The sequence below is a fragment of the Caballeronia sordidicola genome (assembly GCF_002220365.1).
GTDB lineage: Bacteria > Pseudomonadota > Gammaproteobacteria > Burkholderiales > Burkholderiaceae > Caballeronia > Caballeronia sordidicola_C.
The window spans coordinates 114,554-167,010 of the sequence record NZ_MTHB01000305.1; the positions used below are offsets into that span (position 1 = coordinate 114,554).

The window sequence follows — 52,457 nt, forward strand, 5'->3', positions numbered from 1 at the left end:
GCTTGAAGATAAACGAGGGCAGTGTATGAAACCAGGATTGAGGGCGCCGGTTGCGCGACGTCGAGCGCAATCGATTGCGTTAATCGACCAAGACCGCGACCAAGACCGCGACCAAGACCGCGACCAAGACCGCGACCATGACCGCGACCATGACCGGTGGCAGGAACCAGGATCGAATGCGGACATCCGGACGGGGAAGGCAAGATGGCAATAGCGAATCCTGACAAGGTGAAGCCGGTCTCGCCGCGGACATTCGAACTGAGCGTGACATCGGGATTCGACCGGTATTCGGTCGAACACGGCGGTTGGACGCTATCGAGCGTGTTTCAGCCGGTATTCAGCCTGTCGCACATGCGGGCGGTCGGCTACGAAGGGTTGTTGCGGGCGCATGACGCGCTTGATCGGGTGGTGTCGCCGCTCGATGTATTCGGCCAGGCCGCGCGCGTGGGCGAGGCGATGCAGGTCGACCGGTTGTCACAGGCGCTGCATCTGGAGAATTTCAATGTGCTCGGCACGGAGAACGAGTGGTTGTTTCTCAACGTGCATCCGGGGGCGTTGACCGAGCCGTATCACATGGCCGCGTTGCTGGCGAATCTCAAGCGCTTGCAGATCGAGCCGCGCCGCGTGGTGCTGGAGGTGTTGGAGCAACGCGCCGACGATATCGAAAAGCTCGCGGACGCCGTGCAGCATTTTCGCGAGCATGGCTTTCTGATCGCGCTCGATGACTTCGGCGCGGGACATTCCAATATCGAACGGATCTGGCAACTCGATCCGGATATCGTCAAGCTGGATCGCGTGATGTTGTCGCATGCCGCGCACTCCGCGCATTCCGTGCATGGGACGAGCCACCTGAAGCATCGGCGCAACATGGAAGCGATTCTGTGCGGGGTGGTGTCGCTGCTGCATGAAGCCGGCAAGCTGGTGTTGATCGAAGGCGTGGAGACCGAGCACGAGGCGCAACTGGCGCTCTCTAGCGGTGCCGACTTCGTGCAGGGATTCTTCTTTGGCCGGCCAAATCCCGGACTCGCCGATGCCGCCCAGGCGCACACGTTGATGAGCGAGTTGACCGAGCGTTTCCGGTTGCAGACGGAGGCTAAGGAACGTCGCGTGGCGGCGCGGCTGCAGCCGTACGTGCGGGCGTTCGAGCGCGCGGCGGAACGGCTGGCGGCGGGGGAGCCACTGGAGGAGGTGTGCTGGAATTTCCTGGCGCTGGATAACGCCGCGCGGTGTTTCCTCCTCGACGCCAACGGGCGCCAGGCTGGGCGCAACGTGGTGCTCAGGGCCGATCGCGCGGCGCATGAGGCGCGGTTGCTGCCGCTTATCGATGCGCAAGGGGCGAACTGGTTAAGGCGGCCGTATTTTCGGGCGGCTCTGGGCGACCCGGATAGGGTGCATGTGACGAAGCCGTACTTGTCGATTAATGAGGCGCTGCCGTGTGTCACGCTGTCGGTCGAGACGCTCATGGGCGGGCAACGGTGCGTGCTGTGCGGGGATATCGACTGGATGGCGGAGGACGAAGAGTAGGGGGCGTTTCCACGACATCACGAAAAAGCCCGCGAATCGCTCGCGGGCTTTTTCATTTTGGCGGGATAAAGCCTACGAAGCGGCTATCCAATCGCTTTGGGCGCGGTCTTCACTTCGCCACCACCACGGGAATCCCCCTCAACGCCCCGGCACCTTTCACCTCATCAAGCGATGCCTTTACATGACGCCCAGTCTTCACCTCGATTCCCAGTTTCACCCCAAGCTCCCTCTCCCTACGTTTCACCATCGACAGATTCGCCAGCTTCACGTGTCCATAACCGCGAATGCGTTCGTGCAGCAGCGCAAGCGTTTCCACATCCTTTGCGTTATCCGGCGTCATCGCTTCAAGCGCGCGTCGAATGGTTATTTCATAGTCTCCAGGAAGCTCGCGCTCCATCTTTCGCTCGAGCGACTTGCCGAACGGATCGACGACCGTCCCCCGCAATCCACGAACCTTCGACAGCACCCCAAGCACTGGCCAGAGCCATTGTCCAAACGTCATTTTCCGCGGTTGGCCACCGTTCTTCGCCTTCGATAAAACCGGCGGAGCCATATTAAATTTCACCGTGAAATCCTGACCCGCCGTGCCTTCGAACTGCGCTTCCAGGGCGGCGCGCAATGCCGGATCGGTGTGAAGCCGCGCGACTTCGTATTCGTCCTTCACCGCCAGCAGCCGATAAAACGTCGACGCCACCGCTCGCGTCACGGCATCGTCGTGATGTGCCGCTGCGGCCGAAACCAGCGCCCGATATCGCGTCACATAACTCGAACCACCATAAGCCAGCAACCGCGCTTCTCGATCCGCGATCAACGCATCCAACGACATTGCATTCATCTCGACACGCGGGGCAACAGCAGCTTTGCGCAGCGCTTCCAGCGCATCCATATCCGCCGCAGCCAGTCGACCGATAGCAAACGCCAGCTTGTTCATCGGCACCGCGACATTGTTCAACTCGATTGCACGCATCAACGCGGCATGCGATACCGGCACCAGTCCAAGCTGCCACGCATAACCCAACATCAAAATATTCGCGCCGATGGTGTCGCCGAGAAAACGCGTCGCCAAAGCCTGCGCGTCGCACGTGTTCATGCGCTCAGCGCCCGCCGCGTGTCGCATCTTTTCCAGCAGCGACCCGGCGTGAAGGTTCGCATCGGGGTTCTGTACAAAGGTCGCGTTCGGTATCGCGTGCGTGTTCACGACAATCCGCGTACGCCCATGCCGCACCGTTTGCAGCGCGTCAGCGCTCGCGCCGACGACCATGTCGCAGGCGAGCAGCACGTCGGCTTGCTGGGTATCGATGCGCACCTGGTTCAGCAATGCATCGGTGGAAGCGAAGCGCACGAACGACAGCACCGCACCGCCTTTCTGCGCAAAGCCCATGAAGTCGAGCACCGACGCGCTCTTGCCCTCCAGATGCGCGGCCATGCTGATCAGCGCGCCAACCGTCACCACACCCGTGCCGCCGACGCCGGTGATCAGAATGTCGTACGGTGCGTTATCGAGTTCGAGCCTGGGTTCTTGCAACGCATCGACACGTGCCGCGAGCGCTTCAGGATCGAAGACATTCCCGGCGGTTTTCTTGAGCTTCGCGCCTTCGAGCGTGACGAAGCTCGGGCAGAAGCCGTTCACGCACGAGTAGTCCTTGTTGCACGACGATTGGTCGATGCGGCGCTTACGTCCGAGTTCGGTTTCAACCGGTTCCACCGATAAACAATTGCTCTGCACGCCGCAATCGCCACAGCCTTCGCACACGGCTTCATTGATGAACAAGCGCTTGTCCGGATCGGGAAACTCGCCTTTTTTACGGCGACGGCGTTTCTCCGCCGCGCAGGTTTGATCGTAGATGAGTACGGTCACGCCCTTGATATCGCGTAAGCGCCGCTGGACTTCGTCGAGTTCGCGCCGATGATGGAACGTCGTGCCCTTCGGAAACTGATCGTGATGGCCGTCGTATTTCTCGGGTTCATCGCTGACGACTACCAGCGTCGCGATACCTTCCGCCTCGACTTGCCGCGCGATTTGCGGCACAGAAATGCTGCCGTCGACGGGCTGGCCGCCGGTCATCGCGACGGCGTCGTTGTACAGGATCTTGTAGGTGATGTTGGCCTTCGCCGCGGCCGCCTGGCGAATAGCCAGGATTCCTGAGTGGAAGTAGGTGCCATCGCCGAGATTCTGGAACACGTGGGGCGTTTTCGTGAACATGGAATGCGACGCCCAATCCACGCCTTCTCCGCCCATTTGAATCAGGCCCGTTGTATCGCGCTCCATCCACGACGCCATGAAATGGCAGCCAATCCCAGCCTGCGCGATCGAGCCCTCAGGCACTTTCGTCGATGTATTGTGCGGACAGCCCGAGCAAAAATACGGCGTGCGTTTGACGGCATCGGCAGCATTCGACAGGATTTGTGGCGCGACAAGATCCACGACTTTATCGCGACGATCCAGCTCCGGCTTGTGCCGCGCGAGCCAGTCCGCGAACACGGGCAATACGCGCGATGGGCGCAATTCGCCTAGCGCGCTCAGCAGCATTGCCCCGTCCTGCGCGTTCTTGCCGACCACGATCGGCCGCGCGCCTTGGGTCCGGTTATACAAATGGTCCTTGATCTGCTGCTCGATCACCGGGCCTTTTTCCTCGATCACCAGCACCTCGGACAGGCCTTCCACGAAGGTATCGAGACGCGTGGTTTCCAGCGGAAACGACAGGCCCACCTTATAGATGCGCACGCCGGCGGCATCGAGGTCATCGATGGTGAGATCCAGGCGGCGCAGCGTTTCCATCAGGTCGAGATGGGCCTTGCCGCACGTGACGATGCCGACGTTCGCGTGTTGACTCGGAGCGATCCATTTATCGATGGAGTGAACACGGGAAAAGTACCGCACGGCGTCGAGTTTCGCGGCAAGTCGCGCCTCGATCGTCAAGCTCGGCAAATCGGGCCAGCGATTGTGCAAACCGCCCTCGGGCGCGACGAAACCCTCCGGCGCGGGCCACACGGTCTGGAACGCGTCGAGGTCCACAGTCGACCCGGATTCCACCGTCTCCGATATCGCCTTGTACCCCACCCACGCGCCGGAAAAACGCGACAACGCCCAGCCGTAGAGACCGAACTCGAGCATATCGGCAATATTCGCAGGGTTCACCACCGGCATGTGCCAGGCGATCAGCGCCTGATCCGACTGATGCGGCATGGACGACGACACGCAGCCGTGATCGTCGCCCGCCACGACCAGCACGCCGCCGTGCGGTGACGAACCGTACGCGTTGCCGTGCTTGAGCGCATCGCCAGCTCGATCCACGCCCGGGCCTTTGCCGTACCACATCGCAAAGACGCCTTCCACAGTCCGCTCGGGATCCGATTCCACCCGCTGCGTACCAAGCACAGCCGTGCCGCCGAGCTCCTCGTTGATCGCGGGCAGAAAACGCACGTCATGCGACGCGAGGAGTTTTTTTGCTTTCCACAATTGCTGATCGACCATACCCAGCGGCGAGCCCCGATAACCGCTGACAAAACCCGCTGTATTCAGCCCGGCGGCGCGATCAAGCTGGCGCTGCGTCAGCACCAGCCGAACCAAGGCCTGCGTGCCGGTGAGGAAAATCCGGCCGTGCGCGGCGTTGAGGTTATCGGTGAGTTGGTAGCTTGCGAGAGGAGGACTATCTGAAAAAGGCACACGCGCGTTCATGAATGAGTCTCCGGCGTTTTATCTGGGGAATTTAGAGGATGTCGCCATTCTTGCTCGACATAACCGGAAGGTTTTTGCGTTCTCTGCGATCGAACTCTCGTACCAGAAACAAAATCGATCTTTATTGAGATAAGTGAGCGAAAATCACCTGCCGAATGGCTAACGTGTGGTTAACCCGCGTCTCGAAACCGCTGGGAGCGGGTAATCTGGACGCTCTCTGACAATGCCGCGCCACGAAAAGGAATCCGCCCATGAAGCTCTACTACTGGCCGAAAACGCGAGCGTTTCGCGCGTTATGGATGCTCGAGGAATTGCGCGTGCCGTATGAGTTCGCCTACGTGAACATCCGGGCAGGCGAGCAGAATGCGCTGGCGTTTTGCTCGGTCAATCCGATGTCAAAGTTGCCCGCGCTGGATGACAACGGGGTGTGCGTCGCGGAGTCGGGTGCGGTGCTGCTCTATCTCGCCGATAAATACCCGCAAGCTTGGCTGGGCGTTCCGCCTGACGATCCGTTGCGAGGCCGTTTTCTGCAATGGATGTTTTTCACGGGCGCTTGTCTTGAGCCGGCCATGGCCGAAAAAATGACGGGTGCACCGGGCAATAGCGTGAGTTTCGGCTGGGGCGATCTAGGGCGCGTGGAAAAGGCGATCGAATCGGCGTTGGCCGACGGGCCGTGGCTGCTCGGCGAGCGCTTCACCGCCGCCGATATCCTCGTTTCGAGTACGCTGCAAATTGCCTATATGGCGAAGCTGATCGAGCCGGGCGGGGTGTTGTCGGAGTATGTCGCGCGGGCGACGTCACGGGACGCACACGAACGCGCGGCACTGATCGATAAAGAGGAAGCGCAGAAGGTGCCGTCAGCGGCCTCGCAGCAGCAGACGGGCACGGTTAGTCTCAAGCCCTGAGGTCCGTTCGGATCAAGGCTTAAGGAAAGGTCTTCGGCTTGGGAATGCCCGCGCCAGCCTCAATGTCCGCGACGGCTTGCACATGCGCGGCATCGACGGCGTCGGTGGGGCTCGACAAGCCGTTATCGCCGCCAATGGTTTTCCACGGCTGCACAGCTTTGTCGAGATGGCGGATTTCGTATTCGGCGTCCCAGCGCGTCCCCTGTAGTTCGATGGGCCGAACGTGGATGGAATAAACGCCGTAGAGGAAGAGTTGTTCAGGCATGGTGGTTCTCCCGTTCAAGCGAAGGACGGCGGCGGCGCGCAATCTCCGCGTCGCCGATTTCTCACAGTTCGAGTTCGCCGAGGATCCGGTGAGCGAGCGCGCGGGCTTCTTCCAGCGCCTCTTCTTCGGACAGCGAAGTGGCCGCGACGTCGTACTGTTTCGGCTCGGAATCCTCGCCGTCTTCGCCATCGTCCCGCACCAGCGTGACGACGCCTCGGAACTGGCCGCCGTCTACGGCGTGGGCGCCGATGGTCGCGGTGTAGATGCCTTTCGTGTAGATCGTGTCTTCCATGATGCACCTCCGGCAAAGGTTGAAACGATGCTAGCACGTGCATTTATCGCGCGTATGACCGTCTCTCATTGACCCGGAGGCGCACGTTTTAGGCCAGCAAATCTTCCACTTCTTCCAGCGACGGTGAATGCGCCCCCGACATGCGGCAGGCCGCCGCGCCCGCCGCAAGCGCAAAACGCAGATGATCAGGCCAGCCGCCGGCGCGTGCCATCAAGCTGTAGAGCAAGCCGGCAATGGACGCATCGCCGGCGCCCACCGTATCGGCGACATCGACTGTGGGCGGGCGTGCCTGCCAGCTTTCGTTGCCGACATGCAGCGTGGCTTCGGCCGATCCGCGCGTGACAAGCACCGTGGCTTGCGGGTTCATCGCGCGGATTTCGGCGAGGGCGTCGGCTTCATTCGGGATCGACGGGAAGAGCTTGTGCAGGTCTTCGTCGGAGACTTTGATCAGGTCGGCAAGCGCGGCCATCTTGCGCAAGGTCGGCTCGTAACCATGCTCCATCAGGTTTCGATAATTCGGGTCGAAGCTGATCTTCACACCGTGCTCGCGCAATTGTGCGGCGAGACGGGCGAGGGTGTCGCCAAGCGGCTGGCGCACGAGGCTGATGCAGCCGAAGTGCGCCCATTTCACCGAGTCCATCCAGCCGGACGGCAGAAGGGCGGGATCGAAGGCGAGATCTGCGCCGTTTTCACCCATGAAGTAATAGGTCGGCGGCTGCGTCTTGTGGACAATCGCCAGCAGCGGCGGCCGCTCGACGCGCTGCATGAAGCGCATGTCGAGGCCGGCCGCGACGCTGGCGTCCCAGAGTTCATCGGAGAAATTGTCCGTGCCGAGCGAACCGGCACATGCCGTCGGCAAACCGAGACGTGCGACGGCGCGTGCGACGTTCCAGCCGGCGCCGCCCGGCCGCGAAAGCCAGTCTGACGGCCCGGTGCGGATCAGGTCGGTCAGGATGTCGCCGGCCGAGACGAATTGGGGGAAGGTTGAATTGGAGGTCATCATGCTCACCGTTTAGCTCGTCTCTTTCGCTGTCTCTTTCGTTGCGTCGAGGCTTAGCCGGGGCGCGTCGGTTAGTGGTATTGCTTTGAGCACTTCGTAGCACGCGCCCATCGTGTGGTAATCGGTCTTGCCGGCGGGGCTCTTTTCGTCGCCGTACTTGCGGTTGTCGCAGGTCAGGATGCGGAACCACGCGCCATATTCGTGATCGACGAAATGTGCCCAGCTATAACGCCAGAGTTCGTCGTAGCAATCCCAGAATCGCTCCAGACCAGTCCGTTTGCCGAGCAATGCTGCGGTGGCGAAGGTCTCGGCCTGCACCCAGAAGTATTTGTCGTGGTCGCAGATGGAGTTGTCTGGGCCAAAGCCGTAATACAGGCCGCCGTGCTGGTCGTCCCACGCGCGGTTGAAACCTGCATCGAATAGTTCGATAGCGCGCGGCGCCAGCCACGGCAACGCGCGATGCCGCTCCAGGATCAGCAGCAGCTTCGCCCATTCGGTCTGATGGCCGGGCTGGAAACCCCACGGCCGGAAGATGTTGGAACTGTCGGATTCGTTGTAATGCCAGTCGATTGACCAGTCGGGGTGGTAATGCTCCCAGACCAGGCCGTTACTCAAGCGCGCCTGGCGCAACGTGATGTTGCCGGCGATTTTCTCCGCGCGATCCAGATACAGCACATGGCCGGTCGCCTCGTACGCGGCCAGCAGCGCTTCGGTCGCGTGCATGTTGGCATTCTGCCCGCGATACGGCGACAACTGCCAGTCGGGCGTGGCTTCATCGGCGTATAGACCGGCGCCCGCGTCCCAGAAATGCTTGTCCATCAGCTGGAAGGTTTCATCGATCAGGGGTTTTGCTTCATCGATACCCGCCATTGCCGCGTGCGCGCACGCCAGCAAAACGAACGCGTGGCCGTAGCAATGCCGCGTGCCGTCGAGCGTCCGTTTCGTGCCGTCTTGCCATTCGATTTCCCAGTCGTAGCCTTCATTCACCGCATCCCAATGCGCGTTGCGCAAGAACGCGAATGCGTGACGGGCGTTGTCCTGATGCTGCTGACCGCCGAAATGACGGAAGGCCATCGCGTGGTTGAAGACGAAGCGCGTGCTGCTGACAAGGTGACGCGTGGTGCGGTCGTAGACCGTGCCGTCGTCCTTGAAAAAATGAAAAAAACCGCCAGAGTCATCGCGGGCGGTTCGTGCGTAGAACGCAAGTGTGTGGCGAACGTGATCGAGGAGGAAATCGCGGCTGCGAAAGTCCGGTTCTGTCGAACCCGCCACGTCCAGAGCGGTTGAGTTCATACCGATGTATGTGTCCGTGTTATGGCCGAGCTCGCACGAGGGATAAGGTGCACGGGCACGAGCGTGTCGTTGGTATTCGCGTCGTCGTGGTTCTGAGCGGTTTCCAGCAGCAACTCGACGCCGCGCCGTCCCAGCGCTTCCTTGTCGACCGTGACGGTGGTGAGCGGCGGCGTGCTTTGGGCTGCGGCGGGAATATCGTCGAAACCGACAAACGCGATGTCTTCCGGCACCCGCAAACCATGCGCGAGACAGACGCGCATGGCAGCGAGGGCCGCAGCATCGTTATAGGCGAAAACGGCGTCGGGCAGCGGTGCGGATTGCGCACGCGCCTGCGCGATCAGGCGCTCCATGGCATCGGCGGCGGCCAGGTCCGCATCAATAGCGGGCTGCGTGGTGACTTCTAGCGTCGGATTAAAGAGTAATCCCGCTTCGAAATAGGCCAACCGATAACCCATTGCGCGCTGGGAGATGCTGTAGTGCGCAAGCGATCCGCCAATGAACGCAATCCGCTTGCGCCCGAGTGCGAACAGATGCTGCATGGCGAGCGCGGCGCCACGCGCGTTGTCGACGTTGACCGAGCGGAAACCCGGCGCGCGCAAGTCGATCAATACGACCGGGCGGTTCATGGAGCGCAGATGAGAAAGCAACTCCGGCTCGATAAATCCCGCAACCGCTACGGCGTCCGGTGCGTGGAGGCGCATCTGTTGCGCGAGATCATGCGTCGGGCCGGCTGTCAGTACCGAGGGCACCAGCCGCCGCTCGCGGCAGGCTTCTTCGAAACCATGCAGCACGTGGGAAAAGAACGGGCTGACTGCGAAATTATTGTGCTGACGATGAAGCAGGAACGTGACGCGCCGGATTCGGGTGCGAAGCTGGGCGGCGTCGTAGCCAAGTTGTCGCGCTGCTTCCACCACGCGTTCACGCGTGGTTTCGGACAAGCCCGGCTGGTTTTTAAGCGCTCGCGACACCGTGCCGATCGACACACTGGCTGCGCGCGCGACATCGCGAATGGTGGTGGCCATCGGTTTTCTCGTCTCCGCGTTGCGTGGATTTGTTGTTTATCGGCCTTGATGCGTTGTTCGCACGTCATATGTTTACTGACGACGACAGGTTCGCACAATTTCGGCGATTGTATAGTAAAACAACGCGAAAACTTGCTCGATAAACTTAGAGAAAACCCGTAAGCTGTTTGCTGATATAGCTTTCAGTTAGCTTTATTGTTTAGTAAATGCGGTGAGGAAATTCAACTTAACACGAGGTGACGAGCACTAGCGCGCTTCCCGCTGATGAGTGGATTTCCTGTTCGATGACCATACGTCAAGCACCATGTCGTCGTCTTGGTAGCACGACAACCGCGGTAGCGTGAGTTTCGCGCGAAGTTCCTGATGCACATGATCGCCTGAATGCGGCCATCCCTCGATCGGCCGCCGCCAATGGCAGGCGAGCAGCGTTCCACCCCCGGCGAGCGAAACCTTCAGCTTCGCAATGAGTCCGGCTAGCTGCGCTTCATTCAGGTAATACGCGACCTCACTGATAACGATCAGGTCGAACTCGCCATCCGGCCAGTCGTCAGGCATGGCGCGCTGTTCGACCCGAACGTACTGCAGATGCGCGACTCGCTTGCGCGCAAGTTCGACCGCGGCCGGATTCAAATCCGCCGCGAGCAGCGTCTCGCATCGAGGCGCCAGTTCAGCCGTCAATTCGCCGTTCGCGCAACCGGGTTCATACGCGCGGCGGTAACGTTCGTCGGGTAGCGCGGCCAGCGTCAACGCGCGCTTGCGCCGCTCGTACCATCGGTCACGAAGTAGCCAAGGGTCGTCACTGCGTTGATAGAGACCAGCGAAATAGTCCTGCGCGTTTGGTTCAAGCGCGGATGGCTCCTGCATGTTCGGGTCTGGTGTCATATCAGCACGACTTCGTAGGGCCGGGTGAGACGTTCGATCACATGATCGGGCAGGATGGGTGCGCGACCTGTCGAATTGTCGGCTTCGATCTGGCTCCGAAACGCCTGAACCGCGTAGACCTTACGAGCAAGGGTGGCCGCATCCAGCACGATGCGGCGCGCGCGGCTCCAAGGTACGCGGGAATCCTCAGGTGTCGCCCAGTGCCAAGTCCACACCGGGACTTCCACGAACGACAGGTCAAGCGCACCAGCCACGGTGGTCACAGCCCGGCCGACCGACTCGTGGTCCGGATGGCCATCGAAACGCCAGGTCCCAAACACGATGTCGCCCGGTTCAAACAGGACTTTCAGCGCTTCCGCCAGTTCCGACTCGAACGCTTCTCCGCCACCATCAGGAAGGTGCAACCGCACTAGCGCGACATGTTTCATGCGTAGACGTTGCAGCGCGTCGCGCGTTTCTTGCGGACGAGTCGCGGCTAGCCTGGCTGTGGGCCATTCCGGCGAATCAGGATGACTTGCAGTGCCGTCTGTCACCGCGATGATCAGCACCTTGCGGCCCAGATCGGAAAGTTGCGCCAGCAAGCCGCCCGTGCCCAATATCTCGTCGTCCGGATGCGGCGAAACAATCACTGCGCGTGCGCCCGGCGGCACGAGGATCGCCGGATCGATTTCGGGCAGGCTCGAGAGTTTCCCGGAGTTTTGCCAAGTTGCTTCCGGCGTGCCATTCCCCTTGATAGCGCGGTCGTTTGCCGAGTGAGTTACTAAAGGTTCCATGTGCCGCATTCCCCATTGATAAGTCGTTCAGCAAGCGCGGCTTCATCGCGTTCGGCATGACTCTGCCGGATAAAGACGGGAAGATCGGCCATCAGGCTGGCGAAATGGCGGTTACGGCAGAGCGGTCCAGCGCCTAGCGCGCGACCGGCGCGCTCGACGACTTCAACCGCCGCCCGTTCCGCGGCCAGGCGGACTCGAAAGGCATCGGGCATTGCGTCGGCCTGCGGCTCGCGGTCAATCCGTGCGGCTGCCTCGCGCAGCAAGCTGGCTGTACCGCAGAGCGCTGTGTCTATAGCACCCAGATGGGCGAGTTTGTAGGGGTCGGCGCGACGCGCAGCATCCTTTTTGACGAATTCTCCGATTGCCGCCGCCGCCCCGAACCAGCATGCAGCAATCCCGCCACCGCCGTGCCAGAAGCCCGCTCGCTCCAGATAGGCGCGCGGCGCGCCAATGCAGGTAGCTCGAGCGTGATCGAAATGGACGTCCACGCTCGCGCTCGCCGACATGCCGACCGCCATCCAGCCATCGTGCGTGATGCACACGCCCGGCTGACGGAGATCGACCGCGGCGAGAACCGGTTGGTCCTGCTCGTTCCAGGCTGTGACGAGGGCATGGGTTATCGAGGCCGCTCCGGAACACCATGCTTTCGTACCATGCAGCGTGACGCTGGTTGTGTCGGACGCCGCTTTCGCGGCGAGGCGTGCCGAGGGCGGTTCTGCTGCCCAAACGCCCCACGCTTGACCGCTTTCCGGCACCTGTTCTTCGCCTAGTTCAGCCATGATGGCGAGCGCGTCCGTATGGCCTTCGAACAGCTTGACCAGTGCGAGATCGCACCCCGCGACCGCCGCGAGCATTCGCCAGCGTTCGAGCGTTGCGCCATGGCCAGGGAGTGGCAGGCGATCAAAGCCAGCATCGATCAGGGCGCGGAGCGCGCGGGGGGTATCGGTGTTCGAACCGCGCTCGAAGCGGAGTTCACGCAAAAACGGACCGAGAATGGATTCGCTTGCGGCCCCGCCAGTCATTGCTTGCATGGTGGTCATTCCCAACCGGTTGCGTGGATGAAGTCATGCATGTCGTTGTCCGTTGCCTGGTGCCAGTAACAGCTTGTGGACACAAGTGTGGCAAGGCACATGCCCGATCACCAGTCCACCGGACGGCACAGGCCTTGTGAAGAGGTGAAACGCGTTCGCGGCCGGCTCCCACGTCAGGTCATAGGCCGTCAGGCCGAATCGACAGATCGCGTGAATGAGCTCCAAATAGCAAAAAAGCCGCACAGGGCGGCTTCATGCTTGGTCAAGTTGGATTGGGAGAGTCAGTCATGCAACATGTTTTCGCACTATTGCCAGTGGCGGCATGGGCGCCGCGCTTACTACCGGTCCCAATGGACCCGCAATGTGGACCTAACGGACTTGCGCGCGGGCGCCTTCTCCGTCCGGCTGCGGCGCTTGCTCGCCGGAAGTATCGCGGGCACCCCATCGTTGCGCGAGTACAGCGCACGTCATCAACTGGATCTGGTGAAAGAGCATCAACGGCAGCACGACTGCGCCCACAGCATGAGAGGCAAAAATCACCTTCGCCATGGGGATCCCCGAGGCGAGGCTTTTCTTCGATCCGCAAAAAATGATCGTGATCTGATCTGCCCGGTTGAAGCCCAACCGCTTGCTGGCAAACGCCGTCACCCCCAGGGCGAGTGCCAGCAGGACTACGTTGACTACCACCAGTCCACCGAGCGTTTGCAGGGAAATGGTGTGCCAGATCCCCTCGTTCACCGCTTCGCTGAACGCGACGTACACGACGAGCAGGATCGAACCTTGATCGACGAAACGCAGGACGCTGCGATTCTTGTCGAGCCATTTGCTGATTACCGGCCGCAGCAACTGCCCGGCAATAAACGGTACGAGCAGTTGCAAGACGATATTGCCGACTGTGTGCCATGCGGAACCGGCGTGGCCGCTGCCGTCAGTCACAACGAGACCGACCAGCGCGGGCGTGATGAAAATGCCGAGCAGGCTCGACGCCGAGGCGGCGCAAACCGCCGCCGGCACATTGCCCTTGGCAATGGATGTGAACGCGATGGACGACTGCACGGTGGACGGCAGCGTGCACAGGAACAGGACGCCCATATACAGCGCGGGCGTGACGAGCGGCGTGAGCACGGGTTTCAGCGCCAGGCCGAGCAAGGGAAACAGCGCAAAAGTGCTGAGCAGTACAACGATGTGCAGACGCCAGTGCGTCATGCCTGACACGATGGCTTCGCGGGAGAGCTTTGCACCGTGCAGGAAAAACAACAGTCCGACTGCAATGTTGGTCAGCCAGTTGAAGCCGACCGCCGCCGCGCCGCGGCAGGGCAGCAGGCTGGCAAGGATCACCGTGCCTACGAGTGCGAGGGTGAAGTTATCGGGAAGAAACTTGGGGCGGGTCATCGGGGATTCGCATGTTCATGAAAGTGCATGACGACTTCCGGCGATCACATTTTGTGCCTTCAAAAAGGCGAACGGACGCGCGCGAAACCGTCGCGAACGCTATTTTGAGCGCATAACGATTCAAGACGCAAATTCATTTAAATGATCTATTAATTCTCTAAACGCATGAATTGCCCGTTGTGGGCATTTGGCACAAGCACATACAGAGCCGATGCGGACCATTTGAGAACCACTGATCAGCGACCGGGATCGGGCTGATTTGATAAGACGGAAGTACCGCAAGTCATCCCAAAAAGAGCCAAAAAACAGTGAAGTAACATGGTGTTACAACCCTCGGGAAGGCCTAACACTTTTTGGCTCGACTCCAGTCGCTCGGCACAATAAATTGAACGACAGACCGGTCGGCAGGCGTTAAGAAACGCGGGCCTGATGCTCCGAGGATTGACCGGTCGGCGATGCTCGCGATTTCCTCTTTTCGCCAACACGCTCAAACAGAGCCGGACAACTCGCAGTATCGACATGTTGCTCACCCGATTTCGACCTATCGCTCGTTTTATCCTCGCCGCTACCGCCGGTCTGGTTGCGGCGTCGATGTGTGCGTCGCTGGCTTTCGCTGGCGGGCACGGCTGGAACGCTGGAGGCATGTTCAATCGCAACGCCGGTCAAGCCCAAGGGCAATGGAAGGTCGCGAATCGGCATGCCATGCGAGTGGACGACGTCGAGCGCGGTGAGCGGGGTGCTCAGTCGTTTCGGTATCAACGCGTCGCGGCCGGCTCGGGCCTGACGCCGATCAGCGCTGAGGTCCACGGTGGACCACGCGCCGACCAGGCTGCGCAATTGCGCGCCGGCGGATCGATCCGTGCCGATATCGCACGTTATAACGAAGAGCGCGGCAACCCGCGTGCGTCCGGCCGTCAGGCCGATGACCCGCGCTCGCCCGCAAACTCCGCCTATCGGAATTAATGGCGACTGCGCTCCGCGAGCGCAGTCGAGGGGTAATCACCCACGTGAATCACGCCTGCACGGGGTATTAGCAGACGAAATCCGCCCCTGCCGACTCTCAAAAAATCTCGAACCTTCCTAGTCGTTCTCTCGTAGTTCCCGTGATGTTCTTCATCCACTAGTTCGAACCACGGGTTCGACTTCTCGCAACTTGTTTGCGAGTGCAAAACAAAAAACAATTCCCCCGTCTATGGCAAGCGTCGCAATGACGTAATCCCGCCACAGTCTCATCGCCAGTTGCCCGATTCCGTTCCTCTCAAAATTAGTCGCATTAACAATGCGTTCGACTGGCGTTTCTGATCGCATTTTTATTGTTGCCGGAATGCAGATTGCCCGGGTGCACCGTGGCATATAGCATCGCGGGCTATCGACTGGCAGACCGGCTCCTCGTTCAAGCGTCCTTTTCGCATCGCATTACATCGGGCGATAAAAGTTCGTCGCGCGCAATGTATTGAAACCGCTATAGACAGCATAAGGAAAGTTATTTTTGTCCAGAAAAATGATCCGTAAAGATGGTCCCGCCCTAAGCCATCCGCACGCATAGCGGACATTTATAAGAACAGTCCGATAAAGCGAGGCAATGTCCCTCGCCGAATCCCGTTTTAACGTTAATACGACAGGAGAGTCCATGAAGCCACCCGTGAACCGCGTGCTTAAGGCCGCGGCCAAGGCTACCGTTACTGCCGGCATGTTCGGCTTGCTTGCCGCCAGTTCAGCCCAAGCGCAATCGAGTGTCCAGTTGTACGGACAGGTTGACGAATGGGTGGGAGCCACTAAATTCCCGGGCAGCCCTACGGCCTGGAACGTGGGTGGCGGCGGTATGTCAACGTCGTACTGGGGCATGAAAGGCAGCGAAGATCTCGGTGGCGGTTATAAGGCGATCTTCACGTTGGAGAGTTTCTTTCGCGCGCAGAACGGTAATTACGGCCGCTTCCAGGGCGATACATTTTTCGCGCGCAACTCGTATGTGGGTATTCAGTCGCCGTACGGTACGGTCACCGCCGGACGGCTGACCACGCAGCTTTTTGTATCGACGATCCTGTTTAACCCGTTTATTGATTCGTACACGTTCTCGCCGATGGTTTATCACGTGTTCCTCGGTCAGAGCACGTTCCCGACGTACACGACGGACCAGGGTGTTGTCGGTGATTCGGGATGGGATAATTCCGTTCAGTACACCACGCCTGATTTCAGCGGTTTGTCGGGTAGCGCGATGTACAGCTTCGGCAATCAGGCCGGAGAAAACGGTGCGAAGAAATACAGCGCGCAATTCCTGTATTTCCACGGCCCGTTTGCGGCGACGGGCGTATATCAGTACGTGAATTTCAGCGCAACGCCGGGTGACCTGACGTCGTTCGTGGCCGGTTACAAGAGCCAGAGCGTAGGCCAGTTGGGCGCGTCGTACGACATGAAATTCGTCAAGTTCTTTGCGCAGTACATGTACACGCACAACGATATCGATCCGGGTTCGTTCCACGTGAACACGGGCCAAGGTGGCGTGACCATTCCGGTTGGCGTGGGTTCGGTGATGGCGTCGTACGCGTATTCGCGCAGCAACGGCGGGCTCGACCAGACCCACAAGAGCTGGGCGCTCGGCTATGACTATCCGCTGTCCAAGCGCACCGACGTCTATGCCGCGTACTTGAACGACAAGTACACGAGCATGTCGAGCGGCGATACTTACGGCGTCGGCATTCGCACGAAGTTCTAAGCGAGCAGAGCGAGCGTTGTGCGCTGACTCCCGGCAACGCAAAACGCCGCCCCTGAAGCCCAAGGGCGGCGCTTTGTTGACACGCGCGCAAGAGATCCAAAAAGCTTCACGAGCCACCGCTCGCCGGACTGCTTTATCGCGAAATACCTAGCCGCGTTTTTGCATCGTCGTATTCGTGCTTGAGCCGCGACACGAGTTCCGCCACCGTCGGCACGTCGTCCATCAGGCCGACACCTTGCCCCGCGCCCCAGATTTCTTTCCACGCTTTGGCTTTGATCGCCGAGTCGCCGAAATTCATCGCTGCTTTATCCGATGCAGGCAGCGCGTCCGGATCGAGCCCGGCATTGAGAATGCTCTGTCGAATATAGTTGCCGTGCACGCCGGTGAAGAGGTTCGTATAGATGATGTCAGCGGCTTTCGACCCCACGATCGCACTCTTGTAGTCCTCTAGCGCGTGCGCCTCGCGCGTGGCAATGAACCGTGTGCCGATATACGCGAAATCGGCCCCCATGGCTTGCGCGGCGAGAATCGAGCCGCCGTTGGCAATCGCCCCGGACAACGCGATCGGGCCATCGAAGATACGCCGCACTTCGCCCACCAGCGCGAACGGCGAGGTCATGCCCGCGTGCCCGCCGGCGCCGGCCGCGACCAGGATCAGGCCGTCGACGCCCGCTTCCAGCGCCTTCTCGGCGTGCCGGAGGTTGATCACGTCGTGCAGCACGATGCCGCCGTAGCTGTGCACGGCGTCGATCATCTCCTTGACCGGTGCGCGCAGGCTCGTAATGAAGATCGGCACGCGATGTTCCACGCACACCCGCACGTCTGCCTCAAGCCGCGCGTTCGAGTGATGCACGATCTGGTTGACTGCGACCGGACCGACCGGCGCGCCAGGATTCGCCGCCTTGTGCGCCTCGATCCCCTCGCCGATCTGCGTGAGCCATTCGTCGAGCAGCTCGGCTGGCCGAGCGTTCAGCGCGGGAAACGAGCCGACGATCCCCGCCTTGCATTGCGCGAGCACGAGCTCGGGATAGCTGACGATGAACATCGGTGAAGCGATGACGGGCAGCGCGAGGTGTTGCAGAGCGGCGGGAAGTGCCATGACACGTGTCTCCTGATTGAATGTGAAAGCCGGCGATGCGCGCGCGTCCATCTGACGTGGGGTCACAATAACCGCGCTTTAACTGCGTGAAGCCTTCGCATGGCGGTTGTTGCCGGACTCGGGCGAAGCTCTGGCGCGTGCACTGAAGGAATGCGAACGACCGTTCGATTATAGGCGAATCTTTCCATGCGCAATCACCAGGGACATTGGAAGAAGTCTTCAGCTTCTACGAAAGCGCCTGCCAGCAAGCAGTTTAGTATCGCCGAGGACGCCTACAATGCTTTTCCCGTCACGCTGAATATTCACGCCATGCCGTTCGAAGACTATGAGCCGTTCACCTTCGATGCCGCAGGCGTCGATATTTTCGGCATGAAGGGTGGCAGTGGGCCGCCGCTTCTGCTGCTTCACGGCCATCCGCAGACACATGAGATCTGGCATCGGCTGGCTGGCGTCCTGGCGCAGCATTTCACCGTGATCGCGACCGATCTACGCGGTTACGGCGCATCGGCAAAACCGCCCAGCGACGCGCAGCACACACCCTATTCGAAACGCGCGATGGCCGCCGACCAGGTCGCGGTCATGCGGCACTTTGGCTTCGAGCGCTTCATGGTCTGCGCGCATGACCGCGGCGCGCGGGTGGCACACCGGATGGCGCTGGATTTTCCGCAGGCTGTCGACCGCATGCTGCTGCTCGACATAGCGCCAACGCTCGCCATGTACGAGGCCACCAATCGCGCCTTCGCCACCGCCTATTTTCACTGGTTCTTCCTGATCCAGCCTGAGCCATTGCCGGAATTGCTGATCGGCGCGCATCCGGACGCGTATGTCGAGCGTGTGATGGGCAGTCGCCATGCAGGTCTCGCGCCGTTTGCGCCGCACGCTTTGCAGGCATATCGTGACGCGTTGCGCCAGCCGGGCGCGGTGCATGCGATGTGCGAGGACTACCGGGCGTCGGCAAGCATCGATCTCGAGCATGATCGGGCGGATATTGAATGCGGCAACAGACTCGCGTGTCCGCTGCGAGTGTTGTGGGGGCAGGAAGGCGTGATCGAACGATGCTTTGAGCCGTTGACCGAATGGCGTCGTGTCGCGCGAGATGTCAGTGGCCGAGCGTTGCCTTCCGGCCACTATATTCCGGAAGAAGTACCCGATGAATTGCTTGCAGAAATGCTCGCGTTTTTCGAGGCGACCGAGGCCGCATAAGGGCGAGGCGTGTGCGCGTCATGGCGCGTTCAATGGGCTGTTATAAGTCTGTAGGGAAAGCCCCGATGCGTCTCAAAAACAGGCGCGCTACGATGCATTCGGCGCTGATCACGTCAACAAAATTCCGCCGCTTGGGCTTGGCCGTTCGACGACAAATCGATGGCTGACAAGCGGCTTTCTTTTGTCTGTTCCATCTCGCGCCTGCGCATTCAGGCAACGCATTCAGCTGATCTTCGCCGTCTCACCCTCCATCCTCAGCACGCCGCTCGCTGCCAATTCAGCGAGATACTTGCGCACTAACCCCGGACGATCATCGGAGAGCAGGTTAGCGGCAGCGCGCATGGCCCCTGCGTTATCTACGAGCGACAACAACTCGCTGAGCGGCATCGAGCGCAACTCCATCAGCTTGAACACGATCAGCACCTTCAGCGCATTCTTCGCGTTGCGCACGGGATCGGCACGCAGATAATCGATTCGCGAGAAAGCGATATCCAACGCCTTCGATACCTCCGTGAATGGCGCGCCATGGCCGGGAATCACCGCTCGCACGTCCAGCGTGGCGATCAGGTCGAGCACGGCGCGTTGTTCCGCGAAGCCGCTCTCGCCTTCCAGTTCGGGAAAGATCACGCCAAAGCCGTTTTCCCACAGCGCGTCGGCGCTAATCAGCAGCCGTTCTTCAGCGCAGTACAACATAAGCGAATGCGGATCGTGACCGGGCGCGCCGAGTAAGGACCAGTCGAGGCCACCCAATTGGAGCGTCGCCCCTGGCGCGATCGTGCCGGTGAAACCGAAGCGCTCGCAGGTCTGGCCGGTCGCGCGGAACGTGAGTTTGTCTTCGTCCCATTCACGCACGGCGTCAGCCTCTGTTTGCGGAATGAGCGTCTCGCAGACGAAGTTGGATTGCAGCAGCGCGTTGCCGCCGCAATGGTCCGAATGCAGATGCGTGTTCACAATCAGATCGAGCGTGCGTTCATTACGTTCACTAGCAAGCGCTCGCTGCACGAGTGCCAGCGTCTGCGGTGCGTGACTGGCGTAGCCGGAATCGACCAGGGCGGTGCGGGTTTCGTCTATGAAAAGCACATTATTCGACGACAGCCAGCCGCGCTCAAACACCCGCATGGACGCCGGTAACGTGATCATGTGTTTGGCCCCTTCGGCATCACGACGATGGTCGCACTCGCCTTGACCATGATCTCGCCGTGTTGATTCAGCGCCTGGCCTTCCAGCTTCACGAGATCGCCGTTCAAGCTCGGCTTCCAGTGCGCAGAGGTAACTTGCCAGCTCATCGCGAGCACGTCGTTCACCTTGACTGCGCGCACGAGCTTGATGCCGAATTCAAGGCCTAGCGGCTGGGCGTAGGTGGAAAAATGGGTCGCAAGCATTGCCATCAAGTGCGCCGTGGGTTGCGTACCCGACGCGATCAGCGAACCGAAGCGGCTGGCTTCAGCGTAGGCATCGTCGTGATGCAGCGGGTTGTGATCGTTCACCAGCGTGGCGAACGACTTGATGGAATCGGGCGGCAACGCCAGCGTGGCCGTGAAGTGCTCGCCGATACGCACCACGCGCGGCCCTTTCCTGCGCGCTTGCGCTTGCGTCAGGACCGCTGTTTTTTGCGGGTCATCGAAGGAAGACCAACCCGCTATTTCATCGATCGTACGAAAACAGCCGTCGCAAAGCCCGGTGGATGGATTCATTCTGCATACATCGATACACGGCGATGCAACGGCCTCAGTCATCACACAGTCTCGCGCAACGCGACATCGGCGACCGGCGCGCCTGTTAGCGCGACCAATTCCTGCGGCGTCAGGTTGAACACTGCGTGCGGATGACCGGCGGCGGCCCAGAGGCTGTCGAGCGCGAGCAGGTCTTCATCGATCAGCGTCAGCGGCGGTGTGGCATGGCCGATCGGGCAGACGCCGCCGATTGCGTAGCCGGTCTTCTCGCGGACGAACTTGGCGTCGGCGCGGGCAAGTTCGCCGACCCGTTCGGCCACTTTCTTTTCGTCCACGCGGTTCACCCCGCTCGCAATCACGAGCACCGGCGCGTCATCTTTCTTGCGGCGAAACAGAATTGATTTGGCGATCTGCGCGACCGAGCAGCCAAGGCCTGCCGCCGCTTCAGCCGATGTCTTGCCGGTTTCGGCGAGCATTACGACGGGACTGGCGTGTCCACGCTCCTGAAGCAGGAGCGCCACGCGGCGAGCGGATTCGGGCAAGGCGTCGAGTGTTTCGTTCATCGTGTTTTTGTCCAAAATAATCAGCCGATCATCAAACGCAGGGCGCCACGCCGTCACGTTTTTTTGCAAGCAATGCGCGTCCCACTCGCGACGCGCTCGGCTTGCCGATCGCCCGCGAAATGAAATCACCGATCTCCACGAGCTGATCGAGATCGACGCCGGTATCAATGCCGAGTCCGTTCAGCAGGAAGACCACGTCCTCGGTCGCGACGTTGCCGGTCGCGCCTTTCGCATACGGACAACCGCCAAGTCCCGCCACGGAGGCGTGAAAAATCTCGATGCCTTCCTGCAGTGACGCGTAGATATTCGCGACCGCCTGACCATAGGTATCGTGGAAATGGCCGGAGAGCCGGTCGCGTGGAAATACCTTCGATACCGCCGCCATCACCTCGCGCGTGCGGCCCGCGGTGCCCACGCCGATTGTGTCGGCAATATCGATTTCATCGCAGCCGAGCGCCTTCATGCGCTGCACGACATCGACGACCGCATCGACCGGCACGTCGCCCTGGTAGGGACAACCCAGCGCGCATGAAATGCTGCCGCGCACGCGCAAGCCCGCTTCTTTCGCCGCCTTCGCGACCGGTTCAAAGCGCGCGATGCTTTCCGCAATACTGCAGTTGATGTTCTTGTGCGAGAACGCTTCGCTGGCCGCGCCGAAGATGACGATCTCATCGACTTTCGCTTCCTGCGCCGCCTCGAAGCCGCGCAGGTTCGGCGTGAGCGCCGAGTAAATGGTGCCCGCGCGCCGCTCGATGCCGGCCATCACGGCTGCGCCGTCGGCCATTTGCGGCACCCATTTTGGCGAGACGAACGATGCCGATTCGACGTTCTGCAAACCCGCGTTCGCCAGGCGGTTGACCAGTTCGATCTTGATGTCGGTCGCTACGAATTCCTTCTCGTTCTGCAGGCCGTCGCGCGGCCCCACTTCGACGATCTTTACTTTGGCGGGTAGCATGCCTGTCTCCTTCGAATACGTATGAATTCCTGCAACTCGATAAGCTCAATAGCCGCGTGTCACATCGACTATGCCGGATATCGGCTCGCCGCGCGTGAGCGCCATGATCTTGTTCGCGATCTGCTCCGTGCTTTCCTCGCGCAACGTTTCGGCGGCTATATGCGGCGTGATCGTGAGGCGTGGCGTGCGCCAGAACGGATGATTGTCCGGCAACGGTTCGGTGTGGAATACGTCGAGTGTAGCGGCGGCGATCTGGCCGGTCTGCATGGCGTGAAGCAGATCGTCGTCTACAAGATGCCCGCCGCGCGCAATGTTGATGAGATACGCGCCCGGTGCAAGCCGCCCGAACGTTCGCCGGTTCAGGATGCCCTCGGTATCCGGCGTATGCGGCAGCAGGTTGATGAGCACTCTCGTGCCGTCGAGGAAGGGTTCGAACTGTTCGTCGCCGGCGAAGGTCTTGACGCCTTCAACCTTCCGCTTGGTACGGCTAAAACCGCGCACCGGCATGCCGAACGCCGCCAGTGCCTGCGCGACCCGCGCGCCGAGAACGCCCATGCCCAGCACGCCGACCGTGAAGTCCTTCAGCGCATAGGGCGGTAGTTTTTGCCAGCGATACTCGCGCTGGAGCGCATCGTATTCGTCCAGGCGGCGCAGGTAACGCAGCACCGTGTGGGCCGCGTATTCGACCATCTGGTGGCCCATGCCGCTGTCTTCCAGGCGCACGAGCAGCGCGTTTGGCGGCAGTGTGCCGGGTTGTTTGCGTTCGATCTCGAGGATTGCATCGACACCCGCGCCCAGATTGAACACGGCCTTCAGATCCGGCCGGTTCGCGAACAACTCGGGCGGCGCACGCCAGACGACCGCGTAATCGGCTGGGGCGGTGTCGCCAGGTTGCCAAAGGCGTATATCGGCGCCGGGAAGCGCGTGGGCGAGATCGCTAAGCCAGAGCGAGGCCTCGGTGTGGTGCTCGTAGAGAATGATCTTCATCGAAGGTTCGTATTCACGGAGGTAAGGGCGAGGATCGAGCGTTGAATTCTGTCTGAAAGTAAGCCTATTTTACGGTTTCGCCGCGGTTTCGCCGATTCGCACGTGTAGCGCGCGGGACCACGCCGCTTATTTCACCCGATCGCCGCCGATAACCAAATGACGAAAACTTGGTTCGCGCGGGCGCGCGCACGCAGCAGAATTGTTCCTCAGCATGCCGGCTACGAGCTGGCAGCGAGGTTCACATGAGTTCATGCAGCACATCCGCCTGGCCGCCGCGGCTTGTTACCGTACCGGGTTTGCACGGCAGCGAGGGCACGCACTGGCAAACATGGTTGGAACGGCAATTGCCGAAATCAAGACGCGTCGAGCAGGACGACTGGGACGCGCCTCAACTCGACGCGTGGGCGCAATCCGTCGCGGATACGGTGGCGAGCGTTCGCGGTCCGGTGATTCTTGCCGCGCACAGTTTCGGTTGCCTCGCGGCCGCGCACGCGATCGCGCAAGGCCTGACCGGCAACGCCGTGGCCGGCGTGCTGTTTGTCGCGCCCGCCAGCCCGGACAAGTTCCGGTTCGCCGGCGCGTTCGAACCACGCCGTCTGGCGGTGCCATCGGTAATGATTGCGAGCATGACTGATCCGTGGATGCCCTTCGACCAGGCGATGCGCCTCGCGAGCCAGCTTGGCAGCGCGTTCGTGAATCTCGGCGATGCCGGCCACATCAACACGGCGGCGGGGTTCGGTCCGTGGCCGCGTGCAAAATATTTCGTCGATACCTTGATTCATTGCGCGGCCCCGGCGCATTTCGCGGAGCAACCCGACGTGTTCGACCGCTTCGAGCATATTGAACAGGCGGCCTATGGATGAGGCGTCCGATGCATTCCAGCACCGGCTTTTCGATAGAATCGCCGCTTCGCAGCGGTTTTCACTATTCGAACAATCGGGGGATGCATGGCGGGTTTGAAGCATTGGGCAGCAATCGCGGCGTTGGGTCTCACTACGTTCGCACACGCGGATACGGCGTTGCTCAACGTCTCCTACGACGTCACGCGCGAGTTGTACAAGGACATCGATACCGCGTTTATTGCTGACTATAAGCAGAAGACCGGCCAGACGCTTTCCGTGCGTCAGTCGCATGGGGCGTCGAGTGCGCAGGCTTTGTCGGTGATGCAGGGTCTGCAGGCTGACGTGGTCACGATGAACCAGCCGAACGATATCGACTTGCTGGTCGAGCGCGGCGGCCTTGTGCCCGCCAACTGGCGCACGCTGCTGCCGAATAACGCGGTGCCTTACACGACTACCATGGTGTTTCTGGTGCGTCATGGCAACCCGAAGAGCATCTTGGACTGGAGCGATCTCGCGCGTCCCGGCGTGCAGGTCGTGATCGCTAATCCGAAGACGTCGGGCAACGGGCGTTACGCGTATCTGGCGGCGTGGGGTTACAAGAAGCAGCAAGGTGCAACCGATGCGCAGGCTCAAGCGTTCGAGAAAGCCATTTTCAAGAACGTGCCGGTGCTGGACACGGGTGGTCGTGGTGCCACGACAACCTTCACGCAACGCGGTATTGGCGACGTGCTGGTGACGTTTGAAAACGAAGTTGCGTTGATGAATGCGGGCGCGTCGGGCAAGGATTTCGACGCGGTGTATCCGTCGGTGAGTTTGTTAGCCGAACCGCCTGTCGCGGTGGTTGCGAAAGTCGTGGACAAGCGTGGGACGCGCAAGGAGGCGCAGGCGTACCTGGACTATTTGTGGACCCCGGCGGCGCAGGAAATCATCGCGCAACATCATCTGCGGCCACGTAATGCCGACGTGCTTGCCAAGCACGCAAGCGAATTCAAGCCGATCAAGACGTTCACGGTGGAGCAGGTTTTCGGCAACTGGCAGAAAGCGCAGCAAACCCATTTCTCCGATGGCGGCACGTTCGATCAGGTGATTGTGGATAAGAACTGAGGCTGCAGGCTGGTGAAACAAAAAATCCCCCATGACCTGATGATCGCGGGGGATTCTGGACATCGACTGACTTCACTTCACCGCACCTTCGCGGCCTGGATCAGTGAATCAAGCAGCTTGTTGTTCACTGCACCTGCGCGTGTCCGCACTTCACATCACAAGCCTCGGCCGCTTGCATCTGCTGCGACGCTTCTGCGCGCATTCCCAAACGCTCCAGCAACTTCCGGTCGGCTTCAGCCTGCGGGTTGCTCGTCGTCAGCAACTGGTCGCCATAGAAAATCGAATTCGCGCCGGCGAGGAAACACAGCGCCTGCAGCGCTTCATCCATCTGCTCGCGTCCCGCCGATAACCGGACCATCGCCTTGGGCATCGTGATGCGCGCAACCGCGATCGTACGTACGAATTCAAACGGATCCAGCGGTGCGGTACCCGTCAGCGGCGTGCCTTCCACCTGCACCAGATTGTTGATAGGCACCGATTCCGGATACGGCTCCATGTTCGCCAGTTGCGTGATCAGACCGGCCCGTTCACGCCGCGTTTCACCCATGCCGACAATCCCGCCGCAGCACACATTGATCCCGGCATCGCGGACATGTTCGAGCGTATCCAGGCGATCCTGATACGTACGCGTCGAGATGATCTGGCCGTAGAACTCCGGCGATGTATCGAGGTTATGGTTGTAGTAATCCAGCCCCGCGTCGCGCAAGCGTTCCGCCTGATGCGCTTCCAGCATGCCGAGCGTCACGCAGGTTTCCAGGCCCATGGCCTTCACGCCGCGAATCATATCGGCGATCGGTTCAAGATGCTGGTCCTTCGGATTGCGCCACGCCGCGCCCATGCAAAAACGCGTCGCGCCGTTCGCCTTGGCGACTTCGGCGGCCTTCAGGACCTCATCGACGGCCATCAGTTTCTCGGCCTTAAGCCCCGTGTCGTGATGCGACGACTGCGGGCAGTATGCGCAATCTTCCGGGCAACCGCCGGTCTTGATCGACAACAGCGTGGAGAGTTGAACCGTGTTGGCATCGAAGTGTTCGCGATGCACAGCCTGAGCGCGAAACATCAAATCGTTGAAGGGCAGGTCGTAGAGCGCGACAATATCCGCCACGCGCCAGCGAGCCAGCGTTTGCGGTGCGGCGGGTTGAGCGGCGGGTTGGGCAGCGGGTTGGGCGGCTTTGTCGGTGGATTGCACTTGCGTCATGTGAGGATCCTTTTCGTTTTGCGGATAACGATGAATTATTGGCCCGCGCCGGCTGAACGAAGCGCGTCCAGCAGCACGGAGGTATCTATATAAGTCGTCGCCACGCGAGCTTCCGGCGGCGTGAGGCGAGGAATCGTGCCGAGCAGCGGCGCGTTGTATTGACTGTCGAGCCGCAGCCGGATTGCTTCTATATTTTCAGCGGGAAACAGCATGCCGGGATCGATCTGGTTCGCCACCCAGCCCACCAGATGCAGCCCCCGTGCCGCGATGGCCTCAGCGCTCAGCAGCGCGTGACTGATGCAGCCGAGCCGCATGCCGACCACCAGCACGACTGGCAGGTTCAACGCGAACGCGAGGTCGGCGGTATCGTGGACATCGGTGAGCGGCACGCGGAACCCGCCCACGCCTTCCACCACCACCACGTCCGCTTGCTTCACGGCGAACTGGTGCGCTTCCACGATCCGCGCGATATCCAGCGACACGTTCTCGCGCGCCGCCGCGATGTGCGGCGCGGCGGCTTCTTTGAGCATGAATGGCGTGCGTATCGACGGCGGCAGCGCAACGTTCGCGGCGGCATCGAGTTGATCCGCATCTTCGTTGTGCCACTCGCCGTCCCGTTCGAACGCGCCCGCCGCGATGGGTTTCATCGCGGCGGCACGCAGGCCAAGTGCGGCGAAGCCATGCAGCAACGCAGCCGATACCAGCGTCTTGCCGATCTCGGTATCGGTGCCGGTGACGAAGAGTGAAAGTGGCGCGGTCATAATCGATTACTCAAGGTTTGCAGTGCATTATCGAGCTTCGCGAGGTCGTCGTGGCTATGCGCTGCCGACAGCGAAATGCGCAGGCGCGATGTGCCTGCCGGGACAGTTGGCGGACGGATTGCGGGCACCCACATGCGGTATTCATCGAGTGCGGCGGCGAGCCTAAGCGTCTCTTCATTGCCGCCGATAATCAACGGTTGAACGGCAGTATGCGAATCCACGGGCGACCATCGCGTGCGCTTTAGCATGGCGCGCGTACTGTCGATGAGCGTAGCGAGATGCGCACGTCTTGCGTCACCTTCACCGCTGCCGATAATCTGCAAACTCGCCGATACCGCATGCGCCACGGCCGGCGCCGACGCCGTCGTAAAGATGTACGGCCGCGCGCGCTGCACGAACCATTCGATCACCGTCTCATGCGCGATCACGAACGCGCCGGACACGCCTGCTGCCTTGCCCAACGTGCCGACGTACACAAGATGCGGCGAGCGCGACGCGGCCTCAGCCAGCGCACCGCGGCCTTGCGGACCGAGCACGCCAAAGCCGTGTGCGTCGTCGACAACCAGCCACGCGCCGTGACGCTCCGCGAGCTCGAGCAACGATCCAAGCGGGGCGATGTCGCCGTCCATGCTGAAGACGGAATCCGTAACGATGATCTTCGTGCCGCCCTCATTGGCCGATGCTTCGAGCAGGGCGTCGAGCGCTTCGGCGTCGGCATGAGGATAGACGCGAATTTGCGCACGCGACAAACGCGCGCCATCAATCAGTGATGCATGGTTCAACGCGTCGCAGAACATGAGCGTGTCACGGCCGCCCGATGGACCCACGGCGCCGAGCGTGGTCAGCGTCGCGAGGTTCGCCATGTAGCCGGTGCTGAAATACAGCGCTCGCGGCTGGTCAACAAAACCGCCGGAGAACGCCGCGAGGTCGTCTTCCAGCTTCGCATGCGCGCGCGAATGGCCGCCGAGCAAATGCGATCCGCCGCTGCCCGCACCATATTTTTGCGCTCCTTCGGCAAGTGCTTCGCGCAAGGTTTCATGCGCTGCGAGCCCGAGATAATCGTTGCTCGCGAAGCCGATGATCTCGCGTCCGTCGACCGTCATGTGAGCGGCGCAGGCGCTGTCGGCGATGCGTCGGCGACGACGCAAGCCGTTGCGCTCGATATCGGCGAGACCTTGCTTCAAAGGCTCGAAAAGAGCTGGCGATGTGTCGCTCATGCGGCCTCCGATAATGTGGCGTCGAAGACAGTGCGGGTGCGTTCGGCGAGCAGCGTCAGTTCGTCGTCGCTGAGGATGTACGGTGGCATCAGATAGACAGTCTTGCCTATCGGTCTCAACAATAGCTCGTGTTTCAAGGCATTTTCGAAGAAACGCCGCGAGAATGAGCGTGCCTGAGCGGGGTCTTCTATGATCGCATCGAAGGCGAAGATCGTGCCGCGTTCGCGCAGGTTCCTGACGTGCCGATGATCTTGAAGCGGGCTCAGTGCAGCGCGCAAGACGGAAGATTTGCGGCGGTTCTCTTCAAGCACATTCGCGCTTTCGAACAGATCGAGCGTCGCCAGGGCGGCGCGGCATGCAAGCGGGTTGCCCGTGTACGAATGCGAGTGCAGGAAACCGCGCGTCATGTCGTCATCGTAGAACGCGGCATAGATTTCATCGCGTGTCAGCACGATCGATAGCGGTAAATACCCGCCGCTGATCCCCTTCGATAAACACAGGAAATCCGGCCAGATCGCAGCCTGTTCGCATGCGAAGAACGTGCCGCTGCGACCACAGCCGACGGCGATTTCATCGGCGATGAGATGCACGCCGTAGTCATCGCACAAGGCACGCAAGCCCTTCAAATATGAGGGATCGTGCATCGCCATGCCGGCGGCGCACTGTACCAGCGGCTCCACGATCACGGCTGCAAGCTGCGAGGCCTTGGCGTCGAATAGTGTTTTCATATCGGCGAGCGCGCGTTGGGCGACATCGCGCGCCGTCTCACCTTCGCGGGCCTGGCGGGCATCCGGCGACATCACCACGTGCGCATGGCGAATCAGCGGATCGTAGGCGTCCTTGAACAACGCGACATCGGTTACGCCGAGCGCGCCGATAGTCTCGCCGTGATAGCTGTTCGCGAGGCACACGAATTCGCGCTTCTCCGCGTGGCCACTATTGCGCCAGAAGTGGAAGCTCATCTTCAATGCGATTTCGACCGCCGACGCGCCGTCAGAAGCGAAAAACGCATGCCCCAGCGTGTGCTGCGTCAGGGCGTGCAGACGCTCGGCGAGCAGGACGGCGGGTTCGTGCGTGCAACCGGCGAGCATGGCGTGTTCGAGCGTGTCGAGCTGATCTTTCAGTGCTGCATTGATGTGAGGGTTCGCGTGGCCGAAGAGGTTGACCCACCACGAGCTGATGGCATCGAGATAGCGATGGCCGTCGTGGTCGTAGAGCCACGCGCCCTTGCCGCGAGCGACGGGCACGAGCGGGGTGCGCTCGTGATGCTTCATTTGCGTACACGGATGCCATACGGCGCGTAGCGAGCGTGCAACCCAGTCATCGGGTGCAGGCTTGAGCTGGTTGTTCAGGTTCAAAACGACTCCAGGGGAGCGGCCAGTCATGTGCTCAGTCGAGCACTCAGGCCACGCTCCCGATCACATTAGGCAAGCCACGACGGCTTGCTCTTTTCCAGAAAACTGCGCACGCCCTCGCGGCCTTCGTCCGAGGCGCGAATTCGCGCGATACGGTCGGCAGTGTCCGAGATCAGCGTTTCATCGATTGCCTTGTCTGCCAGATCGACCACGAGTTGCTTGCACTCGCGCACGGCGTTCGGGCTATTGGCGGCGATCGCGGCTGCGACTGCATCGACGGTGGCATCCAGCGCATCTGCCGCAACGACCTGATGCACGAGGCCGATGCGCAGCGCTTCGCCGGCATCGAAGCGCTCAGCGGTCACGAAGTATCGGTGCGATGCGCGCGCGCCTATTGCCCGGATCACGTAGGGCGCGATGGTCGCGGGCATCAGCCCGAGCTTCGCCTCCGATAAGCAGAAGTGCGCTGATTCCGCACAGATTGCTATATCGGCGACGGCCACGAGGCCCATGCCGCCTGCGTACGCGTCGCCCTGGACCTGCGCGATCACGGGTTTGTTGCACGCGTAGAGGGTGTTGAGCATGGTGGCGAGGCCGAGTGCATCGGCGCGATTTTCTGCGTCCGAGTACGCCGCCATGCGTTTCATCCAGTTGAGGTCGGCGCCGGCGCAGAAAGCGGGGCCGTTTGCAGCGAGGATGATGACGCGGATGGAGGAGTCGTCGGCGAGCGCGCGAAAAGCCGCGGTCAATTCGACGATGGTGGCTTCGTCGAAGGCGTTGCGGACGTCGGGGCGATCGAGCGTGACGCGTGCCACGTAGCCGTCGACGGTGACTTTCAGGCGCTGCAGGTTCATTGCATCGGTCATGGGGGGGTCTCGATGTGCGCGACTCGGTGTTTCGCTGAGCACCAATTATCTCTAAATTCGCCGCGGGATTCGATTTTGGGAGGCCGGGGACCTTGGGCGGCGCGCGGGGCGCGAACGTGGATTGAGCGGGGTCATGGCTAACTTCGCTTATCGTGACGGGTCTTGGTGGGGTACGGGGGCTATTTCGCGCTGGTGCACGGGAAGAGGTTTTTCGCTTGCACACCGGCGGGCGGACGCGAGGGTGGGGGGTTTTGGGGTAGCGGTTGGGGGCAGTGCTGAGGTGCCAGGTTCCTGGGTTTGCGGTCGGAGTCAGTGCCGGGTTCTGCTTCCAGGGGGCTGCGGTCCGCTGTGTAAGCTATTTTCTCGGCGCTATTAGCCACGTGCGGGAGCGGAAAGGCGACCTTTCGAAAAACCGCGCACAGTCCGAAAATACGAGACTCTAGTGCGCTCCTCGCACGATTGCGCGACGAAATCAACGTGTCAGGCCCGACATAGGCGGCCCTGTGTCGCACGGTGAAAAGCAATCCTTCGCGCGCCAGCGACGACTTCAGCAAGACTCCGAGGAAGCGGAAGCAAACGGAACCCGAGCGCGAACTCTACGGTCGCAAACGACTGTGGTTCTGTTTTTGAGATGAGGTGTGCGTAAAGTGCGGTAGGTTACCGTCGTTGCAACAAAACAATAGTCAGGATGCCGAGAGAACTCATTGTTGTTCAAGGCACGACTTATGCCTCGTACGCCGAGCATGAAGTTCATGGTAACGCAACCGATTCGGGGCCTGCCTTGTTCGAGGGCGCGTCCTTATACGATTGGGTGAATGACTTTGAACTCGTTCGAGACGCCGAAACTTGGCTGAGATCGAAATTTTCGGACTTCAGCTGCATCGGTCGCCTGAGCATCCTTGAGTATTTGCGCAATAAGGTTATGCAAGGCGAGGTCCGTGTGGTCCGGGCAGAACCCATGAGCGCAGACAATGGTTTCGTCCAACCACCCCGGCTGGCTGCGCCAAGATCCTGGGAGACGAAACCCTTTGACCCGCCGTACACATATTACAGTTCGTTACCGGTCGCGTCCTTTGACTTCGACGGCTGGCAAAGCCAGCTTGAGAGTTGGACAAATGACTTCAGCGACGCGGTAGCGACAGCGTTGCCGACGCTTCGGGGAAGTAACCTGACGCGTACGCAATTGAACGTCGCCGCTGCAATTGTCGGCGTGTTTAACCAAGGCTCGCGTTTGACCGACGCCGTAGATTTAGGCGATGTGACGGCAATCGGCGAGGCATCGACTCCGTTGAGCGGAGCAGCGCCATTCGAGTATTTTTCTAGCGCGCCATCCGACGGCGTGCTTTCAATGGCAATGCGCTCGGGCCGCGATGCGCAGTGCTTTGCAGACAATGAGCAGGACATGGAAATGTGCAACGTCGCCAAAGCGATGTATGGCGGCGACCCCCGAACCTACGCGCTGTGCAGTTCACGCGCGGCCGAAAACTACCGCACTTGCTTGGGATATTAACGGCTGCCAACGACAAAGTATTCATCACGTTCTACGACGACGAAAGCGACGCTTTCAAATACTCATGGCTACGGCGCTCGACCGTTGAGCCGTTTCTCGACCGCGCGCCCATTGACGCATTGCCGTCCCCCGCGCCGGGAGCGCCGATCACCAACGAGGACGCACGCTTGCTCGGCGGCATGGCGTTCATGAGTCTGGTTGGGGGCCGTCAGAGCCTTCGCGACCGCTTGGAGATTGTGACGGCCACGCCGATGGATTGGACGCAACTGGCCCCGCCAACCATGCCCGCGCCACCGCCCCGGCCAGCAACCGACCCTACGGACTGACTGAAGGCACACGGTAATTTTCGACACTGGCACATCGACATCATGGCGGCGCAAGGCCGCGACCTGACGCTTGGTTTGTCACTGGATGCCGTTCGAACAACCATCACCTTTCAGACCGCAACTCGATGTTCCATTGAAAACTTCGGCATCACTAACATCGTGGATGACATTGCGATCCTTGAGGATGGCACACAGGCCTATGACGATGCGCTCGTGAAGCTCAGTAACTGCGAGCGCCTGCACCGTGCAATGCAACCCAACTGGATCGTCAGCGTATCGTCGGCGGTCGGTGTCAACGCGTTGGTGGAGTGCGTCGATATCAGCGTGCAGCCGTAGACGAGGCATTTCGCACATATGGACAAAGAGAATGGCTGACTCAGGCAGACTGCTAACTCAGGAACCTGGCAACCCGGCATTGACTCAGACCGCTAGCCTCAGGACCAGCTACCAGCCTTTTGCTGACTCAAACGCCTTACCTCGAAGCTGTCTGCGTCTGCCCGACATTGCGATCATTCCAGACCACCGCGTTATTAACGGCATACAACCGGCATGGATCGCTGCTCTGCTTCTGGCACCCGTTCAATGCCACCGACATCGGGTCGTCGCCCCCTTCCGCCCACGACCACGCACCCGAATCCGACACCGCGAATGCGCGGCTCGAATACTGATGCAGAAAGTTTTCGTAACCCTCACGGCCATGTTCATCGAGGAACGGCACTGCGGTCACCGCATCCACGGTCGCATAACCCGTCGGCGAAGGCGCCTGCGGATCCGAAACCTGATATTGCCGATCCGTCGGCATGCCAACGTCCTCGAGGAACGTCTTCACACGCGGCCACCAGATCGCCACACCGTCACGATCTCCAACCAGCCGATGTGCATCGTTCTTATAAGCGCCGAAATTCACCATGTCGGCCTTCGCACCGTGCGCGCTGTACGACGCAAACATTTCCTCAGGCAAGTTGCCCTGCCACACAGAATCGTTGGTCCCGTACATCCACAAGGACGGCAACTTCACATGCTCACCGTATTCACCAAACGCGCTAGTCAGGTTTTTCTGCCAGCCCGGACACTCGTCCTGACGCAAACCACCCGAGAAGTTGATCAGGCCACGCACGCCCTCCGCCTCACGCGCGTCGCGCGCGCCATACGCCATGGTCACCAGCCCACCGTGCGATGCGCCCGCCACCACCACGTGCTGGCTGTCGACAAATGATTGCTTGTCCATGTAAGCCACCGTGGCCGCCACGTCGCGCGCCTGGGTGAAGCCGTTGGCTTCGACGTCGCAACCGTTGCCGGTATATTCCCCACCCGATTGCGCAAAGCCACGGCGATTCGGCACGACAACTACATAACCATGGCGCACGAATTCGCGCGCAAACGCGATCGGACGCGCGCGTGTCTGGTCATGCGCATTGCCAGGGAGCTTGCCGTGATTGAAGATGACCATCGGGAACGGACCCGGTCCATCAGGTTTGAAGAGGGTGGTTTCAAGCGAAACGTCGCCCGAAGGCACTTCGATGACGGACTCGTTCAGGTTTGCGTCAACAACGGGAAGCGAGGGATCGAACGACTGCGGCACCGTACCGAAGGCAGGTGCCTCGAGCTTTGCGTACTGCTGCGCACCCGGGAACGGCTCTGCAAGCGCCGAGGCGGACACCGCCGCGAGCGCACACACCATTACGCAACCTGACAACACTTGCCTAAATGCCATCCCCGAAACTCCACCCGCTTCTCGACCCGGCTGATTTCTCAAAGCACGAGCCAGCTTATTGTCACAATCCATCGATCCGGACGTTCGTACTGTCAATCAGTATCACTGGTCGGATCGTCAAGTCATGCCCCGAATAGACATGACAATGGGCTTCAATACGCAACACCGTCGCGCTGGCAGATATTTAGCTTATGAAACAGCAACTTAATATCATTCGCCAGCGACTGGCGAAAAGCTAGGGTACCCGGACAAAATGAATAGGCGCAATTAGAAAGTACCCGCGCGGCACACTAATTTTTTGGCGAAAGCAGACGTTCAGGAAATTATTGCCGCGACGCAGCAAGATTCGTCGCTATGACGTTTCAATCGCGGATATTACCGTCGACATAACGCCACAGTCCGGCAGCGTCCCGTTCGAACCGGCTCGTCTCATGCAGCCGGAATGCGCGTCCGCCAAGCTTGTAGCGCGCGATAAATTCAACCTCGGCGTGATCGGCGTCAACAGGCGTGTGGCGTTTTATCTGCAGGCCGAGCCAGCGGGTGGCAGGGTCTGCTGAGGTTTCCAGATCGCGGGGGCAGGTGGTCTCGGCCCAGGTCGCGCGCAGATACGCCGTCTCGCCGAGTACGTAGGCGGTGTAGCGCGAGCGCATCAGTTCCATCGCGTTGCCCGCCGGCGCGACGCCTTCTATAAAGCGCCCGCAACATTGCGCATATCGAGGCGGCCGTTTGGCGCTGTTCAATCCCGGCGACGCGCCGCCGCACGGGCATTCCAACACTTGCGTCATCCGTCGACGCCCGGCATCTCGATGTGCCGCGGCTGCGCCTTCACGCGCGCAAGCCATGCGCGAATGGCCGGGTACCGGCCGAGGTCGAGGTTGGCTTGATCGGCGACATGGGTGTACGCATACAGCGCAATGTCCGCGATGGTGTATTGCTCATCGACGAAATACGTCCGCGTCGCGAGATGCGTCTCCATCACGTCGAGTGCGCGATACGAGCCAGCGGTTTTCTCGGGCAGGCGAGGATCGTCAGGATGCTTGACGAACTGAAGAATGAAGCGCGCAACCGCGATGTTGGGCTCGTGACTGTACTGCTCGAAGAACATCCATTGCAGGACGCGCGCCCGCGAAAGACGGTCCGTGGGCAGCAGCGGCGTGCCTTCGGCGAGGTAATACAGGATCGCGTCCGATTCGAAGAGGCATGTGTGCTCATCGATCTGAAGCACTGGCACCTTGCCGTTCGGATTCAACTGACGAAACGCCTCGGTGCGCGTGGCGCCGTTCATCATGTCTACTTCATGCCAGACATACGGCCGGCTCAGTTGTTCGAGCGCAAGCCGGACCTTGTAGCAATTCCCCGATGACGCCACGCCATGTACTTGATACGCCACTTCGTGTCCTTTTCGTTTGATTGAAACGCTCACTTTGAAGCCCTGCTAAGGTACCGCACTCACCACGCGAGCGGCGTACCGTCGTACTGCACGAAAGTGCCGTTGAATTTTTTAGGGTTCGCGGCGGCTGCCGCGATTACAGCGCGCATTCCGGAAATGCTGTGCGCCGGTTCGATCGCCGCCGAGGCCCCGCCCATCTCGGTGCGCACCCAGCCGGGATGCAACGCGATACAAGTCGAGCCGCGCGCTTCCAGCGACGTCGCCTTCAGCGCAGCATTCACCGCGGCCTTGCTCGCGCGATACAGCCAGCCCGCCGTCCCGTTCATTTCCGTGATCCCGCCCATCTTGCTCGACAGCACCGCGAGCACGCCGTGCGCGGCGTCCGTGTGCGGCCGGAGAATGGGCAGCAGTTGCATTGGGCCGCGAACGTTGGTGTGCATGACCAAATCGAAATCTTCCGACGTGATGGTCTGCGCGTGTTCCGTTCGCGGACCATAAACGCCCGACACGATGATCGCGACATCCAGTTTCTCGCCGTCGAGCTGCGAGCCGAGCGCCGCGATCTGCTCGGGTTGGGTTGTGTCGACCGAGAAGGTTTTTGCGCCCACGGCGTCGAGTGCTTCCAGCGACGCCGCATTGCGAGCGGTGGCGAGCACGCGCCAGCCGTCGCGGCAATAGGCTCGCGCGAATTCGCGGCCGAGGCCGCGCGATGCACCCACGATCAATACGGTTTTCATGACGCTCTCCTGCACGATGCTCTAAACCAGTTCGATACCCATCGCTGTCGCTTCTCCGCCGCCGATGCACAAGCTCGCCACGCCGCGCTTCAAGCCGCGCTGACGCAACGCGCCGATCAACGTAACGAGAATTCGCGCGCCCGATGCACCGATCGGATGTCCCAACGCACAGGCGCCGCCATTGACGTTGACCCTGTCATGCGGCAAGTCGTGTTCCCGCATGGCAGCCATCGCGACGACCGCAAACGCTTCATTGATCTCGAAGAGATCGACTTCGTTCGCGCGCCAGCCGTTCTTCTCGAATAGCTTGCGGATCGCACCGACAGGCGCAGTCGTGAACAACGCCGGTTCCTGCGCGAAGGTGCTGTGTCCCACGACCCGTGCAAGCGGCGTGACGCCGAGCCGTTTCGCTGTCGATGCCCGCATCATCACGAGTGCGGCGGCGCCGTCGGAAATAGACGATGCATTGGCGGCTGTCACCGTGCCGTCTTTGGCGAACGCGGGTTTGAGCGTCGCAATCTTGTCGATATTCGCCTTGAACGGCTGCTCGTCGTGATCGATGACGGTATCGCCCTTGCGGCCCGCGACCGTGACTGGCGCGATTTCCCAGTCGAACGAACCGTCTTCGTTGGCCCGCTTCGCACGCTTCAGTGATTCGATGGCAAACGCGTCCTGCGCTTCCCGCGAAAATTTATACGATCCGGCGCATTGCTCCGCGAACGTGCCCATCAGCCGGCCCTTTTCATACGCGTCTTCCAGGCCATCGAGGAACATGTGATCGAGCACCTGGCCGTGGCCCATGCGCATACCGGCACGCGCCTTCGGCAGCAAATACGGCGCATTGGTCATGCTCTCCATCCCGCCTGCGACGATCACGTCCGCCGAGCCGGCCAGCAGCATGTCGTGCGCGAACATGGCGGCGCGCATGCCCGAGCCGCACATCTTGTTGACCGTGGTGCTGCCGACGGACAGCGGCAGGCCCGCGCCGAGCGCAGCTTGCCGCGCAGGCGCCTGACCGAGTCCGGCGGGCAGCACGCAGCCCATCACGGCTTCTTCGATCTGCTCGGGCTTAAGGCCGGCGCGCTCGACCGCGGCGCGGATTGCCACCGAGCCGAGCTGCGGCGCTGTCACCGTGGCGAAGTCGCCTTGAAAAGCGGCCATCGGCGTACGGACAGCCGATACGATCACCACCGGATCATCTAAAAAATCAGTCATGCTTCAGCTCCTTGATCACACCTTTCAAAATAGCCGGGACATCGCCGAGACGGGCGGCATCGGAGGCGAGCACATCGTTCTCCGATGAGTGCGCGCCACCGCGCGCCAGCGCCGCGATGCATTGCTGATAGGTCGGCTCGACTTCCTCCGACCCGTTGATCATCATGCCCATGTTGCGCACACGGCCGTCATGCACGCCGTAGGTCCAGCCGTGCACCGTGATCTCCTGTCCACGCGCCCACGCATCGCGCAGGATGGTCGTATGGCATACGTTCACTGTCTGTTCAATCGTGTTCAGCTCCACCAGCCGACGATTTCGCGCCTCGCCCATCGGCCATTCTTCGAGCAGCGCGGCATGCTTGTCGCGCACGTCTTCCACGTGACGCAGCCAGTTATCGGCCAGGCCGACGCGCCGGCCCACGAGCGCCGCGCCCACGCCGGAACAGCCGTAGTGCCCGACCACCATGATGTGCTTCACCTTCAGCAGGTCGACGGCGAACTGGATCACGGACAGGCAGTTGAGGTCCGAGTGAACGACCACGTTCGCGATGTTCCTGTGCACGAACACCTCGCCCGGCGGCAAGCCGATGATCTGGTTAGCCGGCACGCGTGAGTCCGAGCAGCCGATCCACAGGTATTCGGGCGCTTGCTGGTGCGCGAGGCGTGAGAAATACTCCGCGTCTTCCGAGAGCTTGCGATCGACCCACTTCAGGTTGTTATCGAATAGGTGCGAGAGCGGGTTGTTGTCTTGGCTTTCAGGGTTGTCGATGTTGTCGGTGTTGTCGGTGTTGTCGGTGTTGGACATGGCATTCAGTGCGGATAGGTTTCATGCGGCGCGTACTGCGGGTGCGCCGTCCAGAAAACGCTCGGGATAACGAACGCAAAAACGGATGCCGCGTTCGTACGGAAAGAATTCGGCGAGCTCGCCGTTAAGAATCTGTTCCTTGTGCTTTTGCCAGAGAGCGGGGTCGAAGAAATCGGGGTGATGTTTCATGAACACGTTGCGCACGCGCGGGTCGCCGAGCAGGAATGTGTTGTAGGTTTCGGGGAAGATGTCATGCGGCCCGACGGTGTACCACGGCTCGCCTGACATCTCGTCTTCCTCATTTCGCGCTTGCGGTACTCGGCGCACGTTGCAGTCCGTCAGGTACTCGATCTCGTCGTAGTCGTAGAACACCACGCGGCCGTGGCGCGTGACGCCGAAATTCTTGTAGAGCATGTCGCCGGGGAAGATGTTGGCCTGGATCAGTTCCTTGATCGCGTCGCCATATTCCTTGATGCCATGCTCGATTTCCGACAGCGTGCCGTTCTGCAAATACAGATTCAGCGGCGTCATGCGGCGCTCGATGTACAAATGCCTGATCACCAGGTTATCGCCTTCGTATTCGATCATTGAAGGGACCTCTTTGGTGAGCTCTTTCAGCAATGCATCGTCGAGGCGCGACAGCGGCAACGCGACGCTCGAATACTCGAGCGTATCGGCCATGCGTCCGAGCCGATCGTGCCGTTTGACGAGCTGATACTTGTCCTGGATCTCCTTGCGCGTGGTTTCCTTCGGCGGTGGAAAGTTGTCCTTGATCAGCTTGAACACATACGGAAACGACGGCAGCGTGAACACCAGCATCACGAGCCCCTTGATGCCTGGCGCTATGACGAATTTATCGCTGGAATGCGACAGGTGATGCAGCAAGTCGCGATAAAACAGGTTCTTGCCCTGCTTCTGCAAGCCCACCGATGTATAGATTTCCGCCTTCGGTTTGCCTGGCATGATCGAGCGAAGGAACTGCACGTACGCCGACGGCACTTCCATATCTACGAGGAAGTACGAGTGCGAGAAGCTGAAGATGATCAGCACTTGTTCGCGCTGCAGCAGGACCGTATCGAGTGCAAGCAGGCCGGGTGACGCGTGACGCACGGGCACGACGAAAGGTATCACCAGGTCACCGTTGATGATCCGGCCCACTATATACGCCGCCTTGTTGCGAAAGAACAGCGACGACAGCACGTGAATCTGGAAATTAGGCGCGGCCTTGAACTCGCCAAACGCTTCGGTGATGGCTCGCATCAGGCATTGAACGTCGCGCTGCAAATCTTCGAACGGCGGCTCGAGCTGGAAGTTCGTCACAATCCGTTCGAATGTCGCGGCGAGTCCGTCTTTACTCGGGTAATACGCTCGATACGTCGGCTTGGCCGCGGGTTCGTCGTTCTCGATGTACTCCGTCGAAATGGCGGGCCGCACGAAAATGAAGTCGTTGTTGAAGTAAGAACGATGCAGGATCTTGCAGCACACTGAATTGAAGAACGTTTCCGCGCACTCCGGCTGCCGGTGCGACGTCAGCAAGCCGATGTAATGCAACTTGATCTGCTGCCAGATTTCATCGTCTATGTTCTCTGCGTCGTACTCGTCTTCCAGACGCGTCACGCACTCTTCCACCCGGTCGTCGTACGACGTGATGCGCTCGCGCGCGAGCCGCTGCAGCGCGTGCCAGTCGCCGGCCTCGAATAGCCCCTTTGCCGCAATAGCCGCATCGCGAAACACGCGATAGTGACAGTCGAAGCCTTCGAGCAGCGTTTCCGCGACATCGAAGCCAATCTGCGACGACAGCAACTTGGGAAAGTGATTCATATCAAGCCTGCACTTCGTGTGGTGTCGTTCAACGTGCGCTAAGTGCGCAAAGTGATCACGTCTCTAGGCTGTTTATAAGTGTCAAATCCAGCTTTGAATCCGGCCGGTATTGTATCGCCGGATGTTTTGGGTTCCTGGGCGGCGGCCGTTCTTGCCGGTTGTGAGTTCAAGGCGACTTAGCGTCTGCATCCGTCGATGCAGCCACAACTGCCGCTCGGCGCGCGCGTTTTTCCGCGTTCGCCGAAAGCAGCGCACGCCCCTGTGCTTCATATACGGCGAGCTCGGCGAGCGTTGCGTTCAGGTCGTCCAGTTGTGCCTCCAGCACCGCACGATGCGCCGCGATGGTGTCGAGAAACGCATGTAACTGGGCGACCGTCCCGGTCGGTGAATCGTAGAGATCGAGCAGCCTGCTCACCTCCAGCAACGTGAATCCAAGCCGTTTGCCACGCAGCGTCAGCTTGAGCCGCGTGCGGTCGCGCGCCGAATATACGCGACGCATGCCGTTCGTGCCCTCGCGCGCCGGCGTGAGCAAGCCCTGGTTCTCATAGAACCGGATTGCGCGTGGCGTGATCTCGAATTCGCGTGCTAGTTCGGTAATGGTGTAGCGCGTATCTGTCATTGAAATTACAAGGTTCCGAGCGCTTTCCTGAAGCCGACGTTAAAATACAGGTTAACGTTAGCGTCAACTTGGCGGCAATGCAACAACTGACAACCCGGAGACCCGACCCGCATGAACCTGCTCGAACAGCAACTCGATTACGTTTTCGCAGACCGTCTTCCTGAGAGCGGCCACACGATGGAAGTCACGCCCGGCGTGTTCTGGGTTCGCATGCCGCTGCCGTTTGCGCTCGATCACATCAACTTATGGGTCATGCGCGACGAGATTGACGGCGTGGCGGGCTGGACCGTTATCGATTGCGGTATTTCAGACGAAACGATCCGGGCGAACTGGGAGCGCACCTTCGACACGTTGCTCGACGGCTTGCCGGTGCTGCGCGTGATCGTCACGCATTGCCACCCGGACCACCTCGGTCTTGCCGACTGGATCTGCAATGGCGGCGAGAAGAAACGATGGGACCCGGTCAGGCTCTGGATGTCGCTCGGCGAGTACGCAATGGGCCGCGTGATGTCCGCCGGCGATGGCTCGGACGCAGGCGGCGAGCGGGCGGCACGGCACTTCGCGCGGCATGGCATGACGGATCCTGCGTCGCTCGAAGCGCTGCGCAAGCGCGATACGTATTACCCGTTGCTGGTGCCGTCCATCCCGCTGGTTTATCGTCGTCTGCGTGATGGCGATACGGTGAAGATTGGTGGCCGTGACTGGGAAGTGGTGACGGGTTTCGGTCATTCTCCTGAACATTGCGCGTTCTTCTGCGCCGCGACGAAGGTGCTGATTTCCGGCGACATGGTGCTGCCGCGCATCTCGACTAACGTCTCGGTGTTTGCGATTGAACCGGAGGGCAATCCGCTCGCGCTGTTCCTGGGTTCACTGGGCCGCTACGAGTCCCTTCCCGCCGATACACTCGTGCTCCCTTCGCATGGCAAGCCGTTTCGCGGCATGCATACGCGTATCGGGCAGCTTCGGGATCATCACGCGGCGCGTTTGCAGGAAGTGCGCGAGGCTTGCGCGATCAAACCGCAAAGCGCCGCTGACATTGTGCCGCTCATGTTCAAGCGTCCGCTCGATGTACACCAGATGACGTTCGCGCTCGGCGAAGCGCTGGCCCATTTGCACCTGCTTTGGCTGGAAGGCGAGCTTGTACGCCATACCCATAATGAAGACGGTGTGATCCGTTTCGCGCCGAAGTAAAAAAGAAGCCGGGCGTTTGTGCGCCCGGCTTGAGTGAACGACGGCATTACCTGCAGCCGCGACTACTGAACCACGACGCTCGCGAAGTTCTGCCGTCCGAACGGACTCACCCGATACCCGCTGACATTGCTACGCGTGAGCGCCGCTGCCGTCGGATAACCGAGCGGAATCCACAGCGCCTGGTCATGAATAATCTGCTGGGCTTCGGTATAAGCCTTGGTCCGTTTCCCCAGGTCCGCCGTTTCCTTGCCTTCATCGATCATCCGGTCGAGCGTCGGATCGCAGAAGCGCGCGAAGTTGATGCCCGAACGCACCGCGGCGCAACTGAATAGCGGCGACAGATAGTTGTCCGGATCGCCGTTGTCACCGGCCCAGCCCATGAACAACATGTCGTGTTGACCCTGCTTCGCTTCCTTGATCAGCTCACCCCATTCGATCACCTTGACCTGCGCCTTCACGCCGATCTTCGCCAGATCCGCCTGCAGCAATTCCGCGCCGACCTTCGGATTCGGATTCAGCACGCTGCCGTTCGGGCGCACCCAGATGGTGGTGTCGAAGCCATTCGGGAAGCCGGCGTCGGCGAGCAGTTTCTTCGCGCGATCGACCGAATACGGATACGCCGTGATCTGCTTGTCGTAGCTCCACGTGTTCGGCGGGTACGGATTCACAGCGGGCGTGGCGGTGTTTTCGAAGACGGTCTTCAAGTACGTCGTGCGATCAAAGGCAACATTCAACGCCTGGCGCACCTTGGGGTTGTCGAGCGGCTTTTTCTGCGTATTCAACGCAACGAACGCCGTCATGAACGCCGGCGTCTCGACCACTTTCAACGAACTGTCCTTTTTCGCGTCCAGCACGTCCTGCGGTTTCGGCGACAACGCGATCTGGCATTCACCCGCCTTGATCTTCTGCGCGCGCACGGAGGCGTCGGGCGTGATGGCGTATATCAGCCGGTCCACCTTGGGTTTCGGTCCCCAGTACGTCGGGTTGACGTCGTAACGGATCACGGCGTCTTTCGTGTAGTTCTTCAGCACGAACGGACCGGTGCCGATCGGCTTTGCGTTCAGATCGGTCTGCTTGCCCGCCTTGAGCAACTGGTCGGCGTATTCGGCCGAATAGATCGACGCAAAGCCCATGGTGAGAATGGGCACGAAGGTCGCGTTCGGCGTATTGAGTTCGAACTTGACGGTGTTGTCATCGACCTTGGATACGGACTTGATCAGCTTGACCAGGCCCATGGACTGCGCGTGTGGGAAGCCGCTTGCACCGGCCACCTTGTGCCACGGGTTGCTGTCGGAGAGCATGCGGTCGAAGGAGAACACCACGTCGTCGGCGGTCAGTTTTCTCGACGGCGTGAAGTAGTCCGTGGTCTGGAACGCTACGTTCGGCCGCAGATGAAACGTGTAGGTCAGGCCGTCGGGGCTCACGTCCCACTTCTCGGCTAGCGCGGGCGTGACCTTTTTCGCGACTTCATCGTAGGAGACGAGCGTGTTGAAGATCACATCCGCCGATGCATTGGTCGTCACCAGCGAATTGAATTGCACGACGTCGAAGCCATCCGGACTCGACTCGGTGCACACAGTGAGCGGTTTCGCGATCGCGAGCACCGGCGTGATGGCCAGTACAGCGGCTGCGAGCATTCTGAAGCGCATGGGATCTCCCGTTACGAACGTGGTCGCAAGTGTTAGTCAGTCAGACGTTTCTTGTTTGGCGGTTGCAGCTTATTGTACGGTGCGCTTCGTCGGATGCGTCAGCGCAATGAAAGAGCACTCAAAGGGCCTCCGTTGCCTTACTCATGGCCGTAGCTTACTGAACCGTTATTTCCGCTACAACGACCGATTCGGGATATGCATATGGGCCAGTGACAGTTTTTTGAACACCCCCGTGGCCGGTTGCCTAATCCGCCGACGCACGCTAAACTCGTGGCCGTCTTTGGGGAGTAGCCTTCCTTCCGCAATGGGAGGAGGACGCGTCAACATACTCGGCTTGTTAGCCGTGGCGCGTTCGACCGGTCAGGTTTGGCGAGACCATGGGTGCATCTTGTCGTTCACGGTCGGACGGCGCGGGATTGCACTCTGGTTCGCTGACGTCCGACCGTGAAATCATCGTGTCTCCAAAACAAAAACACCCCAGGCCTGCCCCAGGCCATACCCTGAGTTCGTCGGTTTCTCTACCGCTGTTCCGTCATTTCCGTGGCTTGCCCTGCTCGCTGGTTTCATCGCGAGGTGCCGCATGACGCTGCTTTTCCTGCAACTTGCGCTGATGCTCGTGGTGATCCTGGCGGCATCGGAACTCTTCACCAACGCGCTCGAACACCTCGGCGAAAAGCTCGGCATCTCCGAAGGGGTGACCGGTTCGCTGTTCGCGGCTATCGGCACGGCGCTGCCGGAAACCACCGTGCCGATCATCGCGTTGATGGGCGGCACGGCCAGCCGCGCGGTGAACGAGGAGATCGGCGTGGGCGCGATCCTCGGCGCACCATTGATGCTGGCGACCCTGTCGACGTGCCTGATGGCTGTCGCCGTGCTCAAGACGCGTGGCCTCAAAGGGGTCGTCGCGCCCGAACATAGCGGTTTCACCCGCGATCTCAACTTCTTCCTGTGTGCGTTCCTGATCGCGGCGGGCGCCATGTTCGTGCCGCATCACGCGTGGGAAGTGCGGGCGTTGTTCGCCGTAGGACTGGTCGGCGTGTATGTCACGTATGTGGTCACGACATTCCGTGCGTCCGCCAGTTTGGTCGAGAAGGGCCACGGCACTGAAGCGCCCGAGCGGCTGCTGATCTCGCGCTTCGGGTTGCCTACCTCGCTTGCGACTATCGTGCTGCAGATGGTTCTGGGCACGGCGTTGCTGGTTGGCGGTGCGAAGGGGTTTATCGCCGGCGTGGAAGGGGTTTCGAAGGTGCTGGGGATATCGGCGCTGCTGCTCTCGTTGATCATTATCCCGATCGCAACCGAACTGCCGGAGAAGGTCAACAGCATCATCTGGGCGCGGCGCGGCAAGGATACGCTGGCGTTCGGCAATATCACTGGCGCTATGGTGTTCCAGGGCACGCTGCTGCCGGGTATCGGCATCATGCTGACGCCTTGGGAGCCGCGCGTGGAAGTGATGACGGGCGTTTTCATCACGCTCGCGGCAGCCGCGTGGCTGCGCTTTAATGCGAAGAAGGGCGGGGTCGTGCTGTGGGCGCTGCTGGTGAACGGCGGGCTCTATGCGCTGTATCTGCTACTGACGCTGGGACGCTAGCCCATAAGAAAACACCCTGGACGCACATTGGTGCCCGGGGTGTTGAAGCGGCCAAAGCGCTGCGCGCGTGGTTCTTGTTGTTGTCTCTTCAGAGTCAAAAACAAAGTCAGCACAAGGCGGTGTACCGGCCTCGTCACTCGATCAGAACTTCGCGGCCTGGTGATACTTGCTGGCCGCCTGGACCTTCTTCATCGCCGAACTGTATTCGATCTGCAATTCCGATTGCGTTGTCTTCGCGTCGGAGGCAATGGCGGCATCGATTGCCTGGATCCTGTTGATCACCTCCATGGCCGTGGCGTCCTGTTCCGGCGTCAACTCCATGAAAAGCGGGGTCCGCTCTTCAGTCAGGCGGGCCGCTTCCTGCCAATCCGCCATGGCCGCCGCGTGCTGGATCGCGAGCGTCAACTCGAGCAGGCGGTCGATCAAGCTGTTCTGTTCCATGTCGATTTATCCTCGCCCGATCAGCTGTTGTTGGCCGATGCCAGCGCACCCGCGCTATTGGCGCCGCCGAACAATTGCGTCAGGTACTGCGAGTTGTTGTTCATCGTCGCCATCAACGTATTGAGCGCCGTGAACTGCGCCTGGTACTGGCTCGTGAGCTGCGCCGTGTAGGCGGTCAGGGTGGTTTGCTGCTTCGTAATGCTTGCCAGATCCGTGTTCACCGCGCTCTGGCTGTTCGCAACCAGGCCGGTCGAGCTCAGGAACGAGTTCAGGCTGGTCGTCATCTTCGCGGCCAGGCCGGTCGTCGAATTGAATAGAGCCGCCACCCCCGACGGGTTGTTCTGGAGCGCAGCGGCGAGCTTCGTGGGATCGATCACCAGTGAGCCGGCTGGCTGCGTCGCGCTGGCTTGTCCCTGCAGCGTGATCCCGAGCGCACCCAGAGAGATGGTCGAGGTGCCGTTCTGTACGCCGCTGTCGACAATGCTCGCCAGCGTGTTCTGGATGGTGGTGAGCATCGGATTGGAGGCCAACGCGCCGCTTTGCGTGCTTGCTGCTGCCGAGTTGTCGTTGCCCACCTGGCCGTACGTGGTGACAAGCGTGTTGTAGAGGGTGACGAAGTTGTTGATCGCGGTGGATCCGGACGTCGTGTTCTGCGCCACAGTCAGTGTCTGCGCCGTGCCCGCCGGCGTGCCGATTGCGGCAGCGGTGAGGTTCAGCGTAATGCCCTGGATTGCACTGGTCACCGTGTTGCTGGCACTCGTCCCGGCCGTTCCGTCGACCGTGAACATGGCGTCTTGCGCGGATGCGGTTTGCGTCCACGCGCTCGTGCTCGACGCCGACGTGATGGTCGACGCGGCCGTGCTGGTGGCGCCGGCCGTGGACGTAACGCCGAGGCTGGACAGGCCGGCATCGCCCGCCAGGTTGCTGATTGAAACATTGACCGTGTTCGATGCGCCTGTGGCCGTCGAGCGCAGGACCAGATGCGCACCGTCCGTGCCGGTGACGACCGTAGCGGTTACCCCCGGATTGTTCGCCGCCGAGTTGATCGCGCTGGCAATGCCGCTTACCGTGTTGTTTGACGACGTGATGGGAACGCTCATCGAGTGGCCGCCGACCGAGATATTCATCGTGCCGGTGCCGAGCGCCGTCGTGCTGCCGAACGCGGCAGACGAAAGTGTTTGCGCGCTGGCAATTTGCGTGACCGCGACCGAGTAAGTGCCCGCCGACGCGGTGGTGTCAGCCGTTGCCGTCAGGCCCGTACCACTGCCAGTCGCTGTGAACTGTCCGAGGGCGCTGCCGTTGGATAGCGAGGCGATACCGGCCTGCAATGCAGACAGTGCTGCCTGCAACGCGCCGATGGCCGAAAGTTGAGTGTTGTCGTTCGTTTGTTGTGCGGAAAGCGTGGCGGTTTGGCCTGCCACCTTCGCATTGACGAGGCTTGTGACCAGCGACGACACATCCAGCGACGAATTGCCCGTGGATCCGCTGATGATGGACTGCGCTGCGGACGCTTCGGCTGCCTGGGTGGCGGCAATGGTGGCGGCTGCCGAGGCTGCGGCCGTGCTGGATGCGCTGGATATCGTCGACATTGAGATGCTCCGTACGTCGGTTTTGCTTTCGAGCCTGAATGATAAACTTTTGTAATACGTATAGGGGAGGCAAGCCTCCCCGGAAAACGGATTTGGCAGACGCGTCTTGCGATGCGCCTGCCGTTACTGCTTAAGGCTATTACTGGAGAAGCTTCAGAACTTGCTGCGGCAACGAGTTGGCTTGCGCCAGCACCGAGATACCCGCTTGTTGCAGCACTTGAGCCTTGCTCAGGTTAGCCGTTTCCTGTGCGAAGTCGGCGTCCGTGATTTGCGACTGAGCGCCCGACAAGTCGGTCGACTGCGATTGCTGCGCCGAGGAGATCGACGTGAAACGGTTTTGAGCCGCACCCAGGGTTGCCTGGATGTTGTTGACCGTTTGGAGTGCGTTGTCGATCGATTCCATTGCGGCGTTTGCGCCTTGTGTCGTGCTGACGTTCACTGCTGACACTGTCGGCGGCGTATTCAAGGCATTGGCGGTGGCAATGCTTGCGACGGTGGCGGCGGAGGCGGTCGAGCCAAGCGCGCCGGTGCTCACTGCCGTCAGCGTCAACGCTACAGGCGTGGTGGCCGAACCCGTCGTAGAAGCGCCGAACAGCGCCGTTACTGCCGTGCTCGACAGAGCCTGATTGTTCTGGTCGGTGAAGGTGAAGCCGCCGTTGCCGTCTGCGAGTACGTTGACCGTCGTGATGGCGGGGGAGGATGACGCAGCAGCGCCGCTAGCGTTCAGGCTAACGCCCGTGATCGAGGTAAGCGTCGAGCCAGCTTGCGGGACACCGCCGCCGAGCGAGGCTGCCGACAGGCTTTGCGTCAGGTTCAGGCTGATCGTCTGACCGACGTTTGCGCCGATCTGGAAGCTGACGTTACCTGCCGAGCCGTCCAGCACGTTCTTGCCGTTGTACGTCGTTTGCGATGCTACGCGGTTCACTTCAGCCACTTGCTGCGCCACTTCTTGTTGCAGTGCTGCCTGGTCGCTCGACGACAACGAGCCGCTCGATGCTTGGACCGCCAGCTGACGAATGGTTTGCAAGCTCGTCGTGATCTGCGCCAGACCGCTCGATGCCGTCTGGATCATCGACACGCCGTCGTTCGCGTTCGACACGCCCTGATCCAGGCCGTTGATCTGCGTTTGCATGCGGTTCGAGATTGCCAGACCTGCTGCATCGTCTGCCGCGCTGTTGATGCGCTTGCCCGACGACAAACGCGTGATAGCCTGCGAGAGTGCGCTTTGCGACGTGTTCAAGTTTTGCTGAGCGACCAGCGAGTTGATATTGCTATTGATGCTAAGCATTTGGATTTCTCCTGAAAGAGCTGAAAGGGCTGTTTTGGCTACTACTGCACGGGTACTGTTGCCGGGCGGTTCCGAGCGTGGTAGCCGGCCGCCTACATGGGTTAGCGGCGCATGAAAAAAAAACTTGAGGACTTAGGTAAGGATTTGTAGGCGGAATAGCGGTCGGCGAGCAGCCTGCGAGTAAAGGGATTCGCGGGTATTCTTTTCGAGTCAGTTATCAGCGTTTGCCTACAACAGCCCGGGAGCAACCATGCAGCACCGCACTATCGGTAAGTCGGACCTCAAAGTCGCGCCGCTCGTTTTCGGCGGAAATGTATTCGGCTGGACCGCCGACGAACGCACGTCGTTCTCCATCCTCGACGCCTTCGTCGACCACGGACTTAATTTCATCGATACCGCCGACGTCTATTCCGCCTGGGTCGAGGGCCATCAGGGTGGCGAGTCGGAGACGATCATCGGCAAGTGGCTCAAGGAAAGCGGCAAGCGCGACAAGATCGTGCTGGCAACCAAGGTCGGCATGCTGAGCACGCGGACAGGGCTGTCGGCGGCGAATATCGAGGCAGCCGTCAACGACTCGCTGAAACGACTAAAAACGGATTACATCGACGTGTACTTTTCCCATCGAGACGACGATAAAACGCCGCTCCTTGACACGCTCGGCGCTTACCAAAAGCTGATTACGGCGGGAAAGGTGCGCGTGATTGGTGCGTCGAATTACACCGGTGAAAGGCTGGAAGAGGCGCTGAAGATCTCGGCGAAAGAGGGGATTGCGGGTTATCAGGTCCTTCAGCCTGAATACAACCTTTATGATCGCGCCGGCTACGAGAATGACCTTGAACCGGTTATCAAGGCGCACAAGGTGTCGGTTGTGACGTATTACAGTCTGGCGAGCGGTTTCCTGAGTGGAAAATATCGATCCAAAGCCGATACCGAAAATAGTGCCCGTGGCGCGAAAGTGTCGGGTTACCTGAACGACCGGGGCTTGAGAATTGTGAATGCGCTGGTTAAGGTGGCAGAACGCCATGACACGGAGCCGGCGGCAATCGCGCTTGCATGGCTGATCGCGCGGCCGGGCGTAACGGCGCCGATCGCGAGCGCAACATCGGTCAAGCAACTCGAAACCCTGGCCCACGCGACCCGGATTTCTTTGACGGCGGAGGACGTCGCCCTCCTTGATGAAGCCAGCAATCCGGACTGAAATCGGCAAAAAGCACGCATGATCATAGGGTTGCAGCCCCGCAAATCGTGTTGCGGGGTTGGCGACGGGGCGACGATCTGATAACATCTCGCCCGAATCGAGATTTTTGCCTGATGGCGCAGCTATTTTTAAGCGACGCCGGGCGGCCCGAAGTGCGCTGTTCCGTTTTCGACAGACTGCGCATGCCGTGATCGGCGGTGAAATCCCACCTCTCTCTTTTCCGGCCTCCGTGGCCGCTTTGCTCGTGTCCGCTGTTGTCAGGTGGACGATCGGAGTGCCGGCGCGCGGCGTTGCCTTAGGCAGTACGCTTCGCCGCGCAGTCAGAAAAACGTATCAGCGATTTAGGACATCCATGACCACTATTGTTTTGAAAGAAAACGAGCCGTTCGACGTCGCGATCCGGCGTTTCCGCCGGACCATCGAAAAGAACGGCCTGATCGCCGAACTTCGCGAACGTCAGTCGTATGAAAAGCCGACGACGGCACGCAAGCGCAAGAAGGCGGCAGCAGTTAGCCGTCTGCGTAAGCGCCTGCGCAGCCAGATGCTGCCCAAGAAGCTTCACTAAGTTTTGCTTGTCAGGGCGGCTTGTCAGGCGGCTTGTCAGGTTTGATTTCCTGGTTTTACCGCCTGGCGTTACTTCGGCTAGCGGCTTAGCTTGTTCGGCGCGCCGGGGCTGGACTTCTGGATTACGGGCGCCTGAGCGGATCTTCCTCGTTTTTTCGCCTTTATCCTGCCTTGGCGGGCCTTTCGCCTGAGCTGGCGCGCGTTTATCCGCGCTCAGACAAATGCATGCCGTTCGCCCACGCGGGCCAGGAGCTGGGGCCATTCGTCCACGTTGAAATCGTCGTGGACTTCTTCCAGTTCGATCAGCAACTCGACTATGTGAGGATCGTAGGCATTAACCTCCGACGCATACAGTGCGCGTAACAATGAGCCGTCCTTCGCGTGCCGGTAGTACGAGATCCCAATGCCTTCGAACTCCGGCCGATACAACTCATCGGCGATCAGCGAGCCGATAGCGCACTTGCGGCCATTGCCGCTGCGAAGCCGGCACGAACCGTTTTCATCTTCTGATACAGCTCGTTGCGTAAGCAGATGGTTGCTCACGCGCTCGTAGATGTCTCTCGCCGTTAACATTGCATGGCTCATTGCTTTGACTATTGCGTTGCTCGCCCGCGCATCTATTCGTTCGATATCGGAGCGGACGCGCTTCGTTAGTGGGTCAGTTCGAGGGGAATCGTTTCAGCCACGTGAGGCCTCTCGGGGCCCCGCAAACCCTGCCCAATTCCGTACTCAAGCTGCCGACTTAAGTCGATTTGCCGACAAGTTGAACTGCCGGGCAATCGACGCAAAGCGTTCACGCCATTCCCACTTGCCGAACACGTCGTGTACGTTTTGCAGGCAGCTGAGCAGTTCCACAGTCGTCGGGTCGTAGACGTTGATATTCGAGCGCAAGAGCGCCCGTTTTAGCGCAACCACACCGACGTCCATGTAGGCCGGCACTGTTTCCGGCCCCTTGCCGACGTATCGAATGGGAACTCCTTCCATGGCAGTCATGTAATCGCGGGCCTTGATGAAGCTGCCAACAGGACAACCGCCGCAATAGCCGCGATATGCACCGCCGCCGTGGGGCAACAACGCTGCCCGGCCTTGGCCAAACAGGTGAAGCACGGCACGGTCGAAGATTTCCTGGTGCGTTAAGAAGTTGAGGTTTTTCATTCTGGTTCTCCCCCGCGCCGACAACTGCGGTGCTTAGTGGGTTTCATCAAACAGCGTTATCAGTATCGGACGCGGATTCGTTCGCCATAGCGCGGTCGACCACATAAAACCGCGTCATTTCACCGGTCTGCCTACTTTGCCGCGACCGTTCGTACGGTCTGAATACGCTTGGTAAGCGGCGAGAAGCAACCCTGGTTTCAGAGTCAGCCGGCTCGCCGGAAAAAAGCCACTTACAACGTATTTATAGCGGTTCTTTTCGGTAAAAAAGTTGTGCAATGTGCGGTTGGCCGCAATTCTGACATGATGTCTGACTTCTTGCACAGAGGCGGAATCCCCGTAGAGGCTTTGTAGTAAAGGCTTCAGAGCGTGATTCACCACGCAGATGCGGCTATCGTCAGGATTTTCCCTGACGAAGGTTGAAATCGCGATAAACGTTGCGAAAACGCACTGTTTGTATCGAAAATCAGTTGAGCAAATTACCTAATTTGTTCGGCGTTGGGCGGATTCGCGTTTAGGGATGGCTGCGCTGCCGCGGGATCGACAGAAACAGGCGGCCTCGTGGTCGTTGACCATGCCGGTCGCCTGCATGAACGCGTAGCAGATAGTCGTTCCGACAAACTTGCAGCCGTATTTCTTTAGAGTGCGGCTCAGGGCGTCGGAGATTTCGTTGGAGGCGGGCGCCTGTGCATAGGTCGCGCGCGGGGTGGCTCTATGCCGTTTTGAGTGGAACTTGACGGCCGGCGCGATAACGTTTAATCCCTTGATCACGCGGGGCGGCGGGACGCAAAGGATTTTGCGGCAAATGTTTTAGCCTGGACATGCGGAGGTAGGCGATGGCCACGAAGTTCTTCACGGTTCGAAATCCGCGCGCGGCCCGCTTGGTTTGTTGGAGCATGCCATTCATCGCCTCGACATAGGCATTGCTGCGACCGTCGAGCATGCCGCGCACGACGCCCGGCAGGCGCTCCTTGAGCGTCGTGGCCAGCCGCCTGAACGGCTCAAGCCGACAACGCTTCGCCCATGAGATCCAGCCCTTGAGCATCTCCTCGGCTGTCTGCGC

General features: G+C 60.4%; 50 protein-coding genes, 1 pseudogene and 1 riboswitch. Of the genes and pseudogenes, 14 read left to right on the plus strand and 37 right to left on the minus strand.

From position 1 onward, the window contains the following. The first annotated feature begins 204 nt into the window (after window positions 1-204). Window positions 205-1,524 carry a sensor domain-containing phosphodiesterase gene (locus tag BSU04_RS44750; protein WP_089166560.1) on the plus strand — a complete coding sequence of 440 codons (1,320 nt, stop codon included), beginning with the start codon at window positions 205-207 and terminating at the stop codon, window positions 1,522-1,524. A gap of 109 nt (window positions 1,525-1,633) precedes the next feature. Here the strand turns inward: BSU04_RS44750 and BSU04_RS44755 are convergent, their stop codons facing one another. Continuing rightward, window positions 1,634-5,203 carry an indolepyruvate ferredoxin oxidoreductase family protein gene (locus tag BSU04_RS44755; protein WP_089166561.1) on the minus strand — a complete coding sequence of 1,190 codons (3,570 nt, stop codon included), beginning with the start codon at window positions 5,201-5,203 and terminating at the stop codon, window positions 1,634-1,636. 251 nt (window positions 5,204-5,454) lie between these two features. On the opposite strand from BSU04_RS44755, the gene BSU04_RS44760 reads away from it, so the two are divergent. Continuing rightward, window positions 5,455-6,108 (plus strand): glutathione S-transferase family protein, encoded by a 654-nt coding sequence (locus tag BSU04_RS44760; RefSeq protein ID WP_089166562.1) that lies wholly within the window; start codon window positions 5,455-5,457, stop codon window positions 6,106-6,108. Window positions 6,109-6,127: 19 nt separating this feature from the next. Here BSU04_RS44760 and BSU04_RS44765 read toward each other — a convergent pair whose 3' ends face one another. The 9 genes from BSU04_RS44765 to BSU04_RS44805 all read right to left on the minus strand — a co-directional run bounded on the left by BSU04_RS44765 (window position 6,128) and on the right by BSU04_RS44805 (window position 14,058). Beyond that, on the minus strand, window positions 6,128-6,373 hold the full coding sequence (locus tag BSU04_RS44765) for a hypothetical protein (RefSeq protein WP_089166563.1): 246 nt from the start codon (window positions 6,371-6,373) through the stop codon (window positions 6,128-6,130). Between the two features lie 61 nt (window positions 6,374-6,434). After that, the gene (locus BSU04_RS44770) at window positions 6,435-6,665 is read right to left on the minus strand and encodes a hypothetical protein (RefSeq protein ID WP_089166564.1); all 231 of its coding nucleotides are present in this window, start codon (window positions 6,663-6,665) and stop codon (window positions 6,435-6,437) included. Between the two features lie 88 nt (window positions 6,666-6,753). Beyond that, entirely contained in the window at window positions 6,754-7,665 is a 912-nt protein-coding gene (locus tag BSU04_RS44775) for a carbohydrate kinase family protein (protein ID WP_089166620.1), read from the minus strand. A gap of 12 nt (window positions 7,666-7,677) precedes the next feature. Next, window positions 7,678-8,958, minus strand: coding sequence for an AGE family epimerase/isomerase (locus BSU04_RS44780; protein WP_089166565.1), 1,281 nt, complete (start codon window positions 8,956-8,958; stop codon window positions 7,678-7,680). Then, a complete protein-coding gene (locus BSU04_RS44785) occupies window positions 8,955-9,980 on the minus strand; it encodes a LacI family DNA-binding transcriptional regulator (RefSeq protein WP_089166566.1) in 1,026 nt (341 codons plus the stop codon). The genes BSU04_RS44780 and BSU04_RS44785 overlap by 4 nt, the downstream gene beginning before the upstream one ends. 246 nt (window positions 9,981-10,226) lie before the next feature. Further along, window positions 10,227-10,862 (minus strand): class I SAM-dependent DNA methyltransferase, encoded by a 636-nt coding sequence (locus tag BSU04_RS44790; RefSeq protein WP_256983962.1) that lies wholly within the window; start codon window positions 10,860-10,862, stop codon window positions 10,227-10,229. Next, window positions 10,859-11,635, minus strand: a complete 777-nt coding sequence (locus BSU04_RS44795) for a PIG-L deacetylase family protein (RefSeq protein WP_179258648.1) — start codon at window positions 11,633-11,635, stop codon at window positions 10,859-10,861. The genes BSU04_RS44790 and BSU04_RS44795 overlap by 4 nt, the downstream gene beginning before the upstream one ends. Further along, window positions 11,623-12,666: an acyl-CoA dehydrogenase gene (locus tag BSU04_RS44800; protein ID WP_256983963.1), complete on the minus strand. Its 1,044-nt coding sequence runs from the start codon at window positions 12,664-12,666 to the stop codon at window positions 11,623-11,625. The genes BSU04_RS44795 and BSU04_RS44800 overlap by 13 nt, the downstream gene beginning before the upstream one ends. A gap of 369 nt (window positions 12,667-13,035) precedes the next feature. Beyond that, complete coding sequence (locus tag BSU04_RS44805) at window positions 13,036-14,058, minus strand: bile acid:sodium symporter family protein (RefSeq protein ID WP_089166568.1); 1,023 nt, start codon at window positions 14,056-14,058, stop codon at window positions 13,036-13,038. Between the two features lie 519 nt (window positions 14,059-14,577). On the opposite strand from BSU04_RS44805, the gene BSU04_RS44810 reads away from it, so the two are divergent. Further along, window positions 14,578-15,021 (plus strand): hypothetical protein, encoded by a 444-nt coding sequence (locus BSU04_RS44810; RefSeq protein ID WP_089166569.1) that lies wholly within the window; start codon window positions 14,578-14,580, stop codon window positions 15,019-15,021. 727 nt (window positions 15,022-15,748) lie between these two features. Then, the gene (locus tag BSU04_RS44815; protein WP_256983966.1) at window positions 15,749-16,771 is read left to right on the plus strand and encodes a porin; all 1,023 of its coding nucleotides are present in this window, start codon (window positions 15,749-15,751) and stop codon (window positions 16,769-16,771) included. Between the two features lie 133 nt (window positions 16,772-16,904). Here BSU04_RS44815 and BSU04_RS44820 read toward each other — a convergent pair whose 3' ends face one another. Next, window positions 16,905-17,870 (minus strand): NAD(P)H-dependent flavin oxidoreductase, encoded by a 966-nt coding sequence (locus BSU04_RS44820; RefSeq protein ID WP_089166623.1) that lies wholly within the window; start codon window positions 17,868-17,870, stop codon window positions 16,905-16,907. A 309-nt stretch (window positions 17,871-18,179) separates the two neighbouring features. Here BSU04_RS44820 and BSU04_RS44825 point away from each other — a divergent pair, with 309 nt between their 5' ends. Then, window positions 18,180-19,073 carry an alpha/beta fold hydrolase gene (locus BSU04_RS44825; protein ID WP_089166624.1) on the plus strand — a complete coding sequence of 298 codons (894 nt, stop codon included), beginning with the start codon at window positions 18,180-18,182 and terminating at the stop codon, window positions 19,071-19,073. A gap of 222 nt (window positions 19,074-19,295) precedes the next feature. Here BSU04_RS44825 and BSU04_RS44830 read toward each other — a convergent pair whose 3' ends face one another. Genes BSU04_RS44830 through BSU04_RS44850 form a run of 5 tightly spaced genes read right to left on the minus strand, consistent with a single transcriptional unit; the run spans window position 19,296 to window position 23,251 of the window. After that, entirely contained in the window at window positions 19,296-20,213 is a 918-nt protein-coding gene (locus tag BSU04_RS44830) for an MBL fold metallo-hydrolase (protein ID WP_089166571.1), read from the minus strand. Then, window positions 20,210-20,809 carry a DUF1289 domain-containing protein gene (locus BSU04_RS44835; protein WP_089166572.1) on the minus strand — a complete coding sequence of 200 codons (600 nt, stop codon included), beginning with the start codon at window positions 20,807-20,809 and terminating at the stop codon, window positions 20,210-20,212. Before BSU04_RS44835 ends, BSU04_RS44830 begins: the two co-directional genes overlap by 4 nt. Then, window positions 20,809-21,309, minus strand: coding sequence for a YbaK/EbsC family protein (locus BSU04_RS44840; protein WP_089166625.1), 501 nt, complete (start codon window positions 21,307-21,309; stop codon window positions 20,809-20,811). The genes BSU04_RS44835 and BSU04_RS44840 overlap by 1 nt, the downstream gene beginning before the upstream one ends. A gap of 31 nt (window positions 21,310-21,340) precedes the next feature. Continuing rightward, complete coding sequence (locus BSU04_RS44845; RefSeq protein ID WP_089166573.1) at window positions 21,341-22,264, minus strand: hydroxymethylglutaryl-CoA lyase; 924 nt, start codon at window positions 22,262-22,264, stop codon at window positions 21,341-21,343. Window positions 22,265-22,309: 45 nt separating this feature from the next. Then, the gene (locus BSU04_RS44850) at window positions 22,310-23,251 is read right to left on the minus strand and encodes a 2-hydroxyacid dehydrogenase (protein ID WP_089166574.1); all 942 of its coding nucleotides are present in this window, start codon (window positions 23,249-23,251) and stop codon (window positions 22,310-22,312) included. Between the two features lie 242 nt (window positions 23,252-23,493). Between BSU04_RS44850 and BSU04_RS44855 the strand changes: the two genes are divergently transcribed. Together BSU04_RS44855 and BSU04_RS44860 are read left to right on the plus strand one after the other, a co-directional pair. Continuing rightward, complete coding sequence (locus BSU04_RS44855) at window positions 23,494-24,114, plus strand: RBBP9/YdeN family alpha/beta hydrolase (RefSeq protein WP_089166575.1); 621 nt, start codon at window positions 23,494-23,496, stop codon at window positions 24,112-24,114. An 84-nt stretch (window positions 24,115-24,198) separates the two neighbouring features. Continuing rightward, window positions 24,199-25,197 carry a sulfate ABC transporter substrate-binding protein gene (locus BSU04_RS44860; protein ID WP_089166576.1) on the plus strand — a complete coding sequence of 333 codons (999 nt, stop codon included), beginning with the start codon at window positions 24,199-24,201 and terminating at the stop codon, window positions 25,195-25,197. A 124-nt stretch (window positions 25,198-25,321) separates the two neighbouring features. Here BSU04_RS44860 and bioB read toward each other — a convergent pair whose 3' ends face one another. From bioB to BSU04_RS44885, 5 genes are all read right to left on the minus strand, one after another. Beyond that, complete coding sequence (gene bioB, locus BSU04_RS44865) at window positions 25,322-26,395, minus strand: biotin synthase BioB (RefSeq protein WP_089166577.1); 1,074 nt, start codon at window positions 26,393-26,395, stop codon at window positions 25,322-25,324. Between the two features lie 35 nt (window positions 26,396-26,430). Continuing rightward, the gene (gene bioD, locus BSU04_RS44870; RefSeq protein ID WP_089166578.1) at window positions 26,431-27,156 is read right to left on the minus strand and encodes a dethiobiotin synthase; all 726 of its coding nucleotides are present in this window, start codon (window positions 27,154-27,156) and stop codon (window positions 26,431-26,433) included. Further along, window positions 27,153-28,373, minus strand: a complete 1,221-nt coding sequence (gene bioF, locus BSU04_RS44875) for an 8-amino-7-oxononanoate synthase (protein ID WP_089166579.1) — start codon at window positions 28,371-28,373, stop codon at window positions 27,153-27,155. The genes bioD and bioF overlap by 4 nt, the downstream gene beginning before the upstream one ends. After that, a complete protein-coding gene (gene bioA, locus BSU04_RS44880) occupies window positions 28,370-29,731 on the minus strand; it encodes an adenosylmethionine--8-amino-7-oxononanoate transaminase (RefSeq protein ID WP_373452934.1) in 1,362 nt (453 codons plus the stop codon). Before bioA ends, bioF begins: the two co-directional genes overlap by 4 nt. 65 nt (window positions 29,732-29,796) lie before the next feature. Continuing rightward, the gene (locus BSU04_RS44885; protein ID WP_373452936.1) at window positions 29,797-30,582 is read right to left on the minus strand and encodes an enoyl-CoA hydratase/isomerase family protein; all 786 of its coding nucleotides are present in this window, start codon (window positions 30,580-30,582) and stop codon (window positions 29,797-29,799) included. A 700-nt stretch (window positions 30,583-31,282) separates the two neighbouring features. Here BSU04_RS44885 and BSU04_RS44890 point away from each other — a divergent pair. The 3 genes from BSU04_RS44890 to BSU04_RS44900 are packed head-to-tail and all read left to right on the plus strand — an operon-like array spanning window position 31,283 to window position 32,766. Next, window positions 31,283-32,104 carry a hypothetical protein gene (locus tag BSU04_RS44890; protein ID WP_089166582.1) on the plus strand — a complete coding sequence of 274 codons (822 nt, stop codon included), beginning with the start codon at window positions 31,283-31,285 and terminating at the stop codon, window positions 32,102-32,104. Further along, a complete protein-coding gene (locus BSU04_RS44895) occupies window positions 32,089-32,430 on the plus strand; it encodes a hypothetical protein (protein ID WP_089166583.1) in 342 nt (113 codons plus the stop codon). Before BSU04_RS44890 ends, BSU04_RS44895 begins: the two co-directional genes overlap by 16 nt. 42 nt (window positions 32,431-32,472) lie before the next feature. Next, a complete protein-coding gene (locus tag BSU04_RS44900) occupies window positions 32,473-32,766 on the plus strand; it encodes a hypothetical protein (protein ID WP_089166584.1) in 294 nt (97 codons plus the stop codon). A gap of 136 nt (window positions 32,767-32,902) precedes the next feature. Here the strand turns inward: BSU04_RS44900 and BSU04_RS44905 are convergent, their stop codons facing one another. The 8 genes from BSU04_RS44905 to BSU04_RS44940 form a co-directional block, all read right to left on the minus strand. Continuing rightward, window positions 32,903-34,144, minus strand: a complete 1,242-nt coding sequence (locus tag BSU04_RS44905; protein ID WP_089166585.1) for a dienelactone hydrolase family protein — start codon at window positions 34,142-34,144, stop codon at window positions 32,903-32,905. 362 nt (window positions 34,145-34,506) lie between these two features. Further along, entirely contained in the window at window positions 34,507-34,929 is a 423-nt protein-coding gene (locus tag BSU04_RS44910; protein WP_089166586.1) for a YchJ family protein, read from the minus strand. Continuing rightward, window positions 34,926-35,534 (minus strand): glutathione S-transferase family protein, encoded by a 609-nt coding sequence (locus tag BSU04_RS44915; RefSeq protein WP_089166587.1) that lies wholly within the window; start codon window positions 35,532-35,534, stop codon window positions 34,926-34,928. Before BSU04_RS44915 ends, BSU04_RS44910 begins: the two co-directional genes overlap by 4 nt. 59 nt (window positions 35,535-35,593) lie before the next feature. After that, window positions 35,594-36,271 carry an SDR family oxidoreductase gene (locus BSU04_RS44920; protein ID WP_089166588.1) on the minus strand — a complete coding sequence of 226 codons (678 nt, stop codon included), beginning with the start codon at window positions 36,269-36,271 and terminating at the stop codon, window positions 35,594-35,596. A gap of 21 nt (window positions 36,272-36,292) precedes the next feature. Next, window positions 36,293-37,486 (minus strand): acetyl-CoA C-acetyltransferase, encoded by a 1,194-nt coding sequence (locus BSU04_RS44925; protein ID WP_089166589.1) that lies wholly within the window; start codon window positions 37,484-37,486, stop codon window positions 36,293-36,295. Then, the gene (gene can / locus BSU04_RS44930; protein WP_089166590.1) at window positions 37,479-38,291 is read right to left on the minus strand and encodes a carbonate dehydratase; all 813 of its coding nucleotides are present in this window, start codon (window positions 38,289-38,291) and stop codon (window positions 37,479-37,481) included. Before can ends, BSU04_RS44925 begins: the two co-directional genes overlap by 8 nt. A gap of 21 nt (window positions 38,292-38,312) precedes the next feature. Then, window positions 38,313-40,112: a bifunctional isocitrate dehydrogenase kinase/phosphatase gene (aceK, locus tag BSU04_RS44935; protein WP_089166591.1), complete on the minus strand. Its 1,800-nt coding sequence runs from the start codon at window positions 40,110-40,112 to the stop codon at window positions 38,313-38,315. 166 nt (window positions 40,113-40,278) lie between these two features. Next, window positions 40,279-40,731 (minus strand): MerR family transcriptional regulator, encoded by a 453-nt coding sequence (locus BSU04_RS44940; protein WP_089166592.1) that lies wholly within the window; start codon window positions 40,729-40,731, stop codon window positions 40,279-40,281. A 111-nt stretch (window positions 40,732-40,842) separates the two neighbouring features. Here BSU04_RS44940 and BSU04_RS44945 point away from each other — a divergent pair, with 111 nt between their 5' ends. Then, window positions 40,843-41,922 carry an MBL fold metallo-hydrolase gene (locus BSU04_RS44945; protein ID WP_089166593.1) on the plus strand — a complete coding sequence of 360 codons (1,080 nt, stop codon included), beginning with the start codon at window positions 40,843-40,845 and terminating at the stop codon, window positions 41,920-41,922. Between the two features lie 62 nt (window positions 41,923-41,984). Here the strand turns inward: BSU04_RS44945 and BSU04_RS44950 are convergent, their stop codons facing one another. Then, window positions 41,985-43,571 carry an ABC transporter substrate-binding protein gene (locus BSU04_RS44950; RefSeq protein ID WP_089166594.1) on the minus strand — a complete coding sequence of 529 codons (1,587 nt, stop codon included), beginning with the start codon at window positions 43,569-43,571 and terminating at the stop codon, window positions 41,985-41,987. 266 nt (window positions 43,572-43,837) lie between these two features. After that, window positions 43,838-44,011: riboswitch (yybP-ykoY riboswitch) on the plus strand. Window positions 44,012-44,151: 140 nt separating this feature from the next. Between BSU04_RS44950 and BSU04_RS44955 the strand changes: the two genes are divergently transcribed. Then, window positions 44,152-45,162: a sodium:calcium antiporter gene (locus BSU04_RS44955; protein WP_089166595.1), complete on the plus strand. Its 1,011-nt coding sequence runs from the start codon at window positions 44,152-44,154 to the stop codon at window positions 45,160-45,162. Window positions 45,163-45,303: 141 nt separating this feature from the next. Here the strand turns inward: BSU04_RS44955 and fliT are convergent, their stop codons facing one another. The 3 genes from fliT to BSU04_RS44970 form a co-directional block, all read right to left on the minus strand. Beyond that, window positions 45,304-45,603: a flagellar protein FliT gene (gene fliT / locus BSU04_RS44960; protein ID WP_089166596.1), complete on the minus strand. Its 300-nt coding sequence runs from the start codon at window positions 45,601-45,603 to the stop codon at window positions 45,304-45,306. Between the two features lie 20 nt (window positions 45,604-45,623). Next, the gene (gene fliD / locus BSU04_RS44965) at window positions 45,624-47,192 is read right to left on the minus strand and encodes a flagellar filament capping protein FliD (protein ID WP_089166597.1); all 1,569 of its coding nucleotides are present in this window, start codon (window positions 47,190-47,192) and stop codon (window positions 45,624-45,626) included. A 139-nt stretch (window positions 47,193-47,331) separates the two neighbouring features. Beyond that, window positions 47,332-48,480, minus strand: a complete 1,149-nt coding sequence (locus tag BSU04_RS44970) for a flagellin (protein ID WP_089166598.1) — start codon at window positions 48,478-48,480, stop codon at window positions 47,332-47,334. A 250-nt stretch (window positions 48,481-48,730) separates the two neighbouring features. Between BSU04_RS44970 and BSU04_RS44975 the strand changes: the two genes are divergently transcribed. Both BSU04_RS44975 and rpsU read left to right on the plus strand, forming a co-directional pair. Further along, window positions 48,731-49,678 carry an aldo/keto reductase gene (locus BSU04_RS44975; protein ID WP_089166599.1) on the plus strand — a complete coding sequence of 316 codons (948 nt, stop codon included), beginning with the start codon at window positions 48,731-48,733 and terminating at the stop codon, window positions 49,676-49,678. 352 nt (window positions 49,679-50,030) lie between these two features. Next, window positions 50,031-50,243: a 30S ribosomal protein S21 gene (rpsU, locus tag BSU04_RS44980; RefSeq protein WP_031357080.1), complete on the plus strand. Its 213-nt coding sequence runs from the start codon at window positions 50,031-50,033 to the stop codon at window positions 50,241-50,243. Window positions 50,244-50,455: 212 nt separating this feature from the next. Here the strand turns inward: rpsU and BSU04_RS44985 are convergent, their stop codons facing one another. The 4 genes and pseudogenes from BSU04_RS44985 to BSU04_RS45000 form a co-directional block, all read right to left on the minus strand. Next, window positions 50,456-50,815, minus strand: coding sequence for a hypothetical protein (locus BSU04_RS44985; RefSeq protein ID WP_089166600.1), 360 nt, complete (start codon window positions 50,813-50,815; stop codon window positions 50,456-50,458). Between the two features lie 156 nt (window positions 50,816-50,971). Next, window positions 50,972-51,397 carry a hypothetical protein gene (locus BSU04_RS44990; RefSeq protein ID WP_089166601.1) on the minus strand — a complete coding sequence of 142 codons (426 nt, stop codon included), beginning with the start codon at window positions 51,395-51,397 and terminating at the stop codon, window positions 50,972-50,974. A 480-nt stretch (window positions 51,398-51,877) separates the two neighbouring features. After that, window positions 51,878-52,093: pseudogene (locus BSU04_RS44995) on the minus strand (DNA-3-methyladenine glycosylase I); the annotation flags it as partial. A gap of 13 nt (window positions 52,094-52,106) precedes the next feature. Beyond that, on the minus strand, window positions 52,107-52,457 hold a 351-nt coding region (locus tag BSU04_RS45000), incomplete at its 5' end, for a transposase (protein ID WP_144021554.1).

Coding starts and splice junctions, on each gene's coding strand:
- BSU04_RS44750 (WP_089166560.1), top strand. CDS start 205: ATGGCAATAGCGAATCCTGACAAGGTGAAGCCGGTCTCGCCGCGGACA.
- BSU04_RS44755 (WP_089166561.1), bottom strand. CDS start 5,203: ATGAACGCGCGTGTGCCTTTTTCAGATAGTCCTCCTCTCGCAAGCTAC.
- BSU04_RS44760 (WP_089166562.1), top strand. CDS start 5,455: ATGAAGCTCTACTACTGGCCGAAAACGCGAGCGTTTCGCGCGTTATGG.
- BSU04_RS44765 (WP_089166563.1), bottom strand. CDS start 6,373: ATGCCTGAACAACTCTTCCTCTACGGCGTTTATTCCATCCACGTTCGG.
- BSU04_RS44770 (WP_089166564.1), bottom strand. CDS start 6,665: ATGGAAGACACGATCTACACGAAAGGCATCTACACCGCGACCATCGGC.
- BSU04_RS44775 (WP_089166620.1), bottom strand. CDS start 7,665: ATGACCTCCAATTCAACCTTCCCCCAATTCGTCTCGGCCGGCGACATC.
- BSU04_RS44780 (WP_089166565.1), bottom strand. CDS start 8,958: ATGAACTCAACCGCTCTGGACGTGGCGGGTTCGACAGAACCGGACTTT.
- BSU04_RS44785 (WP_089166566.1), bottom strand. CDS start 9,980: ATGGCCACCACCATTCGCGATGTCGCGCGCGCAGCCAGTGTGTCGATC.
- BSU04_RS44790 (WP_256983962.1), bottom strand. CDS start 10,862: ATGACACCAGACCCGAACATGCAGGAGCCATCCGCGCTTGAACCAAAC.
- BSU04_RS44795 (WP_179258648.1), bottom strand. CDS start 11,635: ATGGAACCTTTAGTAACTCACTCGGCAAACGACCGCGCTATCAAGGGG.
- BSU04_RS44800 (WP_256983963.1), bottom strand. CDS start 12,666: ATGCAAGCAATGACTGGCGGGGCCGCAAGCGAATCCATTCTCGGTCCG.
- BSU04_RS44805 (WP_089166568.1), bottom strand. CDS start 14,058: ATGACCCGCCCCAAGTTTCTTCCCGATAACTTCACCCTCGCACTCGTA.
- BSU04_RS44810 (WP_089166569.1), top strand. CDS start 14,578: ATGTTGCTCACCCGATTTCGACCTATCGCTCGTTTTATCCTCGCCGCT.
- BSU04_RS44815 (WP_256983966.1), top strand. CDS start 15,749: ATGTTCGGCTTGCTTGCCGCCAGTTCAGCCCAAGCGCAATCGAGTGTC.
- BSU04_RS44820 (WP_089166623.1), bottom strand. CDS start 17,870: ATGGCACTTCCCGCCGCTCTGCAACACCTCGCGCTGCCCGTCATCGCT.
- BSU04_RS44825 (WP_089166624.1), top strand. CDS start 18,180: ATGCCGTTCGAAGACTATGAGCCGTTCACCTTCGATGCCGCAGGCGTC.
- BSU04_RS44830 (WP_089166571.1), bottom strand. CDS start 20,213: ATGATCACGTTACCGGCGTCCATGCGGGTGTTTGAGCGCGGCTGGCTG.
- BSU04_RS44835 (WP_089166572.1), bottom strand. CDS start 20,809: ATGACTGAGGCCGTTGCATCGCCGTGTATCGATGTATGCAGAATGAAT.
- BSU04_RS44840 (WP_089166625.1), bottom strand. CDS start 21,309: ATGAACGAAACACTCGACGCCTTGCCCGAATCCGCTCGCCGCGTGGCG.
- BSU04_RS44845 (WP_089166573.1), bottom strand. CDS start 22,264: ATGCTACCCGCCAAAGTAAAGATCGTCGAAGTGGGGCCGCGCGACGGC.
- BSU04_RS44850 (WP_089166574.1), bottom strand. CDS start 23,251: ATGAAGATCATTCTCTACGAGCACCACACCGAGGCCTCGCTCTGGCTT.
- BSU04_RS44855 (WP_089166575.1), top strand. CDS start 23,494: ATGAGTTCATGCAGCACATCCGCCTGGCCGCCGCGGCTTGTTACCGTA.
- BSU04_RS44860 (WP_089166576.1), top strand. CDS start 24,199: ATGGCGGGTTTGAAGCATTGGGCAGCAATCGCGGCGTTGGGTCTCACT.
- bioB (WP_089166577.1), bottom strand. CDS start 26,395: ATGACGCAAGTGCAATCCACCGACAAAGCCGCCCAACCCGCTGCCCAA.
- bioD (WP_089166578.1), bottom strand. CDS start 27,156: ATGACCGCGCCACTTTCACTCTTCGTCACCGGCACCGATACCGAGATC.
- bioF (WP_089166579.1), bottom strand. CDS start 28,373: ATGAGCGACACATCGCCAGCTCTTTTCGAGCCTTTGAAGCAAGGTCTC.
- BSU04_RS44885 (WP_373452936.1), bottom strand. CDS start 30,582: ATGAACCTGCAGCGCCTGAAAGTCACCGTCGACGGCTACGTGGCACGC.
- BSU04_RS44890 (WP_089166582.1), top strand. CDS start 31,283: ATGCCGAGAGAACTCATTGTTGTTCAAGGCACGACTTATGCCTCGTAC.
- BSU04_RS44900 (WP_089166584.1), top strand. CDS start 32,473: ATGGCGGCGCAAGGCCGCGACCTGACGCTTGGTTTGTCACTGGATGCC.
- BSU04_RS44905 (WP_089166585.1), bottom strand. CDS start 34,144: ATGGCATTTAGGCAAGTGTTGTCAGGTTGCGTAATGGTGTGTGCGCTC.
- BSU04_RS44910 (WP_089166586.1), bottom strand. CDS start 34,929: ATGACGCAAGTGTTGGAATGCCCGTGCGGCGGCGCGTCGCCGGGATTG.
- BSU04_RS44920 (WP_089166588.1), bottom strand. CDS start 36,271: ATGAAAACCGTATTGATCGTGGGTGCATCGCGCGGCCTCGGCCGCGAA.
- BSU04_RS44925 (WP_089166589.1), bottom strand. CDS start 37,486: ATGACTGATTTTTTAGATGATCCGGTGGTGATCGTATCGGCTGTCCGT.
- can (WP_089166590.1), bottom strand. CDS start 38,291: ATGTCCAACACCGACAACACCGACAACACCGACAACATCGACAACCCT.
- aceK (WP_089166591.1), bottom strand. CDS start 40,112: ATGAATCACTTTCCCAAGTTGCTGTCGTCGCAGATTGGCTTCGATGTC.
- BSU04_RS44940 (WP_089166592.1), bottom strand. CDS start 40,731: ATGACAGATACGCGCTACACCATTACCGAACTAGCACGCGAATTCGAG.
- BSU04_RS44945 (WP_089166593.1), top strand. CDS start 40,843: ATGAACCTGCTCGAACAGCAACTCGATTACGTTTTCGCAGACCGTCTT.
- BSU04_RS44950 (WP_089166594.1), bottom strand. CDS start 43,571: ATGCGCTTCAGAATGCTCGCAGCCGCTGTACTGGCCATCACGCCGGTG.
- BSU04_RS44955 (WP_089166595.1), top strand. CDS start 44,152: ATGACGCTGCTTTTCCTGCAACTTGCGCTGATGCTCGTGGTGATCCTG.
- fliT (WP_089166596.1), bottom strand. CDS start 45,603: ATGGAACAGAACAGCTTGATCGACCGCCTGCTCGAGTTGACGCTCGCG.
- fliD (WP_089166597.1), bottom strand. CDS start 47,192: ATGTCGACGATATCCAGCGCATCCAGCACGGCCGCAGCCTCGGCAGCC.
- BSU04_RS44970 (WP_089166598.1), bottom strand. CDS start 48,480: ATGCTTAGCATCAATAGCAATATCAACTCGCTGGTCGCTCAGCAAAAC.
- BSU04_RS44975 (WP_089166599.1), top strand. CDS start 48,731: ATGCAGCACCGCACTATCGGTAAGTCGGACCTCAAAGTCGCGCCGCTC.
- rpsU (WP_031357080.1), top strand. CDS start 50,031: ATGACCACTATTGTTTTGAAAGAAAACGAGCCGTTCGACGTCGCGATC.
- BSU04_RS44985 (WP_089166600.1), bottom strand. CDS start 50,815: ATGTTAACGGCGAGAGACATCTACGAGCGCGTGAGCAACCATCTGCTT.
- BSU04_RS44990 (WP_089166601.1), bottom strand. CDS start 51,397: ATGAAAAACCTCAACTTCTTAACGCACCAGGAAATCTTCGACCGTGCC.